The organism is Gemmatimonadota bacterium (genome assembly GCA_021295815.1).
GTDB lineage: Bacteria > Gemmatimonadota > Gemmatimonadetes > Longimicrobiales > Gaopeijiaceae > JAGWBQ01.
The window spans coordinates 230687-288246 of sequence record JAGWBQ010000007.1 but is presented as its reverse complement, the minus strand read 5'-3'; the positions used below and the strand labels follow the sequence as shown (position 1 = coordinate 288246).

Below are 57560 nucleotides of genomic sequence, written 5' to 3'. Positions count from 1 at the left end.
CGTATACGTCAAGGCGTCCCCGTCCGGATCGCTGAAGCTGCCCGAAACCACGAGCGTGTCCGCATCGCCGACCTCGATCCTCCGCGCCGGGAGCGTCCCCTCCGCGACAGGCGCCTGGTTCGGCACGGTCACCAGGAAGGTCTGAGTGGCCGTGGTGTCGGTATCGGCCGCCGTCACCGTGATCGTGGCCGTGCCCTTCGCGTGCGCAGCGACCGTCAGCGTCGAATCCGTCACGCCGGCCGTCGCCACGCTCGAATCCGACGACGACGCCGTATACGTCAGCGCGTCACCGTCCGGATCGCTGAAGCTGCCCGAAACGTAGAACACCACCGCATCGCCGACCTCGATCGTCCGCGCCGAGATCGTCCCCTCCGCGACAGGCGCCTGGTTCGGCACGGTCACCAGGAAGGTCTGAGCGGCCGTGGTGTCGGCATCGGCAGCCGTCACCGTGATCGTGGCCGTGCCCTTCGCGAGCCCGTCGATCGTCAGCGTCGAATCCGTCACGCCGGCCCGTATACGTCAAGGCGTCCCCGTCCGGATCGCTGAAGCTGCCCGAAACCACGAGCGTGTCCGCATCGCCGACCTCGATCGTCCGCGCCGAGATCGTCCCCTCCGCGACGGGCGCCTGGTTCGGCACGGTCACGTCGAAGCTCTGAGTGGCCGTGAACCCGTCGGCATCAGCGGCCGTCACCGTGATCGTGGCCGTGCCCTTCGCGAGCCCGTCGACCGTCAGCGTCGAATCCGTCACGCCGGCCGTCGCCACGCTCGAATCCGACGACGACGCCGTATACGTCAAGGCGTCCCCGTCCGGATCGCTGAAACTGGCCGAAAGATCGAGCGTGTCCGCATCGCCGACCTGAACCGTCCGCGCCGGGAGCTGCCCCACCACGACAGGCGCCTGGTTCGGCACGGTCACGTCGAAGCTCTGAGTGGCCGTGAGCCCGTCGGCATCGGCGGCCGTAACCGTGATCGTGGCCGTGCCCTTCGCGTGCGCGCCGACCGTCAGAGTCGAATCCGTCACCGCGGGCGTCGCCACGCTCGAATCCGACGACGACGCCGTATACGTCAAGGTATCCCCGTCCGGATCGCTGAAACTGGCCGAAAGATCGAGCGTGGCCGCATCGCCGACCTGAACCGTCCGCGCCGGGATCGTCCCGACCGCGGCAGGCGCCCGGTTCGGGATCGGCACGGTCACGTCGAAGCTCTGCTCGGCCGTGAGCCCCCCGGCATCGGCGGCCGTGACCGTGATCGTGGCCGTGCCCTTCGCAAGCGCGCCGACCGTCAGAGTCGAATCCGTCACCGCGGGCGTGACGCCGTATACGTCAGCGCGTCCCCGTCCGGATCGCTGAAGTTGGCCGAAACCACGAGCGTGTCCGCATCGCCGACCTGAACCGTCCGCGCCGAGATCGTCCCGACCGCGGCAGGCGCCCGGTTCGGCACGGTCACGTCGAAGCTCTGAGTGGCCGTGAGCCCGTCGGTATCGGCGGCCGTTACCGTGATCGTGGCCGTGCCCTTCGCGAGCGCGCCGACCGTAAGCGTCGAATCCGTCACTGCGGGCGTCGCCACGCTCGAGTCCGACGACGACGCCGTATAAGTCAACGCGTCCCCGTCCGGATCGCTGAAGCTGGCCGAAAGATCGAGCGTGTCCGCATCGCCGACCTGAACCGTCCGCGCCGAGATCGTCCCGACCGCGGCAGGCGCCCGGTTCGGGTTCGGCACGGTCACGTCGAAGCTCTGCTCGGCCGTGAGCCCCCCGGCATCGGTGGCCGTGACCGTGATCGTGGCCGTGCCCCTCGCAAGCCCGTCGACCGTCAGCGTCGAGCCCGACACGCCGGCCGTCGCCACGCTCGAGTCCGACGACGACGCCGTATACGTCAGCGCGTCACCGTCCGGATCGCTGAAGCTGGCCGAAACGTCGAACGCCGCCGACTCACCGACCTGAACCGTCCGCGCCGAGATCGTGCCGACCGCAGCCGGCGCCCGATTCGGCACGGTCACGTCGAAGCTCTGCTCGGCCGTGAACCCGCCGGCGTCGGTGGCCGTGACCGTGATCGTGGCCGTGCCCCTCGAGAGCCCGTCGACCGTCAGCGTCGAATCCGTCACGCCGGCCGTCGCCACGCTCGAGTCCGACGACGACGCCGTATACGTCAGGGCGTCCCCGTCCGGATCGCTGAAGCTGGCCGAAACGTCGAACGCCGCCGACTCGCCGACCTGAACCGTCCGCGCCGAGATCGTCCCGACCGCAACCGGCGCCTGGTTCGGCACGGTCACCTCGAAGCTCTGCGTGGCCGTGAGCCCTCCGGCATCGGCGGCCGTGAGCGCACCGACCGTCAGCGTCGAGCCCGACACGCCGGCCGTCGCGACGCTCACGTCCGACGACGACGCCGTATACGTCAGGGCGTCCCCGTCCGGATCGCTGAAGCTGCCCGAAACATCGAGCGTGGCCGCATCGCCGACCTGAACCGTCCGCGCCGGGATCGTCCCGACCGCAGCAGGCGCCTGGTTCGGCACGGTCACGTCGAAGCTCTGAGTGGCCGTGAGCCCCCCTGCATCGGAAGCCGTGAGCGCACCGACCGTCAGCGTCGAGCCCGACACGCCGGCCGTCGCGACGCTCACGTCCGACGACGACGCCGTATACGTCAAGGCATCCCCGTCCGGATCGCTGAAGCTGCCCGAAACGTCGAACGCCGCCGACTCACCGACTTCGATCGTCCGTGCCGAGATCGTCCCGACCGCAACCGGTGCCCGGTTCGGGGGTGGCGTCGTCGGGCCGTCCTCTCCGCACGCCGATAGCGACACCACCGCGAAGGCAGCCGTGAACCAACCCGCCAGGCGATGGCGGCGGCGACAACGAAACGGCACGTTTGTCGGGTCCTGCCGAGCTGGTGCCGACCGTCTCGAAACGGAAAGCTCAAAGGTGGAGGATGTATTGATCATGTTGTCGGTTTGGAGTTGTTGAGATCGGATAGAATCGAACGGTTCGATTTCTGGCCCGGAAGTTCGAAAAACTCAAGCGGGCCGGAGTTTACTACTTCTTCTCAGGAATGGCAAGGCCCATCCTTTCCAGCGGCAGGTGAGCCTGAACGGGATCCGGTCTCCAGCGGGAGATGAGCCTGACATCCGGGACGGTACTCGCGGCCGCCGATCCGCAAAACGTTCCGGGCAAAAACGGAAGAATCCATCCAAGATCGGCACCAAACGCCGGACTCCCGATCAGCCTCAATCCTCACCCGCCCCCACTCTCCGGATCCGCGCCCCCATCGCGGTCAGGCGTTCGTCGATGTTCGCGTAGCCTCGCTCGATCTGCCCGATGTTATGGATCACGCTCGTCCCCTTCGCGCCCAGTGCGGCGATGAGCAGCGCCATACCGGCCCTGATGTCCGGACTCTCCAGCCGGGCGGCGCGAAGTGGAGTGGGACCGGAGACCACCACCCGATGCGGGTCGCAGAGAATGATCGAGGCGCCCATGGCCACGAGCTTGTCGGTGAAGAACATTCTCGATTCGAACATTTTCTCGTAGACGAGGATCACGCCCCGGCACTGCGTCGCCGCGACCACGCCGATGGAGGTCAGGTCCGCCGGAAACGCCGGCCAAGGTCCGTCGTCGAGCTTGGGCACGTGACCGAAGGCGTCCTGCTTGACCACGGCCTCGCCCGATCCCAGCACGCGCAGGTCGTTCCCTCGAGTTTCGCAGTTGATCCCCAGCCGGTCGAATCCGAGCAGGGTGGAATCGAGGTGTTCGATCGGAGCGTCGGTGATCGTGATGTCGCTTCCGGTGACCGCCGCCAGACCGACGAAGGAACCGGTCTCGATATGGTCGGCGGAGATGGCGAAATCCGCGCCTCCGAGCCGGTCCACGCCCTCGATGGTGAGCTGGTTGGTGCCGATGCCGTCGATCTTGGCTCCCATCGCGTTGAGCAGATGGCAGAGATCCTGGACGTGAGGTTCGGCCGCAGCGTTCCGCAGGAGGGTCGTTCCCGACGCCCGCACCGCCGCCATGATGGCGTTCTCGGTTCCGGTGACCGAGGGCTCGTCGAGGAATATCCTGCTGCCGGTCAGGGATCTGGCGGCGACCTTGTAGCCGCCGTTGAGCTCGACCGTGGCGCCGAGCGCCCTAAAGGCGAGGAAGTGCGTGTCGAGCCGTCTGCGCCCGATCACGTCGCCTCCCGGCGGAGGCAGCTTGAGCATTCCGAAGCGTCCGAGCAGCGGTCCGGCCAGGAGCACCGAGGCCCGGATGCGCGCCGCCTGATCGCGGTCCACCTCTCCCGAGGCAAGGCCGGCGGTGTCGATCTCCACGCATTCTTCCTCGACCCACTCCACCCGCGCACCCATGGACTCGAGGATGCTGAGCAGGGTGATGACGTCGCGAATGCGGGGCACGTTCCGTAGAGTCACCGGTTCTTCGGCAAGCGCCGACGCGGCGACGCAGGGAAGCGCGGCGTTCTTGTTGCCGTTCGGTCGGATGGCGCCGGAGAGGCTGTGGCCTCCCTCAACTGCGAAGGTTTCCATGAGGTGCTATCTTGAGGGCGAATCAATCCGCTAAACTAACCCTTCACCCGAGCCGACCGCGCACCCGACCCGAGGACCGACTATGCCAGAACAAGCCGTAGGCGCAGCTCCGCCGGGCGGAGGATGGGCGGTCGCAGCGGATGTCGCGACCGTCGTGCTGGCGGTGGCGGCGATTCTGCTCGCAGGGGTCTGCGTCCTTCTGGCTCTGCGCTTCGGCAGGCTTCTTCGGGTGACGAGGGTCGAGATGAAGACGGCGTATCGGGACGAGGTAAGACCATTGCTCGACTCGCTCACCGCCACTTCTCGACATGCGCAGGCGATATCGGGCTCCCTGCGCTCGGGAGTCGAGAGCCTGGAAGCCTCCGCAGCACACGTGAGCGACGGCGCGCGCAAGGCTTGGAGCGACCTCGAGGAACGCGTCAACGACCTCACCGCCTTGCTCGCCGTGATCCAGAAGGAGTGCGAGGATCTCTACCTAGACACCGCGTCGGCTCTGCGAACCTTCAGGTCGGTCACCCAGTTGCTCGGGGCGCCGAAAGCCGAAGATCCGCCGGAGGACGTTCCCGTTCGGAGCGACGCGGACGACTGAACCTCTTGCGGTCAGCCCGCCTTCGGGACTGCGGCGGATCGCTCCGGATGTTCGGCCGGACTGGGATCTTCGGCTAAATCGAAGAGCGAGGTGGGCTCGTGTTGAGAGGCGACTTCCAGCCTTCCCTGCCAACCTTCTTTTTTCAACGCCTCACCGACTGCGGCACGGGCGAGCTCGGGGCGATTGCACTCCTCCGAGAGATGCGCGAGCACGACGACGGCGAGGCCGGGGTGCAGAAGCTCGACGACGAGCCGAGCCGCGGCGTCGTTCGAGAGATGTCCGTGGCTGGAGGCGATCCTTCCCCGCACGCTCGGGGGGTAGCGACTCTGGTGGAGAAGCACCGGATCGTGATTCGCTTCGAGGACGAGCATGGTGGACCCTGCGAGGGCAAGCCGGGCTGAGGCGGTCATCCTACCCAGATCGGTGGCGATCCCAAGTCTCGCGCCCGTGCATTCGTCGGTCAGGGCGACTCCCGCAGGGTCGCTCGCGTCGTGGACGGTCACGAACGGATCCACGTGGACGTCCCCCACTTGGAACGCGCGTTCGGGCTCGAAGTGCGACACGCTCTCGCCGCCGCGCAGATAGCGGTCGCACGCCTCGTGCGTCCGCTCGGTCAGGTGGAGCCGGGCTCCGTGCCTGCGGGCGAAAACCCCCATCCCGCGGACGTGGTCGGCGTGGTCGTGGGTGATGACGATGTCGCTGATCCCGTCCGCTTCCGCACCGACCAGATGGAGCCTGCGCGCAACCTCCTTCCCGCTCAGACCGGAATCGACGAGTATCCGGGTGTTGCCGCACCACACGAAAATCGAGTTGCCCGCGCTGCCGCTCGCGAGCACCGAAACTCTCACCTGCGCACCTCTCCGGTCATCTTCGTGGTTCGCGCGTCACGGTACCGACGCTTCCCAGACTCGTCTGACCCGCGATTCCAACGCGGGCGTCATCTCCTGGCCGCGCCGGGCCATCATGCGCCCCAGGCTCTCGACGAAGTCGTCGACCCGGTAGCGCGAGCGAGTTCCGTCGGTCCATGAAAACGGAGGAATGAAGCCCGACGCCATTCCGCCGCCGAAGATGTTGCTGCCCGCGCCGATGATCGACCCGGTGCCGATCAGCGTGCCGATCCCGGTGCGGGCGTAGTCGCCGATGAGCGCACCCAGCTTGACGAGATCGGTCTTCCGGCTGCCGGATGCGCCGCGGACGCGAATCGGTGCGTAATTGTTCTTGAGATTCGAGATGATGGTACCCGCCCCGAGATTGACCCAGTCGCCGATTATCGAGTGGGCCACATGACCCTCGTGCGCCTTGTTCGCGAAGTCGCCGACGATCGAGTAGGCGACCTCTCCGCGAACCCGAGAGTGACGCCCCACCCTGGAGGCTGCGATCTCTCCGCCCAGCACCCTGCTCCCCGCACCTACGAATACCGGGCCGACCAGGCGCGTGAAGGCGCTCACCGAGACCCCGGGGCCGAGCGCGACCGGTCCTTCCAACCGAGCCGGCGTCTCGATCTTCGCTCCGTAGCCTACCGTCACCGCTCCCGAACGGGCGTCGATGACCACTCCCGGCTCAACGTTCGCTCCGGGCGCGATCCGAACCGGATGGTCGCCGATCACGTGAGGGACCGTGGCCTCGGAATCGGGCGTCTCGCGCCCGCGGGGCTCCAGATCGGCCCAGAGCCTCGCCGAGTTGGATGCGACGAGATCCCAGAGGTTGACGAGAAGGGTTCCCGCGAGCTCCAGCGTCGGGGCGGCGCCCCGCGAGTCCGACACGCCCTTCCCCGCCGGTGCGAACCATCCGCACTCGACCCCGTTGAGCGTCAAGGTACCTGGCTCGTCGCCGGCCAGCATGCCTTCGAGCGCGTCCGACCCCCCTGCCACGGCATCGAGCGCCACCCGGGCCGAAAGCACGAGGGTCGGCCTCTCAGGGTCGGGCGGGAGGTGCGTCGTGACTGGAGGCGAGCCGGAGACGGAGGTCCGGGCGAGGTGTTCCCGCCCCGCCCCCTCCTTCAACAGGTAGCCTTCGCAGGAGAGTCCCAGACGCCGCTCGGCCCTGCGGCGCAGGGAAAGGGTCCCGAACACGAGCTCCCCGACCGGCCGGGTGAGCGCGAACGGTTCCCAGGACTGGATCGAGGTGTCATCGCGGAGTATGAAACGAATCGGGTTCACGACGATTCTCCGATCGATTCCAGAACTGACCGGAGCTCGTCCGAGCGGTCGCGACCGAGGACCAGGGTCACCTTGTCGGTTCTGACGATGATGGCGTCGTCGATTCCGTGGACCACGACCCGTCCTCCTTCAGCGAAGACGATGTTGTCCCGGCCTGCGAGCACCCGCACCGGGCCGTGGAGGCTGTTGCCGCAGTCGTCCGCAGAACCCTGGCGGGCGAGCGCTTCCCAGCTTCCTACGTCGTCCCAGTCGAAGGAGGCGCGTACGGCGCTTACTCGGTCGGAGCGTTCGAGAATCGCTCGATCCACGACCGCGGAGGGCGATTCCTTGAAGAAGGACGGGGGCCCGTCGCGCTCCAGCCCATCGAGCAGGCGCCCGATCTCCGGTGCCCGCATCCTCGTCTCTTCGAGAAATGTCGACGCCCGCCAGACGAAGATGCCGGTGTTCCACAGGAAGCCCGCATCGCAGTACCGTCGGGCGGTTTCGCGGTCCGGCTTCTCGTGGAAGGACGCGACCTTGAAGGCGGCGGGCTTCCGTTCTTCCCGAGCGTCCGAAGAGCGATCCGCCCCGCTCCCGACCGCGACGCCGGGCGGGTTCGGGACCGCGACCCGATCAGGCACGGTCGGGAGGCCGGTATCGGTCGGTAGCTCGGCACCCGGCTCGACATAGCCGTACCCCGTCTCCGCGCGGGAAGGCGGGGCGGCCACGCACACCAGGGTCGGCTCCCGCGCCGCGAGTCCGAGGGCGACGGCGATGGTCCGCTCGAACTCGCGCATCGGACCGATCGCGTGATCCGCGTGCAGCGAGGTCATCAAGGCGCCCGGTTCCAAGGCCTCGATCTCCCATGCGGCTCGCGCGAGTGCGGGGGCGGTACCTTTCAGCTCGGTCTCGATCCAGATGACGTCTTCGTCCGCCTCCGGCAGCGCCCGCAGCAGCCCTTCGACCAGGCCCTCCGGCGCGAGAATGCGAACACGACCGGGGCCGCTCACGGCCATCGCCCGCTCCCAAGCGCCGCATATCAGGGGACGCCCGGAATCGAAGGGCAACAACTGCTTGGGGCGATCGGGCGTGGAGGCAGGCCAGAACCGGGAGCCTATTCCTCCGGCGAGTATCACGGCCCACGATTCGGCCGGCGGAGGTCTCTCGCTCATCCGGGAAACCTACGCGTGCGACGGGGTAGTTTCAAGACCTATGGTCACCTCAAAGAGCGTTCGCGCTCCCCTCGGCTTTCGCAGGCCCCTCGCAGCCTCGGGAGTTCTCGCATTCGCCCTTGTCGCGCCCGGGGCCTGCGACGACGATCCCTTCGCCATTCCGTGGGAGGAGGCGCCGGACACGGTAACTCTCTACTCCCTCGCCCGCCCGGAGCTCAACCTCCACTCCGCCTTCAATTTCACCTCGCGCCGGCGCGTGACCGTGGAGGCTCCTCTGGCAACCGGAGTCTGGGACATGGCGGTCGATACCCGAGGCGGCGCGATCGTCCTCCTGCCCCCGGGAGCTCTCGGCGTCTACGCGGCGCGAGCCCGGATCGCCACGTTGAACGGAGTGAGCTTCGACGAAGTGACCGAGGCCCCGATCGACACCGCCGCCTACGTCTCGCGGGAGCCGGTGCCGGTGGCCATGGGGAACATCTACGTCGTGCGCACCAACCAGCAGACCGGGGTTTTCGGCGCTCAGTGCGTCTACTACGCCAAACTGGAGCCGCTGGTGATCGATCCGGGCGGAGGCACGCTCACCTTCGTCTTCGACTCCAACCCCGTCTGCAACGATCCCAGGTTGGTTCCTCCGGACTGATGCTCGACATAAGGCGCCTCCGTTCCGACCCGGATGGAGTGAAGGAGGCACTCGGCAGGCGCGACCCGGCGTTCGGCGACTTGGTCGACCGGACACTCGATCTCGACCGCGAATGGCGCAGCCTCCTCGCCGAGGTCAACTCGCTGAAGGCCGAGCGCAACCGGGCATCCAAGCTCATCGGCGAGCTCAGGCGGAGGGGAGAGGACGCGTCCGAGCTGATCGTGAAGATGCGCACCACCGGCGATCTGATCTCCCGTCTCGACGTCCGCATCCGCGACCTCGAGGGCGAGATCCGCGCGATCATGCTCACCATTCCCAACACGCCGCTCGACGCCGTTCCGCCCGGGGGTGAAGGCGAGGGAGTCGTGCTCAGGGAGTGGGGTGAACCCAGGGTCGGCGAGCTCAGACCGCATTGGCAGGTCGGAGAACCCCTGGGGCTCGACCTGGCTCGGGGATCGCGGGTGAGCGGATCGGGATTCCCGGTACTCGGAGGCGGCCTCGCCCGTCTCCAGCGCGCCCTTATCTCCTACTTCATCGACGTGCACGTTCGTGAACATGGGTACACCGAGCTGCGCATCCCCTATCTGGTGACGACCGAGACGATGACCGGCACCGGGCAGCTCCCCAAGTTCAACGACGAATCCTACGCCACCGAGCGCGACGATCTCTGGCTCATCCCGACCGCCGAGGTGCCCGTCACCAACCTCCACCGAGGCGAGCTCCTCGCGGCGACGGAGCTTCCGGTCCGCTACGTGGCCTACTCGCCGTGTTTTCGCAGGGAGGCGGGCGCCGCCGGCAAGGACACGAGAGGGCTGCTCCGCGTTCACCAGTTCGACAAGGTCGAGCTTGTGCGCTACGAGACTCCGGAGGCGAGTCCGGACGCCCTCGATCTCATCGTGCGTCAGGCCGAAATCCTCCTTGAGAGGCTCGGCGTCCGCTACCGCCGCGTCCTTCTGCCCGGCGGGGATCTGGGGGCCAGCGGCGCGATGACCTACGACCTGGAGGCCTGGGCGCCCGGCGTGGAACGCTGGCTGGAGGTATCGAGCTGCACGACCTTCACCGACTATCAGGCGCGCCGGGCGAATCTGCGTTACCGCGAACGGCAGGGTGAACCGCCGCACTACCTGCACACCCTCAACGGTTCGGCGCTCGCACTGCCCCGGGTCATGGCGGTGCTGCTGGAACAGGGGCAGCGAGCGGACGGCACGGTCGAGCTCCCGGCGGTCATTCACCCGTACTTCGGAGCGGACGTCCTGGGGCCGTCCCACCGACTCCCTTGAATCTCGGTCGAACGAGCTGGTGGTCGGTGGCAACGGCCGGCGTGCTCGTCACACTCCTCTTCTGGTATCTCATCTACACCCGCGGAGTCGCGCGCCAGGCCCAGGAGGGCGCCGAACGCCTCTCGCAGATCTTCGTCGAGGTGCAGGCCGGTCTCACTACCGACGCAGAGGTTCAGGCGCTCCTCAACCTCCAGACCATCGTGCGCGAGTCGGGGCTGCCGCTCGTGCTCATGGGGCCGGGCGACTCCATTCAGGCAGTGGTCAACCTCCCCTTCGAAGCCGACCGCTCGACCCCGGAAGGAAGGGCCCGCATCCACGAATACGTCGCCGGGATGGACCAGCGCAATCCGCCGGTCGGCGATCCGGATTTCCAACACATCCACTACGGCGAGACCCGGGAGGTGCGCGATCTCAGATGGATTCCGGTGTTTCAGGTCGTGGGTCTCGTGCTGATCGGAGTGGTGGGCTTCAATCTGGTGAGCCTCCAGCGCAGAGCCGAGAGCGAGAGGGCGTGGACCGCAATGGCGCGGGAACTGGCACATCAGCTCGGCACTCCTCTTTCGTCGCTCGCAGGCTGGCTCGAGGCGATCGCGATTCCCGTTCCCGAACGTCCCGGCGACCTCACCGATCATGAGATAACCGCCGCCATCGGGGAGGATGTCCAGCGGCTCGAGCGCGTGAGCCACCGCTTCGAGCTGATAGGTTCCACGCCTGAACTTAGGCCCATCTCGGTTTCGGAGCTGGTCTGCGAGCTCGAAAGCTATCTGGCCGTCCGCATTCCACATCTCGGGCGCGGAAGAGTCGACCTGGAGGTGGACGTACCGCCCAGGCTGCCCGTGATCAACGGCAACAAGGTGCTCCTGGTCTGGGCGCTCGAGAACGTGCTCAAGAACGCGCTCGACGCACTTGCCGGAAAAGGGGGCGGAATAACCGTCACAGCCCGCGAGCTCGGCGACCGCTGGATCTCGATTCGCATCCAGGACACCGGCGGCGGCGTCCGGGAGGACGTGCGCAAGCGGATTTTCGACCCTGGAGTCAGCACCAAGCAGGGGGGGTGGGGCGTGGGACTCGCTCTCTCCCGTCGCATAATCCGAGGGGTCCACAAGGGGCGCATCGAGCTCCTGGAAGGATTCCAGAGCACCACGTTCCAGATCACCCTTCCGGTCGGCAGAAAGGACCGTTGACCGGATCGGGCGCGCGACCTGCATTGAGCGGAGTTGCCGAACCGCGCGGGGGCGACGGCAGCTTCCCGGCCCGCCTGGCATCCCTGAACGAACAGCAGACGGAGGCGGTGCGGCACTTCGAGGGACCTCTGCTCGTGGTGGCTGGCGCAGGCTCGGGCAAGACCAGGGTGCTGACCACGCGCATAGCCTACCTGATCAGGGAGCGAGGCGTTCACCCGGCGCGGATAATGGCGGTCACCTTCACGAACAAGGCCGCCGGGGAGATGCGTTCCCGCGTCGTGGACCTGCTGGGCGAGGAGCCGAGAGGGATGTGGATCGGCACGTTCCACGCGATAGGCGCCCGGCTTCTGCGCAGACACGCGGCTCTGCTGGGCTGGACCTCGGATTTCACGATCTACGACGCCGACGAGCAGCTCCGCCTGGTGAAAGAGATCCTCAAGCGGGTTCCCAAGGGCGGCTTGGTGAAGGCGTCGGCGGTCAGAGGGCGCGTCGGCGAGCTCAAGCAGGAACTGCTGAGCGTCAAGGAACATCTGCGGGCCGAGTCCGACCTGACCCCGGGACCGTCGCCTCTCGACACGGTGTCCCACACGGTGCTTCCGCTCTACGAAGGTGCGCTGAAAGAGCGAAACGCCTTCGATTTCGACGACCTTCTTCTCTGGCCGCTCAGGCTGTTCGACGCCGAGTCCGAGGTCCTTGCGGAATACAGGGAACGCTTCGCCTTCGTCCTGGTCGACGAGTACCAGGACACCAGCCACCCGCAGTTCCGCTTCATCGACTTCATCGGTCGCGGCCACAACAACGTCATGGTGGTGGGCGATCCGGATCAGGCCATATACGGTTGGCGCGGGGCGGACGTGCGCAACATCCTCGATTTCGAGAGATCCTGGCCTGGAGCGCGCAAGGTTGTTCTGGAAAGGAACTACCGCTCGCGCGAACGCATCCTCCAGGCGGCCAACGCCGTGATCCGGGAGAATATCGACCGACCCGAGAAGAACCTTCGTGCCGCTCGCGGCGGCGGCATCAGGGTCAAGCTCCTGCAGGCGTACGACGACGTAGCCGAGGCGAAGTGGATCGCGCGTCGCATACGTGATCAGGCGCTCGACGATCGTCTGCGCACATGGCGCGACTTCGCCGTCCTCTACCGGACGAACGCACAGGCCCGGGCGCTCGAATCGGAGCTCATCCTGCGCAAGGTCCCGTACCAGGTCGTGGGCGGAATTCGCTTTTACGAACGCCGCGAGATACAGGACGTGATCGCCTACTTGCGGCTCATCGCGAACCCTTCCGACGTTTCCGCCTTTTCGCGTGCGGTCGGCTACCCCAGGCGCGGCGTGGGTGTCAAGAGCCGCGCGCGTGTGGTCGAGTGGGCTGCGGAGCGGGGCGTCTCCGTGCTCGAGGCGGCTGCTCGGGCGCAGGAGATACCATTTCTCGGGGCTCGGCCCCGGCTCTCTCTCGTTCGCTTCGCCGAGCTCGTCCGGGAGCACCGCCGGCTCGCCGCGGGCGAAGACTTGTCGCGCCTCATCCAGTCGGTAGTCGACAGGGTGGACATGAGGGGAGAGCTGCGCGCCGAAGGTCCCGACGGAGAGGACCGGGCCCGCAACGTGGAAGAGCTGATCGCCGGAGCGGCCTCTTTCAGGGTGGACGATCGCGATTTCGAGGACGGCGATCCGAAGCTCTCGGTGCTCGCGCACTTCCTGCAGCAGGTCTCGCTGCTCGCCGACGTGGACCGGCACGACTCGGGCGACAACAGCGTGAGCCTGATGACCCTCCACAACGCGAAGGGACTCGAGTTCCCTGTCGTCTTCATCACCGGAGCCGAAGAGGGACTCCTGCCGCTGATGCGGGCCGACGACGATTTCGACCAGGTCGAGGAGGAACGTCGGTTGTTCTACGTGGGGATCACGCGGGCCGAGGACGAACTTACCGTCTCGTGGGTTCGGAGACGCAGGCGAGCCGGCCAGTACCTGGACAGCACGATGTCGAGCTTCTTGCTTGCGATCCCTTCCGAAGACCTTCGGCGGGAGAAGGCGGACTCTTTCGGCCCCGCGTCGGGCTACGGCGGCAGGTCCCGCTACGGCGCACCCGGTCCGGGCCTGTTCGACCGGGGACCTGACGGATCCGGTCTCCGGCGGGGCGGGGTCGGGCGGGCCGGCCGCAGCGGAAGAACCGGCCGCCGGCCCGGCCCGTTCGGAAGCAGCGGAACTTCCTCGTCGCGCCGGTCACCGGAACCCGAGGACGAGAGTCAGGACGCCCCCAGGCTCGTCAAGGGAGCGCGAGTCCGGCATCCCACCTTCGGGTCCGGCGTGGTGAAGGCTCTGACCGGCTTCGGCATGAACGTCACGGTCGAGGTCGAGTTCGACGAGGTCGGCCGGAAGCTGCTCGATCCGCGTCAGGCCAAGCTCGAAACCGACTGGCCCTGATCCGAACGGCCGTGCAGGAACATTACCGGGGCCTCATATCCCCAGCAGCCTGAGGACGTCGTTCGAAAGAGCCCAGGCCATCAGTCCAAGCACGACGAAGAAGCCGACGTTGCTCCAGCGCAGACGCTGGCGCGCGGTCAGAGGCCGGCCGCCACGAACCGCCTCGATGGCGAGAAAGACCAGGTGGCCGCCGTCGAGAATCGGGATGGGCAGGAGATTCAGGATGGCGAGATTGACGCTGAAGATCGCCATGAAGATGATGAGCGAGTCCGCTCCGAGAGCGGCCGCTTGACCGCTGGCCTCTCCGATAGTGAAGATGCTCCCCACGTCGCGAGGTGAGACATCCCCCGTGAAGAGGTCGCGGAGGAAGCTCAGGATCACTCCGGTCACGGCGACCGTCTGCCTGAATCCGAGGACGACCGCATCGACGGCGCCCACCCGCAGATAGTCCAGGCGCCGCTGTACGCCGAGTCTACCAACCTCGGTGCGACTCCCGTCTTCGAGCACGGCTTCCCGAGCGTCCAGTTCGGCGATGCGAACTATCTCCCTGCCCTCGCGTCGGATCTCGAACTCCACCCTCTCGCCCGGCCTGGCCTCCACTTCGGTGACGAACTCCGACCACGTCGCCACCGGGACGCCGCCCACCTCCTGGAACACGTCGCCGGACTCGATGCCGGCCGCGGCCGCAGGTCCGCCCGCCGTCACGGCTTCGACCCTCGGGTCGGCGTCGGAAGGCTCGACCTGCACCCCCCAGACCATCGCCACCCCGGCGTGAGCGAAGAAGGCGAAGAGCATGTTCATGACGACACCCGCCGAGATCACGACGGTCCGCGCCCAAATGGGCTTGTTGTCGAAGGCGCGTTCCGGGGGCGTCGTCGATCCGCGATGCTCGGCGCCCTCGATCATCTCCATCACCTCGTCGCCCATGCCTCCCATCTTCACATAGCCGCCGAGCGGTATGGCCGCGATCACGTATTCGGTCTCGCCGCGTCTGACGCCGAAGATCTTCGGTCCCAGACCGATCGAGAAGCGTTGCACTTCCACGCCCATCGCCTTCGCGGCCCAGAAGTGCCCGAGTTCGTGGACGAATATCAGTACGCCGAGTACAATCAGCGTCGCCAGGATGGTCATCGTCTAGCTCCTTGTTGCCTTAATGGTTCGTAGTCGGCTCTCGGCAATGCGTCGGGCTTCGGCATCCGCCGCCAGCACGTCCTCCAGACTCTTCGTGGGACGGTACCCGATGGCGTCGAGCGTGAACGCCACCACCTCGACGATCTCTCCGAACCGGGCCTTGCCACCGAGGAAGGCGCGCACCGCGACCTCGTTGGCCGCGTTGAAGGCTGCCGGCGCGCTACCTCCCGCCTCTCCCGCGCTCCGCCCGAGGCCGAAGAGCGGGTACCTGACCGGATCGATCTCCTCGAAGGTGAGCGGTGAACTCGCCACCGGATCGAAGGTCCTGAGCTCGCGGTCGGGAACTCGATTCGGGAAATGGAGCGCGTAGAGTATGGGCGACTCCATGTTCGGCAAACCCAATTGGGCGAGAACCGAGCCGTCGACGAACTCCACGAAGGAGTGCACGATGGACTGCGGGTGGATCACCGCCCGGATGGAGCCGTACGGCACCCGGTAGAGAACGTGGGCCTCGATGACCTCGAGCGCCTTGTTCGCCAGGGTGGCGGAGTCGATGGTGATCTTCGCGCCCATGCTCCAGGTCGGGTGATCGAGCGCCTCTTCCACGGTCGCCCCGGCCGTCGAAGTTGCCGACCGGTCCCGGAGAGACCCGCCCGAGGCTGTGAGGGTCAGGGCCGCGACGCTCGCCGGGCTCTTGCCCTCGATGCACTGCAGGATGGCCGAATGCTCGGAATCCACCGGTATGATCGCGCCCCCCCCCCGCTTGGCGGCGTCGAGAACGAGATCGCCCCCGGCTACAAGCGACTCCTTGTTGGCGAGCGCCACGGTATGCCCGGCTTCGAGCGCCGCCAGAGTGGGTTCCAGCCCTGCGGCGCCGACTATGGCGTTGAGGACGATGTCCGCTCCCGGCGCGGCCGCCATCTCGATCAGAGCTTCCCTGCCGACGCTCCAACCTTGCCCTTCGGCGGCGGAGGCCGTTTCCCCTGCGGGGAGTTCGGCGCCCGTGTCCGCAAGGACCACCGGAGGCCTCCCCAGGGAAGCCCTTTGTTCGGCCAAGGCGTCCGCGTCCCTGTGGGCGGAGATGCCTACCACCCGAAAGTGCTCGGGATGGCGAGAGATCACCGCGAGAGCGCTCAGTCCGATCGAACCGGTCGAACCGAGAATCCGGATTCTCTTCACAGCCATTCGAAAGCCACGAAACAGAGGTAGCCGGTGGGAAGCGAGAAGAGAAGCGAGTCGACTCGATCCAGGACGCCGCCGTGAGCCCTGAAGAAGGTGCCCGAGTCCTTGACGCCCGCCTCCCGCTTGAATACCGACTCGGTGAGGTCGCCCAACTGGATCATCACGCCCGTGACGGCGCCGGCCAGCGCGACGGCCCAGATCTCGATCTCCAGACCCGGGAGCAGCGGCGCGCACAGCCAACCCCAGCCCAACGCCGCGGCCAAGGCGCCCGCCATTCCCGAAAACGATCCCTCCCAGGTCTTGTCGGGCGAGAGCCGGGGAGCCAGTTTCCGGCGACCGAACCGCCGTCCACCGAAAAAAGCGGCGGTGTCGCTGATCCACGTGGCACCGAGTGGGAAAAGCAGGACCACCAGCCCGCTCCAGGCTTCAGCGGAGCCGAAGAGCCATGTCGACCGGGCGCTCCCGCCGTCTCCCGCTCCATCGACGACGGCCCTCCCTGCGGCGTTCCAACCCGCATCGACCGGCAGGCCGTGCAGGAGCAAGCCCAGGGCGAACGGCGCCCCGACCCAGAGTACGCCCAGAACGGTGAGGGACGCACCGCCAAGTCCCGGTGCCGCCGGCAGACCGCCTGCGACGGCGCGAACGAGGGAGATCAGAGTGAGTGCGGCTATCAGGGAGAACGCGACCGGAGCGAACTCGGCGAAACCGTCGGCACGGACCGCGGCCAACGGCAGCAGAGCCGCCGTAACGGCACCCGCAAGTCGCGGCACTCCGGTCACGCCCAGCGCGAGCGCCCCGATCCGGTAGACCTCCAAAGTGCCGAGCGCGGCCAGCGCACCGACCGCGAGGCCCAGCCACCAGCCGCCCAGACGCAGGACCGTGAGCGCCACGAGAACGGCGATGACGGCGACCAGCGTCCGCTCCCAGAGCCTGGCTTCGTCGCCGGCCGGCTTGCCGATTTGCGAGGACTCCATCAGCCGGCCACCCTGCCGAAACGCCGTTCGCGTCTCTGATAGTCCAGGAACGCGGCGAAGAGATCGGCTCTGGTGAAGTCCGGCCAAAGCACGGGCGAGACGAAGAGTTCGGTATAGGCCAACTGCCAGAGCAGGAAATTGCTCAGTCGGTACTCGCCCGAAGTGCGAATGAGCAGGTCGGGGTCGGGGAGTCCTGTGGTGAAGAGCCCTGCGGAGAGCTCGGCCTCGTCCACCTCGTCGGGCGAGATCTCGCCCCGAGCCGCCCTGCGGGCGATCCTGCGCGCGGCTCGCACCAGCTCCTCGCGGCCGCTGTAAGACACCATAAGGTTGAGTCCGAGCCTGTCGCAGTCCCTGGTGGCCTCCTGGAGCTCGACCACGGCCCGCCGGGTGCGCTCTTCGAGCCGGTCGATCTCTCCAAGCACGCGCGTGCGAACGCCGTTCTCGCGGAGCATGCCGATTTCTCGTGTCGCGTAGTGGCGCAGGAGACGCATCAGGGCCCCGACCTCGCGCTCGGGACGCTCCCAATTCTGGGTCGAAAAGGCGAAGAGAGTCAGCACCTCGATACCGGCCTGCACGCTGCCCTCGACGACCTCTCTAACAGCGCGCACGCCCCGGCGGTGCCCCTCGAAGCGAACCAGACCGCGATCGTTCGCCCAGCGACCGTTGCCGTCCATGATAATGGCCACGTGTCGTGGCACGGGGCCTCCGGAACGGAGGCGAGCAAGGGCATCGGGGTTCTCCATCCCCGGGACGGCAGGGCTTTTCATCACGACCTGCCTATATGGCCATCACCTCCGCTTCCTTCAACTTGAGCATCTCGTCGACCTTGCCCGCATACTCCCTCGTCAGATCGTCAAGCGTCTGCTGGGCGCGGCGGCCTTCGTCCTCGCCGATCTCGTGCTCCTTGAGCAGGGCGCCGACAAAATCGCGGCCCGCCTTTCGGGCCTGGCGCAGGGAAATCCTTCCGTCCTCGGCCATGCGATGCAGCACGCGGGCGTACTCGCGGCGGCGTTCCTCGGTGAGCGGCGGGATGGGGACCCGAATGACGACACCGTCGTTGGCGGGGTTCAGACCGAGGTCGGACATCTGGATGGCCTTCGCGATCTCATCGATCACGGACTTGTCGAAGGGTTGGACGACGAGCAAGGTCGCGTCGGGAGCCGTGACCGTGCCGAGCTGCGACAGGGGCATCAGCGAGCCGTAGGCCTCGACCCGCACCTGATCCAGAAGAGACGGAGCGGCCTTGCCGGTGCGGACGGAGGTGAACTCCCGCTTGAGCGCGATGAGCGCGGACTCCATGCGTTCGCGGGTCTCTTCGACAATCTCTTCGGTCATCGCAGCTTCTCCGTGGTCGCGCCGTCTCCTCGCCCAGCCATGCGCTCGTTTCCTCTTACTCCACAAGGGACCCGAAGGCTCCTGCGGAAGAGCGGGGGCAGCCGAGGCTTCGTCACGACATCAGACTTCCGACCCGTTCGCCTCGCACGGCGGCGGCCATCGCCCCCGGCACCTCCATGCTGAGCACGATCACGGGCAGGTCGTTCTCCTGGGAAAGGGCGATCGCGGCGGCGTCCATGACTCCCAGTCCGCGGGTGAACACCTCCCGAAAGCTGATCGCCGGGATGAACTCGGCATCCGGGTTCTTGACCGGGTCGTCACTGAAGATGCCGGGCACCTTGGTGGCCTTGATGATGACGTCGGACTCCATCTCTATCGCCCGGAGCGCCGCTGCGGTGTCGGTGGAGAAGTAGGGATTGCCCGTACCGGCGGCGAAGATCACCACCCTTCCCTTCTCCATGTGGCGCAGGGCTCGGCGCCGGATGTACGGCTCGGCGACCTCCTCCATGCGGATCGCGGTCATGACGCGGGTTTCCACGCCCTCGCGCTCCAGAAGATCCTGCAGAGCCAGCGCGTTGATCACGGTGGCGAGCATGCCCATGTAGTCGGCCTGCACCCGGTCCATCCCCTTCTGGGACGCGACCGCGCCGCGAACGATGTTGCCTCCGCCGATGACCACCGAGAGAGAAGCCCCGAGCGAGTGGATCTCCCTGATCTCGCGGACGAGGTTCGACACCGTTTCCGGATCGATACCGAAGCCGCCTTCGCCCGCCAACGCCTCGCCCGACAGCTTGACGAGGATCCGACCGTATCGAGGTGCGGGCGTTTCGGCGGACCGGCGATTCACCCCGGCTTCAGCTCCTCTCGCCTACCTTGATGCGCGCGAAACGCGCAACGGTGATCTTCTCGCCGATCTTCGCCGAGGTATCCCGGATTAGATCCCCGATGGTCCGGTCGGGGTCCTTGACGAAAGGCTGGGCCAGCAAGGTGTTCTCCTCGAAGAACTTCCGGAGCCTGCCCTCCACGATCCTCGGAGCGATCTTCTCCGGCTTGCCTTCCTTGCGGACACGTTCTTCGTTCACCGCCCGCTCCCGTTCGACCACCTCGGAGGGAATGTCGTCGGCGGAAATCGCGAGCGGCGCCATCGAGGCGATGTGCAGGGCGATATCCTTCGCAAGGCTCCTGAAGTCGTCGGTGTTGGCCACGAAATCGGTCTCGCAGTTGACCTCGACGATGACCGCCGTGCGATTGTCGAAGTGGACGTAGCTCCCGACGGTTCCCTCGTCAGCGGCCTTGTCCGCCCGCTTGGCGACCTTGGCCGCGCCCTTCGCCCGGAGCAGGTCCACGGCCCTCTCGAAGTCCCCCTCGGTCTCGGTCAGGGCGCGCTTGCAGTCCATCATGCCGGTTCCGGTGGCGTCCCGCAGACGCTTCACCTCTTTGGCAGAGATCATTTCAAGGCCTCCTCAGCCCTTGGTCGTCGAACCCTTTGGATCGGTCTTCTTCGCGTTCCGTCCCCGGCCGCCGGCCGCCGGGGCTTCCGCTCCACCCCTCCCGCCAGTCTTCGGTCCACCGCCGCGCTGTCCGAGCAGACCGGGCTTGGGCCGCCGACGCCGACGCCGCCTCGGTTGGGGACCGTCGCGCTCCTTGCGCTCTCCGGTCTCGGTGGAATAGGTGGTCGCCGCGTGGCGATCGGCCTTCCTCTTCTCGGCCGGGACCTCGCTCATGGCCTTCTCGACCTCGTCCGCGATCCGACCGGCCAGAAGGCCTACCGAACGGATGGCGTCGTCGTTGCCGGGAATGGGGTAGTCCACGAGCCCGGGATCGGCGTTGGTGTCGGTGATCGCGATGATCGGGATGCCCAGCTTGCGCGCCTCGGTGACGGCGATCATCTCGCGCTGCGCGTCCACCACGAAGAGCGCACCTGGCAGGCGACCCATCTCCTTCACGCCGGCCAGGTGCTTCTCCAGCTTGACGCGTTCGCGGTCGAGCATCAGCCGTTCCTTCTTCGTGTAGAACTCGTAGCGGTTCTCGGCCTGACCCCGTTCGAGCTCGGCGAGCCTGCGAATCTGAAGGCTGATGGTGCGGAAATTGGTGAGCATGCCGCCGAGCCAGCGCTCGGTGACGTAGAACGAGCCGGAGCGCTTCGCCTCGACCTCGATGTTCTGGCGCAATTGCCGCTTGGTGCAGACGAAGAGAATGCGCTCACCCTGAAGGACGACTTCGCGAACGGCCCGGCACGCCTCCTCCAGACGGGTGAGAGTCTTGCGCAGGTCGATGATGTGGATGCCGTTCCGTTCTCCGAAGATGAACGGCTTCATCTTGGGATTCCATCTTCTGCGCTGGTGCCCGAAATGCACTCCGGCCTCGAGCATCTCCTTTAGTCCTACCTGGGACATCTCTTCCCTCCGTGGGGCCGATATACGCCCCGGTCAAAATATGGGCGTCGCCGCGAGGACGAGCCCGGGGTTCGGCTTCCTATCTCTTCGAGAACTGGAAGCGCTTGCGCGCCTTCGGGCGGCCGGGCTTCTTGCGCTCGACCTTGCGCGGATCGCGGGTCAGCATTCCGTTCTGGCGCAGGCTCGGTCTGAGCTCCTCGTCGTGAGAGACCAGAGCGCGGGCGAGCCCCAGACGTACAGCGTCGGACTGACCCGTGACCCCGCCTCCAGAGACCCGGACCCGAACGTCGAAACGGCCCTCGGTCTCGGTCACCTGGAAGGGCTCCTCGATGCGGAGCCGGTGGGTTTCGCGCGGGAAGTATTCCGCGAGCGATCTGCCGTTCACGCTCCAGGCGCCGTTACCGGGCCGGAGCAGGACGCGGGCCACCGAGGTCTTTCTGCGCCCGACGGTCTGAATCCGGTCTTCGGTGGCGTCGTCACCGAGACTCGACAACACGCTCGTTACCACTACTTGATCTCCATGGGTTCCGGGCTCTGGCTCCGGTGGGGGTGTTCGGGCCCTGAGTATACCTTGAGCTTCTTTCGCATGGTGCGCCCGAGGGCGTTCTTGGGCAGCATCCCCTTGACCGCGAGCTGGATCACCCTCTCGGGGTGACGGGCGATCATGGTGCGGAAGGGAATGTGCCGCTCGCTCCCCATGTAGCCCGAGTGACGGAAGTAGGTCTTCTGCTCCGCCTTTCGTCCGGTAAGCGTCACCCTTTCGGCGTTCACCACCACGACGTGGTCGCCGACGTCTAGGTGCGGCGTGTAGCTGGGCTTGTGCTTGCCGCGGAGCACCGTCGCGATGCGGGTCGCCAGGCGGCCGAGGGGCTCGCCTTCCGCGTCCACCAGCCACCAGCGCCGGTCTATTTCGGAAGCTTTGGGGGTGTAGGTCTTCATTTATCGGCCTCGCCGCGCGGCCTCGTGAGGCTGCGGCATCGCATGTTCGGTAAATGGACAGCCTGCAAATCTATCGGAGAGCGCGGATGGGGTCAATAGCGGTGGCTGTGAGGTCCGGACCGTCGGGACATCCGGCTTCTCTTCTCCGTCGTACGAGCCTGTAATCTCGAGATCGCAAGGCCGTGTCGGGAGGCGGCCACTCACGCCCTCCCACTTCCCCGCGCCCGTCACCGCCCTTATTATACACTTCGACCCCAAGTTCCCTGAAACCCGCGCACTCCATGCCCAGCCGATCAACCTCCGCAGCGCTCGTCGCGCTCCTCGCCGCGACGGCTTCCGCACCCTTTGCCCTGCCCGCTCAGAGTCTCAGCGACGAAGAGCTCGCCCCCCTCGTGGAAAGGGTGGAGGCAGGCGTGCTCGAGCGCGCCAAGCTCGCCCAGGTCATGGTCGACAAGATCTTCTCCTTTTCCGAGCTCGGTCAGCAGGAGATCGAGACCTCGGCCTACATCACCGGCATCCTCGAGGAAAACGGTTTCACCATCGACCGCGGAGCCGCTAACATCCCGACGGCCTGGTTCGCGCGCTGGGGGAGCGGCAGCCCGGTGATCTCGTTCGGTTCCGACATCGACGGCATCCCGAAAGCCAACCAGAAGCCGGGCGTGGCCTATCACGACCCGCTGGTTCCGGGCGCTCCGGGGCACGGCGAAGGCCATAACTCCGGCCAGGCGGTGAACGTCGTTGCCGCGCTCGCGCTCAAGGACGTGATGGAGGCCGAAGGAATCCAGGGCACCCTCGTTCTCTGGCCCGGGGTCGCCGAGGAGCAGCTCGGCTCGAAGGCCTGGTACGTGCGCGACGGCTACCTGGAAGACATCGACGTCACCCTCTTCACCCACGTGAGCAGCAACCTCTCGGTGAGCTGGGGCCAGGGCGGCGGCACCGGGCTCGTCTCGGTGGAATTCTCCTTCGAGGGTGAAGCGGCCCACGGCGCGGGGGCCCCCTGGCGGGGTCGGAGCGCGCTGGACGCCGTCGAGCTCATGAACGTGGCCTGGAACTTCCGCCGCGAGCACCTCCGGCCCGATCAGCGCTCGCACTACGTGATCAACGACGGCGGCGACCAGCCCAACGTGGTGCCGTCGCGCGCCTCGGTCTGGTACTTCATCCGCGAGATGGACTACGAGGACATAAAGCGCAACTTCGAGACCGCGATCCGCATCGCCGAGGGCGCGGCCCTGATGACCGACACCGAGATGTCCTACCGCGTGCTGGGAGCGGCATGGCCCCGGCACTTCAACAAGGTGGTGGCCGAGACCATGCACAAGCACATCGAGGATGTCGGGCTGCCCGAGTGGACCGAGGACGACCACGCCTTCGCGAGCGCGGTCCAGCAGTCGGTGGGAAGCGTGCCGTCGGGGATGCCGAGCTCCCTCTCGCCGCTGGGCACGCCCGGACCGCGAAGGAGCGGCGGATCCGACGACATCGGCGACATCTCGTGGAACGTCCCGACCATCACCCTGCGCTTTCCGTCGAACGTGCCGGGGCTGCCCGGCCACCACTGGTCGAGCGCGATGGCGATGGCCACACCGATAGCGCACAAGGGAGCGGTGGCCGGCGCCCGGGTCATGGCCCGCACCGCCCTCCAGCTCTTCGCCCAGCCCGAGCTCGTCGACCAGGCCTGGACCTACTTCCGCGAGGAACAGTCGGTCGGGATGGAATACGTTCCCTTCATCGGACCCGACGATCCGCCGCCCACCCACCTCAACAAGGAGATCATGGACGCCTACCGTCCGCTCCTCAAGCAGTACTACTACGACGAGACCCGTTTCGCGACCTATCTCGAACAGTTGGGTATAACCTACCCGACGCTCGAGCGTCAGATCTCCGACCGCGACGGCAGTTGAACCTCCTGGAAAGAACCTCCAACCACGCCATCCTTAAGATGATCTATCGAAGCCAGCTTCACGGATCCGTCACCCTTCTCGCGACGGTCGCTATCCTCGGCGGCGGCAACCCTCCCGTCGCCGGCGTCGGCCTGGCGGTCGCCGATCCGGACGATGCGGCGGTCGCCGATACCGCCGAGGTCACCTGGCTCCTCCTGGCCGAGCTCAACTACCGCACGGGCGAGAAGAGCGAGGAGCTCGCGGCCCTCGACGGGAAGCTGGTCAAGGTGCCGGGTTTCACGGTGCCGCTCGAAGACTTCGCTTCGTCGGCCACCGAGTTCCTGCTCGTGCCCTACGTAGGCGCCTGCATCCACGTTCCGCCGCCCCCTCCCAACCAGCTCGTCTACATCGAGATGGACGAAGGCAAGCGCGCGAAAATGGACGGATGGAATCCGGTCTGGGTCGAGGGCGTGCTCTCGATCGAGATGACGGAGAGCGTCTACGGCGACGTGGGTTTCTCGATTTCGGGCCACCGCGTCTATCCTTACCTGAACTAGCGGTCCGGGCTCCCGGTTTCCGAACACCTCGAGCGGATGAAACACGCGATCGACCTCGCAGGCCTGCGTTTCCGCTACGGGCGCGGTCCGTGGGTGCTCGACATCCGCCGGCTCGCTCTCGCCAAGGGGAGCAGGGCGTTTCTCTACGGTCCGAGCGGCAGCGGCAAGACCACCTTGCTCGGCGTTCTGGCCGGCGTCCTGGTTCCCCAGGAGGGTCGTGTCGAGGTGCTTGGAAGGGATCTCGGTTCGTTTTCGAGTTCGAAGCGCGACGAGTTCAGGGCCGAGCACGTGGGATACGTTTTCCAACTGTTCAACCTGATACCCTATCTATCGGTGGTCGACAACATCGCGCTACCCGCGCGCATGAATCCCGCTCGCAGGATCCGTCTCGACGCAGGGGTCCGTGAGACCGCCACCCGACTCGCGGAACAGCTCCAGATCGGCGATCTTCTGAAGAAGCGGGTCACCGATCTTTCGGTCGGCCAGCAGCAGCGGGTGGCCGCCTGCAGGGCGTTGATCGGATCGCCGGAGCTCGTCATAGCCGACGAACCCACCTCCTCGCTCGACTTCGACCGCCGAGAGGCGTTCCTGAAGCTCCTCTTCGCCGAGTGCGAGCGCGCCGGGTCCACTCTCGTCTTCGTCAGCCACGACCGCACGCTGGAGAAGATGTTCGGCGAACGCATCTCCCTCTCCGAAATCAACGGCGCGGCGTCCTGATGCTCTCGCTCGATCTCGCCCTCAAGTCGCTCCGCAACCGGGCCTTCAGCACCTCGCTGACGGTGGGGTCGATAGCCCTGAGCGTGGCGCTCCTGATAGGGGTCGAGAACGTCCGCGTGGGAGTGCGCGAAAGCTTCTCCAACACGATCAGCCAGACCGATCTCATCGTGGGTCCCAAGGGCGGAACCACCCAGCTCCTGCTCTACTCGGTCTTCGGGATGGGTTCGCCCACGGCCAATCTTTCCTGGGACACCTACCGATACTGGTCGGAGCACCCCGCGATCGAGTGGACCATCCCCTACGGGCTCGGCGACAGCCACCGCGGCTTCCGGGTAATCGGCACCGACGAGAACTTCTACCGCCGCTACAGCTATCGCGGAGGGCAGAGCATCGTGGTGGTCCAGGGAAGAGCTGGCTCGGAGGTGTTCGACGTCACTCTCGGTTCGGACGTGGCCGCCGAACTCGGATACGGGCTCGGCGACCAGGTGGCGGTCACGCACGGCATCGGCGAGATAGGGTTCATCAACCACGATCAGATGCCGTTCACCGTCGTCGGCATCCTCGAAAAAACCTTCACCCCCGTGGACCGCGCCGTCTACGTGACCATGGAGGGGCTGGAGGCCATCCACTACGGATGGGAACAGGGTGCGCCGCCCATGCCGGGCGAGGCGAGGAGCCCGGAGGAGATCTTGGCCATGCCGGAGATCGAAGTCACTCAGGTGACCGCGTTCTTCGTGGGCGCCACCAATCGCAGGGACGTGCTCAGGCTCCAGCGCGACATCGGCGCCTACGAGGAGGAACCGATGATGGCGGTGATTCCCGGGGTCGTCCTGAACGAGATGTGGAGGGGGCTCGGCTATCTCCAGACCGGGCTGCGTCTGGTTTCGATTTTCGTGGTGCTGGTGGGGCTGCTGGGCATGCTGGTCTCGCTGTACACTTCGTTGAACGAGCGTCGCCGCGAGATGGCGATCCTGCGCGCGGTCGGGGCCGGACCGGGGCGGATCGTCACCCTGCTGGTGATAGAGTCGCTGCGGCCGGCCTCGGATTGGTGTACGCCGTACTCGCCGTCGGTCAACCGATCATCGAAGCTCGGACAGGCATGTTCATCCCGATCCGTCCGCCGGGGACCGTCGAGTGGATCTTTCTGGGCGCGGTGGTGGCGGCGGGTTTTCTGATGGGTTTCGTGCCTGCGCTCAAGGCCTACCGCACAGCGCTCCACGACGGACTCGCCGTCCGGGTGTAGCCGACCCGCGCCCGTGGAGCGCCCTCGAGCGCAGCGTCCGGCGCGGATGCGGCGGCGTGCCGCCGTCGGTGGCCTGGTCCAGGCAGCTAACCCTCGCGACTTAGACCGTGGCGCTCGATCTTCTTGTAGAGGTTCGATCGCTGCATGTCGAGCGCCCGTGCAGTCTCGGCAACGTTCCATCCATGCACCCGGAGCTTCCCCACCAGGAAAGCCCGTTCCGAGACCTCCTTGAATTCGGCAAGAGTCTCGGCCTCGAGGAAGAAGTCGGTCTCCGCTCCCCGGGCCCCTTCCGACGCCCACAGCCGCACGTCCGCCGCGGTCACCCGGTCTCCAGGAGCCAAGATGAGCAGGCGTTCCACGGTGTTCCGGAGCTGACGCACGTTACCGGGCCAGGGCATGCCCGTCAGGATTTCGACGGCCTTTTCCGTGAACCTGAGCCGCCTCCGTCCTTCGTCCGCCATGCTTTCGGCGAAGTGCGCGACCAGCATGGGAATGTCCTCGCGCCGTTCCCCGAGAGTGGGGACCTTGACCGGAACCACGTTGAGCCGGTAGTAGAGGTCTTCCCGGAAATGCCCTTCCCGGATGGCGGTTCCAAGATCGCGGTTGGTCGCCGTGAGCACGCGCACGTCCACTTTTCGCTTCCTGGTGCCCCCGACGGGAGTCACTTCGCCCTCCTGGAGCGCGCGCAGCACCTTCGCCTGGGCATCGAGCGACATGTCTCCGACCTCGTCGAGGAAGAGCGTGCCGCCGTCCGCCTGGACGAATTTGCCTGTCGCGCTGGCGATGGCGCCGGTGAACGATCCCTTGACGTGGCCGAAGAGGGTCGACTCGATCAGCTCCGACGGAATCGCCGCGCAATTCACCTCGATGAACGGACCGCGGGCGCGCTTGGAACGTCTATGCACTGCGCGCGCCACCAGCTCCTTGCCGGTGCCGTTTTCGCCCGTTATCAGAACGCGAGCGTTCGTGGGCGAAACGCGTTCGATCACATCGAGGATCGTCCTCAAGGCCGGTGAATTGCCAACGATGCGGTAGCGGCTCTCGAAGTCGCCCCGCATGCGCGCGACCTTTTCCTGGAGTCCCCTTACTTCGAGCGCGTTCCGAATCGTCAGCAGAAGACGATCAGTGTCGAGCGGTTTCTCGAGGAAATCCCGGGCCCCCGCTCGTATCGCCTCCATCGCGGTGTCGATGGTGCCGTGCCCCGAGATCATCACCACGGCGGCGTCGGGGTCCCAGACCCGCAAGTCGGCGAGCACCTCTAGGCCGTCGGCGCCCGGCATCTTGACGTCGAGAAAGATGAGGTCGGGCAGGAAATCCGTGGCGAGCTCCAGCCCTTCCTTGCCGTCTGCGGCGGTACGGACCTCGTGCCCTTCGTACTCGAGGACTTGGGCCAAAGCGGAACGTATGCCCTGCTCGTCGTCAACTATGAGTATGCGTGCCACCGCTCCTCCAGCGTCGTCCGGGCCGTATTCCCGGGTCGACTCGCGTCGTTTCGCCTCGTCAGGGGTCGCCGAGGATCAGGCGAGTTCGCGGACCTCCTTCACGAGCTCCGCCATCTGTTCCTTGGCGTCGCCGAAGAACATGAGGGTGTTCTCCATATAGAAGAGCTCGTTGTCGATTCCGGCAAATCCGGGTGAGAGCGACCGCTTCATCACAATGACGCGATTCGCTCGGTCCACATCCAGGATGGGCATGCCCGCAATAATCGAGCCGGGATCGTGCGCCGCCGGGTTGACGACGTCGTTCGCCCCGACCACGAGCACGGCGTCGGTGGAAGAGAAGTCGTCGTTGATCTCGTCCAGGTCGAAGAGCTGATCGTAGCTCACGTCAGCCTCCGCCAGCAGGACGTTCATATGACCCGGCATACGCCCCGCGACCGGGTGGATGGCGTAGCGAACGTCGACGCCGCGATCCGCGAGCATGTCGCCGATCTTCCGCAGTTCGTGCTGCGCCTGGGCCACGGCGAGTCCATATCCCGGCACCACCACCACCGAGTTCACGTAGCCGATTTCGGCCGCCACCGAGGCGGCATCCGTCGAACGCACCGGACGCTTGCCGATCTGTGACCGGTCAACGCCCGCGCTTCCCCCGAAGGCCCCGAAGGCGACGTTGGCGAGCGAGCGGTTCATCCCTTTGCACATGAGCTGGGTGAGGATGAGACCGGAGGCCCCGACCAGCGCTCCCGAAATGATGAGCACCATGTTGCCGATCACGAATCCGGCCGCGCTCGCCGCCAGACCGGAGTAGGAGTTCAGCAGCGAGATGACCACCGGCATGTCCGCGCCGCCGATCGGGATCACGAGAAGGATGCCGAGTGCGAGCGCGAGGCCGCAGAAGATCCAGAAGACGGCCAAGGGATCGAGAGCCGCGATGGAATAGAGGCCCAGAGCCCCCGCGGCGGCGGTGATCACCAGAACGAACAGGGCCGCGTTGACGACGTTCTGACCGGGGAAGGTGATCGGATTTCCGGTCATCAGCCCTTGCAGCTTGGAAAATGCGATGAACGATCCCGAGAAGGTGACGCCGCCGATCAGGGTTCCCAACAGCATCGTGACGCCTGCGGTTTCCGCGCCCACCGATCCCGTTTCCGACTGCCTGAGAAACTCCGCCACCGCCACTAGCGCGGAAGCCGCGCCTCCGAAGCCGTTGAAGGCACCGACGAGCTGCGGCATCGAGGTGAGCGCGACCGAGCGCGCGAAGAAGGCGCCGAGCGCGCCACCGGCCGCGATGCCCACCGCTATCCACGTCCACGACAGGACGTCCCGGCTGACCATGGTGACGACGATGGCGAGGAACATGGCCAGAGCGGCGAGTCCGTTGCCGCTTCTGGCCGTCGCCGGCGACTGGAGACGCCTGAGCCCGAAGAGGAAGAGGGTGGCCGAGAGCAGATAGAGGAGCTCGGCATAGAGCGGAAGGTCGTACATGGCCCTACCTCTTCCGGAACTTGGAGAGCATCCGGTCCGTGACCATGAAGCCGCCGACGACGTTGACGGTGGCCATGGCGATGGCGAGCGTGCCGACGACTATCTGCGTCGTGCCCTCCGCAAGCGAGGCGACCGTGAGCGCGCCTACCACGGCGATGCCCGAAATGGCGTTGGCCCCCGACATGAGGGGCGTGTGCAGGGTCGGCGGCACCTTGGTGATGACCTCCCGGCCGAGGAGCGCCGCGAGGATGAAGACGTAGAGGCCGATCATGAGCGGGGTCATCGGATCTCAGCCTGGCTGGAGGAGAGGGACCGCCCGGATCTTGGATCGTTCCGGGCGAAAACCGCCGCGCGCACCCGGTCGTCGGCTATCTCGCCGTCGCGGGTCAGGGTTGCAGGCCCCAGCACGTCGTTGTCGGGATCGATCGCCAGAACGCCGTGTTCTCCGATCATCTCGCCGACGAGCGCGACGATGTTCCGGGAGTACATCGAGCTGGCATGGACGGGGAGGGTCGCGGGAAGGTTGTCGGGTGCGATTACGGTGACCCCCGACTCGACGACGATCTCGCCGTTGCGCGCGGCTTCGCAATTGCCGCCATCCTCCCCTGCGAGATCGACCACGACCGATCCGTCCGCCATGGAGTCGAGCATGGCGCGAGTCACCAGCACCGGCGCCGGACGCCCGGGAATCTGCGCGGTGGTCACCACCACGTCGGACTTGTCGATGGCCGAGGCGATGAGGGCCAGCTCCTTGTCGTGCTGATCCTCGGTGAGCTCGGCCGCGTATCCGCCCTCGCCCTCGGCGGCAACCTCCTCTTCCGATTCCAGGAAGGAGGCGCCCAGGCTCTCGACCTGCTCCTTCACCCCCGGTCGCACGTCGAAAGCCTTTACGACCGCGCCGAGACGACGCAAAGTGGCGATGGCCTGGAGGCCGGCCACGCCGGCGCCGAGCACTAGAGCGCTTGCCGGGCGGATGGTGCCCGCCGCCGTCGTGAACATGGGCAGGAACTTCGGCAGGTGGTGGGCCGCCAGCAGCGCGGCGCGGTAGCCGGCCACGGTCGCCTGCGAGGAAAGCGCGTCCATGGATTGCGCCCTGGTGACGCGGGGCACGAGTTCCATGGCGACGGCCGTCACCCCCCGACCCGCCAGAGACGCGGCCAGAGCGGGGTTGCCGAGCGGGTCGAGGAACGAAACGAGAATCGTCCCCGCCGAGAGGGCGTCCACGACCTCCGCCGAGGGCGGGTTGACCCCGAGTACGAGGTCCGCGCCGACCAGCGCTTCCGCTTGGTCCGCGACGAGCGCTCCGGCAGCCCGGTACTCCGCATCGGCGATGCCCGCCCCCATCCCGGCTCCCTTCGACACTCGCACCTCCAGCTCCTGCCGGACCAGGGTCCGCGCACCTTCGGGCACGAGTGCGGTTCTGCGCTCTCCGGAGCGGGTCTCCTTGAGGACGACGACCTTCATGCGCTGCTCCTTTGCTTCCCTGGAGGTTGTTGGGTCGCGGCCATGCCGTTCCCCGGAAAGGGCGAGTCGGTGCGGCCGGTGTTCGGGGCCGGAGGGTCGGTCACGCTCCCAAACTATCGGATGGCGCCCGTTTGCGAAACCGGGCTGGCCGATCGCGACGGGCGGCCGACCTAAGGGCGCGGGGCGTCCGGTCTACGAGAACGCCGGGATGAGGTTCTCGACGATCACGTCCATCGTGAGTCGCTCGTAGAGATCGGCCCCGCCGTCACGGCTTGCGCCGCGCCAGTCGTTCGTAGCCACCACGACGAGCCGAAGGTCGGGCGCGATGACCACGAACTGCCCGCCGTAACCCCAGGCGAAACTCATTGGCGTGGCGCCGCCCGGGACCGTCCACCAGAGATAGCCGTACGAGATGCCGCCCAGGGATCCCAGGGAAATTCGCCAGTCGAAGCGTGTGGCGAGCGAGGCGTCGACCCAGGACTTAGGCAGCACCTGCCGTTCGCCGCTGCGCCCGCCCTGGAGATAGAGCTGGCCGAAACGGGCAAGATCGCGGGCGCGTAGGTCGATTCCCGCGCCTCCGTTGTGTCCGTTGCCGATCGGTTCCCAGATGGCGTGTGCGACGCCGATGGGATCGAAGAGGGTTTCGTCGCCGAACTCCGGAAGCTCCGTTCCGGTGGCCTGCTCCAGGACCACGCCGAGCACGTGAACGGCGCCGGAGTTGTAGTTGTACAGCGACCCGGGTGTTGCCACCAGGGGACGCTCCAGCACGAAGCGCAGGTGATCCTCCGCACCCAGCCACTCGATGTAGGAGCCGAATCCGCCGGTCTCGTCCCATTCCAGACCGCTCGTCATGCTGAGGAGGTGACGGACGGTTATGGCCTGTTTCTCGGCGGCGAGTTCGGGCACGAGGGGAAGAAGATGCGGCCCCGTCGCTTCGTCGAGGCTCCCGATTTCCGTCCGGGCCAAGGCGATCCCGGTTAGCGCGGAGACCACGCTCTTCGTGACCGACCGGACATCGTGGAAGGCCTCCGGCCCCGCACCTCCGAAGTACTCTTCGACGACGAGCCGTCCATCCTTGACCACGAGAAGGCTCCGCAACCGATGGTTTGAGCGCGCACGGTCGATTCCGAGTTCGACCAGATCCTCCGAGCCGCCCGCCTCCCGAACCGTCGCGGTCTGCCACGGGCGCGAGAGATCGAGAATCCTGAGCGGCGGTTCGGGTTCGACGCTCGGTGTGGCGCACGCCGCCAGGCCGAAAATCGCGAGGGCCGGGAGCTGCCGGAGCGATCGCGTCACCGAATGAGCGCCACCGCGGCTCGCATGCGGTTCCGATCTGCCGCTAACTCTTCCCTCCCGACACTTCGATCGCCCCAAAGACCTCGCGGAGCATCTCGGCGTTGTAGCCGACCACGAGCTTGTCGCCGACTCTCATGCTCGGCGCCCGCAGCTTTCCGGTCCGACCGACGACGAGCGCGGTCAGTTCATCATCGGCGGGGCGGTCCGCGGAAGCGAGGTCCACTCTCGCGAACCGGCGTCCCTTCCCCACCAGGAGCTCGCCGATGCCGGCGAAGAGCCGAGGCGCCTCGTCGGCGAGGACGGGATCCCTGGCGGCGCTCCTCATCTCGGCGGTCTCGATCTCGTTCTGCGCAAGAAACTCCTGCGTAAGCTTGCAGCTCAGTCAGCCTGGGCGGTGGTAACGCCACTCGACCGTCCGGGTCATCGCTCGCTCCTGGTCCGGGGCATGAAGGGAGTGGCACGGTTTACCGCGCAAGACAGGCGTCGGACGCGACCGGGACTCCCATTTTTCTAATATAGCAGGGGTCAGCCCTCGAAAAGCTGCTTCGAATATCGCACCGACATCCACTCGGGACCCCGTGGTTTGAACATCGCGAAAGCTGCACGGTATGGAGTTCGGTCCAAGCGTCGTATTCCCCACACCGGTTTATCAAATGCTCAGACGCGCGCTGGCCACCGCAGCGGTGGCGGTCCCGCTCTTCAGCCAGGCGGGCTCTCACCTCGCCCCTCTCCACGGGCAGACCTTCCCCACCGACGACCCGGTAATCGCGGCGATGTGGGAGGAGGGCATGGGGGAGCGGAGCCAGGTGTTCGAGCTCGCTCAGGCTCTTCTCGACTCCATCGGTCCGCGCCTGATGGGCACCCCCGCCTACGACCGCTCCGCCGACTGGCTCATCGCGAACTACGGACGATGGGGAATCGACGCCGAACGGCAGGAATACGGCACCTGGAACGGTTGGGAACGAGGCATAACGCACATCGACATGCTCTCGCCCCGCGTGCGCTCCCTGGAGGGGACGATCCTCGCGTGGAGCCCCGGTACCGACGGACCGGTGGAGGCGGAGGTCGTCGCTCTGCCGCAGTTGAACTCCGCCGCCGACGCGGAGGCGTTCCTGGCCGAAGTGGACGGCAGGTTCGTGGCGGCGTCCTTCCCGGAACCGACCTGCAGGGAGGATCAGTCCTGGCTCGACCACGCGCTGCCGGAAAGCTTCGAGAGCATGAACGCCCGGAGAGAGGAGGAGCGCACCGCCTTCCGAGCCGGTCGATTCGCACTGGGACCGCGCTGGGGCGAACGCCTGGAGGCGGCCGGCGCATTGGGAGTGTTGACCGGCAACTGGTCGCGAGGATGGGGAGTCGACAAGATCTTCTCCACTTTCACTAACCGGGTCCCATCCGTGCACCTCTCCTGCGAGGACTACACCCTGGTCTATCGCCTGGCCTCCCACGACCAGGGAGTCCGCGTCCGTCTCGAAGCCGAGGCCGAATCTCTAGGTGAGGTGCCCGCATTCAACGTTGTCGCCCGCCTGCCCGGGACCGAGCTCCCCGACGAGTACGTCGTGCTCAGCGCTCACCTGGACTCGTGGGACGGGGCATCGGGCGCCACCGACAACGGTACCGGAACGATCATGATGCACGAGGCCATGCGAATCCTCGCCGAGACCTACCCTGACCCGCGGCGCACCATCCTGGCCGGGCACTGGGGCGGCGAGGAACAGGGACTCATCGGCTCCAACGCGTTCGCCGCCGACAATTCCGAGGTCGTGGACGGACTCCAGGCCGCATTCAACCAGGACAACGGCACCTGGCGCGTCGACTACGTCCGCATGCAGGGATTCCTGGGAGCCGGCGAGCACTTCGCGCGCTGGTTCGAGATCATGCCCCCCGAGATCACCGGTCACATCGAACTGGACGTTCCCGGAGTCCCCGAACGGGGCGGTTCTGATCACATGTCGTTCATCTGCAAGCCGGCTCCGGGGTTCCGGCTCCAGTCCAACTACCCCGACTACAGGCAGTACACGTGGCACACGAATCGGGACACCTTCGACAAGATCGTCTTCGACGACCTGAAGAACAACGCGACCCTGGCCGCGATGCTGGCGTACGCCGCTTCAGAAGACCCCGATCGTTTGAACGCGACTCCGCGCGCGCTGCCCACGAACCCGCGCACCGGCGAACCTGGAAGCTGGCCCCAGTGTCGGCCGCCGAGGCGTTCGGCGGGCGGGTAGCGCGACCCGCAGCCCGCCGGGGTTACGCGGCCCCGTGAACCTGGGGCGCTTTCGTCTGACCCCGGTAGCGGATTGGGATCACCTGGATTGGCTGCTGGCCGGCACGGTGCATCCGCGCACCGGCGAGGACCTGACGGCCCGTTCGGGGTTCGGAACCTTCACGGAAACCGACCGCGCCGCCGTCGACCGTAACTGGCTGGCGCTGTCAGCACACCTGGCCCGTCCAGTCGTGCTCGGGCGGCAGGTCCACGGCGCCGAAGTGCTGGCGCACCGAGCGGGCGTGGTCGCTTCAGGCGCGACCGACGGGAGCGACGGCGATGGAGCCGCCTCCCACGACGCGGCCGACCGCTCGCCGGCCCCGGGGCCGGAGCACGACGGCCTGCCCGGTCTTCGGGTCGCTCCCGACGCCGACGGCCACGCGACCGACCGTCGCGGACTCGTCCTCTCGGTGACCGTCGCCGACTGCGTTCCCGTCTACGTCGTCGATCCGGTCCGCCGGTCTGTCGCCATCCTGCACGCGGGGTGGAGGGGGGTGGCGGGCGGGGTGGCGGGGCGCGGGATCGCCGCCTTGGCCGAGGTATACGGAAGCCGCCCGCCCGACCTGCTCGCCCACCTGGGACCGGCCATCTGCGGCTCCTGCTACGAGGTCGGCCCCGAGGTGTTCGACGCGCTGGCTGAAGAGGCGCCGGACGCCCCTGCTCCCATCGACCTGCGCGGGGCACTGAGCCGCCGGCTGGTCGGGGCCGGCGTCGCAGAGCGGAACATCTCTGTCAGCCGCGAATGCACGCACTGCGGACCCGAGCCTTACTTCTCGCATCGGGCCGGCCATAGCGGCCGGAATCTGGCGGTGATAGGAGTGCGGTAAGGCCGTCAGGGCGACGCCAGGCGAGCCTCCGTTCGTTTCGTTGTCGATCAGTAACGTCGCGGGCCAAGGCAAGGCCTACCCCCAAGAGGGGCTGCCCCGGCAAGGCCCGCAACGGGTGCGGATTTGGAGAAGCCCGTCCCCGTCCGGGGTCGGTGGCCCCTCTATGAGGCTCCCATCGCCTCGGACTTCGCGCCGATCCGCCCTTCTAGCAGCCCGCAGCGAAACTCCCACGAGCGCCGAGAGCGGCGAAGCGCCTCGCCGGCAAGGCGCAACCGCCGTCAAGACGCCGACGATACGAAGCGCCCCTAGGCGGTGGCCCTTCTACCAAATGACATCACTTGACACCTCCACTACCTGGACCCCTTCGATTTCGCCTCCCCATACCAGTAGTTGGTAGGGATTGGAAGGGTCGAACCTTCCGTACGAATAAACCGGAAGGCTCCACGCGCCGAGCCGTTCGCCATCGCGACCGTACACCTCGATCGACCGTCCGGAGACTTCACGATCCGCCGTAAGAGCTAGGGCACCCAGCGTCAGTATCCGCGAATCGGGCAGGACCAGGAAGTCGTGCATGGAGACTATGTTGACACGCGGCAGACCATCCGTGATCTTGAACGCTTCGACGTGGAGCTGGGTGAGAACCGGCGGTACGCATCTCTGGACCGTCTTGCGGTAGCCCGCAACTCCCGGTGCCCAAACCGAGGATTGGGAAACTATGCCGAGGTGGACCCGTCCGCGCGGACCTATCCGCAGAATTCCCATCGGCGGCTGCCCACGCATGTCGGGAGATACCGAGAGGCCGAGGTCGTCCCAAGTCGCCAGCGCGCGCACCGAGTCGAGCTGGGGGAGCACCTCGAATATCCCACCTTCCGGGGTGCCGCCGGTAACCGTCAGACGCTCGCCATCGAAAACGGCGTGCTCAGGGAACCGCATATCAACCCTTCGCTCGTTTCCCGTCCCGTCCGCGTCCATCCACATGAAGGACGGAGGTCGTGAGTCGAACACGCCAATTCGACGGTCATCGGGAGCCATGGAGAAAAACGCCACCGGGTCACGGTATTCCAAGGGACCGTCGGCGCTCCGGCCCAGCCTGCGCACCTCGTTCAGTTGGTCGTCCACCTGAACAAGTTGTTCCTGGTATCGGTCGTAAACGAGCCAACCGGTCTCGATGCGTTCAGCTTTTTTGGGGTAGAGCTCGGCATTGTGGGCCTCCACCGAATAATTCAGCTCGATCCTAGGCATCTGGCAGGCTGTGAGAAGCTCCCGCTGATCGGCGGTTGGCGGAGGAAGCCCCGGAAGCGGAAACCTCACCCGCTCTTGAAGTACCGACGCCAAGCCTGCGGCACCAACCGGAGCACCGATCGCGGCGACGACTACGAGCAACGGGACGGCACACCGCACCACGCCCGAGAGCGACCGGGTCAGCTCATTTGGGGATGAGGTGAGTGTAAAGCTCATTTGTTGCTCCCGGGCGATAGGGCCGAGTAAAGTGTGGTGAAGGCTCCGAAGGTCATCGTGACCATTCGAATTGTGGCGAGGAAGATAACGTGTTGGCGCCGGGGTGGGAAGGCCGTCTTGGCCAACGGCAAACGAGCCTGAACCTGAGGGTTCCAGCGAGAGATGAGCCTGAAGGCCACGGGTCTTCCACGGGCTCGTCGAGGCGGTCGGACTGATCCGCCCGTCCCTCGCGCACGCGCGCCCGGGCAGCTCCTCTGGAGACCGCCGGGCGGATGTCGTAGATTGATCGGATGACCGAGCGATCTGCACGAAGACGACCCGGAAGTTGAAGACCGCCGAAGGAGAGGCCAGGCGCGCCTTGGCGCGGCTGCGCAGATCGGTGCTTAAGTCGGAACGGGAGCTCGAAGCGCTTCGGGACGCCCTGGAACATGCCGAAGGCGAAGATTTCCCCGCTGACGAGTACGAGCGGGTGCAGGGTCGTTTCGAGTCCGTGCACGACTGGTTGAACGCGGAGGAGATGCGGCTTCGAGCCAAGTTGCTTCGGGCCGGGGGACTCGAACCGGGAAGGATCGGAAGATCCCCTTGACCGAAGGCGACCTTTGAAGAGACGCGACTTCGTCGGCGCTATGACGACCTTGGCCGGCGGCGTCATCGGCTACGGCCCCGGGCTCGGCGGCGATCGCGCCGGATCGCCCCGCCCCCCATTCCCCGCCGTCCATGCCGGACGTGGCGAAATCGATCTCGTCGTCAGAGGCGGAACCGTCTTCGACGGCACAGGTGGACCGCCCTTGCTGGCCGACATCGGCATCGTGGGAGAACGAATAACCGTCGTCGGCGGAATCGCCCGGACAGCCGCCGCCGAAATCGACGCGACCGGCATGGCGGTGGCGCCCGGCTTCATCGACATCCACTCGCACGCCGACCTCTCGCTGCTGGTCAACCGGAACGCCGAGAGTCGCATTCGACAGGGAGTGACCCTGGAGGTGGTGGGGCAGGACGGAAGTTCGATCGGCCCCTGGTCCGACTCGACCTTCGAGGCCACCCGCGACCGCTATCGCCGGAACTTCGGCGTCGAGATCGACTTCCGAGATCCGGGAGGCTTCCTCGACCGTATCGACCGTGAACGCCCCGCGGTCTCGGTCGCGACCATGGTCGGTCACGGAACCCTGCGCGGCTTCGCGGTCGGGTATGCCGACCGCCCTGCGAGCACGGCCGAGATCGACCACATGCGCGAGCTCGCCCGTTCGACGCTCGTCGACGGAGCGGTCGGCATCTCCTCCGGCCTCGAGTACACCCCCGGGAGCTTCGCTTCGCGAGACGAACTGACCGCGCTGGCGGAGGTTCTCGCCGGCACCCCCTACCCCTTCGCCTCCCACATGCGCAACGAGGACGATCGTCTGCTGGCAGCCCTAGAAGAGGTGATCCACGTGGGACGCGCGGCCGGGGTCGCCGTCCAGATCTCGCACCTTAAGGCGCAGGGCGAACGAAACCACTGGAAAGCCGATGTCGCACTGGCCGCGATCGAGTCGGCTCGCCGGGACGGAATCGACGTCCATTTCGACCGTTATCCATACGTCGCCTACGCGACCGGGCTCTCCAACCTTTTTCCCGCAGAGGCGCGTGCCGGCGGCCGCGCCCGTTTCTTGGAACGCCTCGACGACCCCGATGAGGGTCCCCGTTGGGAGAGGGCCTGCCGCGACAAGATCGCGCTGCTGGGCTCCTGGGACGCCGTCCAGATTTCCGGCATCGGAGGGACCAACTCCTACGCCGGCGGCCGGCGTCTGGGCGAGCTCGCCCGGGAACGAGGCGAGGATCCGTACATTCTCACGGTCAGGCTACTGCGAGAGAGCGGCGAAGTCGGCATGATCGGCTTCGGAATGTCGGAGGAGAACACTGAAAGGATGCTCGCTCACCCGCTCGGGATGGTCTGTTCCGACGGAGGCGCCTACGCGCCCTACGGCGCCCTCTCCACCGGTTCACCGCATCCGAGGGGATACGGAAGCTTCCCTCGGGTTCTGGGCCGGTATGTCCGCGACCGGGGGATCATGGACCTGGCCGTCGCCGTCCACAAGATGACGGGCCTCCCGGCCGGGAAGCTCGCTCTCGCCGACCGCGGCGTCCTCCGCGAGGGAGCCTTCGCGGACGTGGTCGTCTTCGATCCCGACCGAGTGGCCGACCGAGCGACCTTCGAGACCCCGCACCGGTACCCCGAAGGAATCGCCGACGTGGTGGTGAACGGGACGCACACCATCGCCGGCGGCGAACATACCGGGCTGACCGGAGGACGCGCGATCAGGGGATCGGCTATCCGCCCAGGACGCTGAACTGCCGGGTGAACTTGATAATAAGCGAACGGGCGAGTGTGCCGCTTTCCACGAACCTGCCGCCGTCGGGATTGAGGCCGTCGGGGAAGTCGAAGCCCTGAACGTCGTTGAGGACGATGAAGAGACCGGTTCCTGCGGTGTTGAGCCAACCGAAGCGCAGGTTGGCGGACCAACTGTCGATCTGATTGCTGTACTGGACCAACGACTGCAAATAGACCTTGGGCGTGAAGAAGTACCCCAGGTTCATGCCCAGCAGGACCGTCTCGAAGTCTCCCTGCGGAAGGTCGACGTCATAGTAGTTGACCCGCCCCGAAGCGCTGAAGGTCGCGTTCGGTCGGAAGGTTACCGACCCGTTGCCTCCGCAGCGATCGCCGGTCAGGAAGCTTCCGCAGGTGATGCGCGAGGCGACTGAGAATCGGGCCGCCGGATTCGAGTTCATCACCAAAGCCGATTCCCAACCCTGGTAGTTTCCGACGGGAATCTCCACGTCGGTGCCCAGAATGGTGAAGGGTTTGTAGATGCCTTCCGTCGTGAAGTTGGCGCCGGTGTGAATCTGGGCGCCCGACCCCCACTCCCAGTGCGAGTCGATGTGCAGACGGGCCGACTCGACGAATCCGTGCTCGACCCCGGCCTTGCGGCTCCGGTAGGTGTAGTAGGAGACGTGCGGACGGATCTCGTAGAGCCACGAGGGATGGATCCGGCGCATCATGTAGCCTTGGTAGTAACGGTAGCCGGAGCGCGGTAGGAAGCCGACCTCGGGGTTGAAGCCCTCGCCTATTTCGCGGGCCTGCGCGGTGACCTGCCAGAGCCGGGAGTTCCAGGCCCCGGACAGGTCCCACGCGTATTCGTCCGCCAGGGGCTCCGAGTCGTCGGTCCGGGAGACGAAGCTGCTGAAGGTCAGAGCCTCGCCCACGCCCCACGAGACGTCCGCCGCGTAGGTGCGGTTGAAGTCGCCGTCCACACCCCTCCGGTTGACGAACAGACCGCCGACCCGCGATCGGTTGGGCAGCTCCTTGGCCACGCGGCCGACCGAGTAGCCGTGAGCGTCCTGGAGCCCCTCGGCGCCTCCGGTCTCGATGTGCAGCACTCCGACATTCAGTCCTTGAGTGCGGCCCGAGAGCCGAGCGCCGCCGCGGATGGGGACGGGCTGTCCGCTCGCGATCCCGATCCTTCGGCTGAAGAAGAGATCGGCCCCGCCCCCGCCGACCGAGAAGAATCCGGCGTTCTCCAGGAAGAAGGGGCGCTTCTCGGGAAAGTTCAGCGAGAAGCGGGTGAGGTTGAGCTGCTGGTCGTCGACCTCGACCTGCGCGAAGTCGGTGTTGTAGGTGGCGTCAAGCGTGAGCCCCTGGGTGAGCTGGAACTTCACCTCGCCCCCCACCTCACCCGCCTGCGAAAACGAAGACGACAGCGCGTAGTCGCGGTCGGTGGATCCGAGGAGGTAGGGCGTCACCGTGGCCAGCCGACGGAAGGGCGGACGGAGTCCGTCGAGATCGCCGGCGTAGTTGAGGCGGAAGAGGTTGAACTCGCGCGGCACCGGATTCCAGAACGACTCCTCGTTGAGCCTGCGAATGCGCCTGGAGACGTTGAAGCCCCAGGTCTCGTTGCCGCTGTTGTAGCGGAGCGTGGAGAAAGGGATGTGGAACTCGGCGTACCAGCCCTCCTCGTCGGTGGTCGTCGCCACCGTCCAACTTCCATCCCAGTTCTTGTTGAAGCCGCCGCCCGAGCCCGACTGGAAGCGTTGCCGGGTGTTGAAGCCGCCGCCTTGGAAACGGCCGCCGCCGCGCCCTTCGTTGGCCACCTGGCCGTCGTACTCGATCCCCGTGGGGGTGGTGCCGAACACGAAGCCGTTCTGGTCGTCGTTGTAGGTGTCGAACACGAATACGATGGCGTCGCTCTGGTTGACTTCGTAGTCGCGAATGCGTTCGCCGTAGGTGATGGCATCGGCCCTGCTGTCGAAGGCCCACACGCCTATGTAGATGGCTTCGTCGTCGAAGAGCACTCTCACTTCGGTGCGTTCGCTGGCCGGTTGACCGTCCGCAGGCACGCGCTGGGTGAAGCCGGTCATCGCCTCGGCCTGGAGCCAGACCTCGTCGTCGAGCCTTCCGTCGATGGTCGGCGCCTCCTCGATTTCGACCGCGACGGCGTTCTCGGGCGGAGCGGCTCCCTCGTCCCCGGACGCGACCGGACCGGACTCCTGGCCGGTCAGCGGAAAGGCGAGCGCGGCGAGTGCGAAGGTAGCTAAAGCGAGACGGTTCGCCGGGAGAGCCAGACCTCGACGTCCGGTGAGGGGGCTGAAGTGTGCGAGCAGATTCATACCAGGCGATCCAGTGAGGAACGTGAACGGGAATATAGCGAGACGAGGGTCCTTACTCCCGGCAGGGACCCGGTCCGCGCCACCCGACCGTCAGCTCGCTCCCACCGAGCGTCTAAGCGCGGCCAGGTCGATCCGAGTCATGGTCAGGAGCGCCTTCATGACCTCTTCCGGGCTTTGCTTCATTAGCGCTCCCAGCTCGGCGGGCAGGACCTGCCAGGAGACGCCGAAACGATCATCGAGCCAGCCGCAGTATCCCTCCCGTCCTCCGTCGGAAAGCGCCTCCCAGTAGCGGTCGATCTCTTCCTGGGAGTCGCAGTTCACCACCAGCGAGATCGCCGGCGTGATCTTGAACATCGGCCCGCCGTCCAAGGCCGTGAACGGCCTGCCGCAGAGCTCGAATTCGACCACGTCGTTGCCTGCTCCGGGGCCTGCGGCGATCTTCCCCACGTTTACGATCCGGGAATCCGGGAATAGCGACGTCCAGAACTCCGCCGCCTCACGCGAGCCCTGCTCGAACCAGAGGCAGGTGGCGATCTTCCGACCGACATCCGAAGTCACGTTCGCCGCCGCCATCCGGCTATCTCACCTTGCGTGAAAAATTGCCGTGCACGCTCATGCGGTCGACCACGCCGTCCTCACGATAAAAGACGTAAGCCTCTCCAAGCTCGCCGTCTTCGCGAACGCGACGGAAGGTGTCGCCCTCCACGTGTCGCAGAGCGGTCATGGCGTCGAGCGGATCCCCGGAGGGAAGTCCCAAGGCGACGATGGAGTCGTCCCAGCGCAGGATCGCTGTCTCCCCCCAGGTGGATTCGTAGATGCCCTCGTAATCCCTGAAACGCGCTGGGCGGGAAGCGCCGTGCACCGACGAGTCGCGGACCCTCTCGAACGCGCCCCCGAGAACGTCCATGACCCGGTTCCAAACCTCGGTCGGGTTCGCCTGGGCGTTCATCAGCACGATGCCGGCCAGCTTCGTTGACGGAATCAACCGGAAGGTGCTGCGGAAGCCGGGGCAACTGCCCCCATGGCCCACCACTCGCGCGTCGTCCCGCTCCGAGACCGAGAAGCCCAGACCCCACATGGTGTCGAAGTCCGGATCGACCCAGTGGACCCGATGCATCTCCCGAAGCGTGTTGGCGTCGATGAGCTCGGTACCGCCGTCGGCGAGGAGCCGGAACTGCCAGGATGCCAAGCGTGCCAGATCCTCCACGGTGGAGGCGTATCCTGCTGCGGGCGCCATCCCCAGAGCCTGGAAGAACGGGGCTTCCTCGCGCTCGCCGTCACGACGAAGCCGCCCGTAGCCGGTAGCGTATCGGCCGCCCTTGTGCTCCTCGGGGATGTCGACATAGGTGTCGGCCATGCCGAGAGGGTCCAGGAGATGCGTCCGAACGTACTCGTCGTAGGCGAGCCCCGACACCTCCTCGACCACCTGACCCGCGAGCGCCATCCCGAGGTTCGAGTACTGGAAGTAGCGCCGACCCGGATAGAGCGTCTCCTGGTCGGAGAGCCCCTCGACTATCTCGTCGCGGGTCGGAAAGGGATGATCGGGTCCGGTCCAGTAGGGGTGGTCGGACTCGCGCGGCAGCCCCGACGAGTGGGTCAGGACGCCCTCGACCGTGACTGCGGGACTCTCCGGGTAGGCTTGATCGAGGTCGTACCAGGGCAGTATCTCCGATACCGGATCGTCCAGACGGAGCTTGCCGGCGTCTCGCTCACGCATGACCGAGATCGAGGTGAAGAGCTTCGAGATCGAACACACCGAGTACATTGTGGAAGGCGTGGCCGGCGCTTCGCTCGCGGGATGCGCGAATCCGTAACCCTTCGCCCACACCAGCTCCTGATCGTGCACGAGTCCCACCGAGACGCCGGGTATGTTCTCGTAGTCCATCTTGGCGTCCAGCCAGAGGTCGAAGAGCTCGGTCGCCTGCTCGAAGCGCGGATCGGTGGTTACCTCTCCCGTCTGGGCGCAGCCCGATGCCGGCGTAAGCGCCAGCGCCGCGACCAGGACCGCCGCCCGTCGCGCGGTCAGCGGCGGTTTCGACCGATGAACGAATGTGGAGCCGCGTCGGGCCATGTTCCGGGGTCTCCAGTTGAAAGCGGAACCTTGGTATCGAACGGAAACCTAAGGGCAAGAACGGGCGGATACCATGCCGGTCGCCCGGCAGCGAAATCGGCCGACCCACGTCGCGGTCATCTCCGCAGGAGTTGCGCGGCGACGATGTACCTGCCGATCCTTGGGCACGGTCCAAGGTTCATCCGGTCGGGATCGGCCGGGCATGCGTGGGGGATCAGCGAACCTCGGTCGGGAGCCTCCGCACCACCACACCCAGATGCGACCATCCCATGTGGTTGACAGGTCGCGCAGCACGGGGGATCGCCCAGGATCGACGATCTCGGAATGGGAAACCCTGGGTCGGAGGGCGTCCATCAGCTCCCGTACATCTTCTCCATCACCTCCCGGATTCGCGGCGCGTCGTCCAGGTACGACTTCGCCTTCCCGATCATCTCTTCGGGCATTCCGTGCAGCCCCTCCGCCACCGCTCCGGCAATGGCGGCGAGCGTGTCGGCGTCTCCCCCGAGCGACACGGCGTTTCGGATCGCGTCCTCCAGCGAGCTCGACTCCAAGGCGCAGGTGATCGCCTCGGGCACGGTCCGCCGGCAGGTCTCGTCGTACTCGTAGCCGGGACGAATCTCGTCGACGCTCCGTGAGAGGTCGTAGTCGTAGGTCTCCGCGACGGCCTTGCGGATTTCAGTCGGTTCCTCGCCGGCGAACGCCATCCAGATCGCGTGTGTCGTCGCGCGCGCACCCTTCATCCCCTCCGGATGATCGTGGGTCACCTCCGTCACTTTGTCGGAGGCGGCCAGCGCGGCCTCAAGGCTGTTCCGATTCAGGAACGCAGCGGGCGAAACCCGCATCCCCGCCCCGTTCCCGAAGCTGCCGTAGGGCCCGGGCGAGTCCTGAAAGATCCAGAACGAGAACATGGTCCCGTAGGAGTAGCGCACTCCGAAGTGATCCCGGCACCAGGCCTGGAGAGTCTCGGCGACGGGCCTGTCGTTTATAAGTACGTCCGCGACCGCCGCCGTCAGCACCGAGTCGTCGGTGACGTGGCAGTCATCGCGCCAAAACTCGAAATCCTTCGTCTTCGCCGGATGGGCGAACTCGTGTCGCGACCCCACGATGTCTCCGATGACCGCTCCCCACATGGTGCTTGCCTCCGTAGATTTTGGGACCCGGCGAGCTACGATCCCCCGAAATAACGCCCGTCCGAGCCTTCCGCCCACATCCGCGACTGCCATGAACACGACCCTCGACCCCGCCGGCTTCGAGCTCCTGACCTTCGACTGCTACGGTACCCTCGTCGACTGGGAACGGGGCATCGTCGACGCCGCCCGTCCAGTCTTCCAAGCCCGCGGGCGGAGCCCGTCCGACGGTGAGCTGCTGGCAGGCTTCGCCGAACACGAGCACGTCGTCCAGGCCGAGCGCTACCGGAAGTATCGGGAGGTCCTCGCGCTCACGATCGAGCGGATGGCCGATGACGCGGGCTTTTCTCCGACCGCGCACGAGTGCGAAGCCTTCGCGGGATCGGTCGGAAGCTGGCCGCCCTTCCCGGACACCGTCGAAGCTTTGCGGAAGCTCGGCTCGCGCTACCGGCTCGGGGTCGTGTCGAACGTGGACCGCGACCTCTTCGCAGCCACGCAAGTCGCCCTGGAGATCGATTTCGACTGGGTGGTGACCGCCGAGGACGCCGGCGGCTACAAGCCCGCACCGGATCACTTCGACACCATGAGGTCCGCCTCGGGCATCCCCGCGAAGCGCACCCTGCACATCGCCCAGAGCCTGTTCCACGATATCGCACCGGCCTCCGCCCTAGGCTATGCGACCGTCCACGTCGACCGCAGATCGCGAGGATCGGGCGGAGGAGCCACGCCCCCCGCCCGGGTCCGACCGACCGCCACGGTCCAGGACATGGCGGGCGTCGTCGAGCTCATGGGGTTGGGGGACACGAGATCGGTCGGAGTCCGGCCGTGCCACTCGGCGTGGAGGAGCGGCGGGTAGACGTGCGCCCAGCTCCCGGGTGTTGACGTGTATCATACCGGCGACCGCGAGACCGCTCAGGGCGTCGAGCGATTCGATCCGTCCTTCCAGCTTCACGGCGTCCCCAGCTTGTCGTGCCTCACGTTCCCCGAACCCGGTTCCGGTGTCGCGTTAAATGCCTCGCCCCCAAGGCCGGACCGACCCGCGACCACCGCCTCAGCCCTGTCCAGATCCGCTTGCGTGTTGACGTTCAGGAACTCATCGTCGCCGGCTTCCGTGAGCTGCACCGGCCTGCCCCCGACCGCGCTGAAGAACGAGTGCATGGAGGGGACCACGCCCGAGAGGGCGGTGTCGAGCGCCCCCAGCAGGGTGCAGGAATAGACGGCGCAGAGCGGCTGGATCGACGGAAGACGTCCGCGCTCTTCGCCCTCGAGATGACGGAGGTTCAGCTTGGCCGCGACGGCCGGGGCTTCCTCTTGCTTCCAGATCTTCACAAGCTCCTCCACGGTGGCCGGAGTCACGAGGGGAAGATCGCACGCCAGCACGAAGGCTCCCGACCGACCGCGCTTCTCCGCCTCGAGGAGGGCCGCTTCGATTCCCGCCATCGGTCCTCTCCCGCTCCGGCGGTCGTGCACGATTGCACTCCGGGCCGTCGGAAGGCCGCGCACATCCGCTGCCGCCGCGTCCCTGGCCAGCGCCACCACTACCTCTTCGAACGACTTCGCCAGAGTGTTCCGCGCCCGAGCGACCAAGGGTGCTCCGCCGAGACCTGCTCTGGTCTTGTCCTTCCCGAACCTCGAACTCCCGCCACCGGCGAGCACCGCTCCGAGGAGGCAGGAGGAGAAGTCACCCATCCGGGAGCGCCCGCGTCCGGGTGAAGAGACTGACCCCCACGAAGAGCGCGGCGGAGGTCAGAAATCCCGCCACCACGGGCTCCACGTCCGAGCGGCCCGTGATCTTCCACGCGAAGGTGGCCGCCACGCCGCCGACCATCGCGGCCGCCGCACCGGGAGCCGTCGCTCCCCGCCAGAGGGCGCCGCCAACCACGGGCAGGGCGAACGCCGCCCCCATCAGCGCCGTGAAGAGAAGGACGATGTACTGGACCAATTCGCCTTCCCCCACGCCGAAGAGAAGCAACGCGACCGGAACCGTCCCCACCGTCAGTATCCCCAGCCGCGCCACGGCAAGTCCGCGAGCCTCCGAGACTTCCCGCCGTCGCAGGAGGTTCCGGTAGATGTCGACGGAGAGCGCGGAGCCTGCGACGATGAGGAGCGAGTCCACCGTCGACATCATCGCTGCGGTTATCGCCGCAAGCAGGATCGATCCCAGCGCCATGGGGAGAACGTTCATCGCCAGCACGGGCATCGCCAGATCGCCGCTCGGCAGAGCCGGGAAGAGGGCTATGGCCCCGAGCGCCAGGACGAATACGACGAGATTTAGGGTGAGGATCATGGTGACGGCGAAGAGGATGCCCCGCCTGATAGTGCGCATGTCGCGCATGGCGTAGAGGCGGACGAGCTTCTCGGGCGTGGCGATGCCACCCAGGAAAAACGAGAGCCCCATGCTGAAGAGGGCTACTGCGGGCATGCTCTCCCACGAGAAGACGAGCGGATGCGCCGACTCCGCGAGAGCGAGCAGGCCGGAGACGCCGTCGGTGTGCTGGAGGACGAGCGGGACGGCGACGAGCGCGCCCAGTACCATGACGACCAGCTGGAAGCTGTCGGTGTAGACGACGGCGAGCATGCCGCCGACTATCGTGTACGCGAGGAGGATCGCCGTGAACGCGAGCATCCCCGTCATCGGCGGGACTCCGAAGACGACGTTGGCGATGACGCCTCCGGCGACGATCTGCGCCTGGACGTAGACCACCGTCGCGATGAGGATGATCGTCGCGGCGAGTCCGCGCAGCTTTCTGCTCCCGTAACGACGTTCGATGAAGGCGGGAACCGTCAGCTCCCGTCGGCTCGTGAAGCGTGGGGCGAGGACCGCGACCATGAACCAGTACGAGAGCGGGATGGCGAGCAGGACCCAGCCGAACGACCAGCCCACGGTGTACATAATGCCAATCGTGCCGACGAAGGTGCCGGCCGAGGTATGTGTGGCGGCCATGGTCGCCCCGCCGGTGAACCAGCCCAAGTTGCCGCCGGCGATCCAGTAGTCGGAGTCGCTCCGGGTTCTTTTCAGCGCGACCCACCCGATCACGAAGACGATGAGCGAGTAGCCGACGAATATCCAGGCCCGCTCGCTCACCGCCGCTCCTTCCGGATCATCCAGATCAAATAGAGGACGAGGACGACCCCGCAGGCCAGGAACAGGCCCCAGAAGATGAAGCCGGGAGAGGACTTCATCGGCTCGGCTCCCGGTGCGCAGACGCTCTCCCGCGCACCGTCGCGGTCACTGGCGATCCGCCCCTCACCGCTCGAGTCCGCGCCAGGCCGCGGCCCCCACCGCGACCAGCAGGAATCCTGCGCCGAGCATGAGGTAGAAGGCGAGATCGGGTCGCCACGTCCCGTCGGTCCGGGCGCGAAAGTCGATTACCGCGGGAGGTGCCCGCGAGCTGACTGCGAGAACCCCCGGTTCCCGGGGCGCGAGTCCGGACGGGAATTCCGAGAAGACGCGCCACTCCGCTGGCAGCTCGACCTCGGCGCCGAAGGTCTCGGGGCCGACGGCCGGAGCGAGCTCCGGAACCAGAACCGGGATACGCGCTCGGAGATCCGGCTTTTCTCCATCCACCGCGCCTCTCACCTCGTACGCCACCTCGAGCTCGAACGCGGTCACGCCCCCGGCATCATCGCCGCCGCCCCTCCCGTCGCGCTCCCAGAGCTCACCCGGAATCTTCGCCCTCCGCATGGTTCCGCCCGATGGCGACAGCGGGAATGCCCTGCCGGCGACCCGCACCGAATCCGCGAGCGCGCCGCCGAAGCCGAGAAGTTCGAAGGCAGGTGTAGGGGGCTCGAGCACTTCACCCGCGACGGTCACCCGGTACTCGATCCTCACAACCGTCCCGCGCGCGCCGTCGGCAAGAGACGCCCGGAGCCGGAGCGAGGAGAGCGCCGGAGCAGGCGTTTCGCTCGGGGTTTCCTGCGCTGCCCGAGGAGCCGCGCCCGCGAGTCCCAGGAGGAGGGCCGCTAGCAGTCCGTGGCGAAACTCGCGCGAACGCCGAGAGCAGCGAAGCTCCGCGACCGCCGGACCGACCGGCGGAACGGCCGCGCCGCAGCCCAGCGGAGCCGCTCCCCGGCTCACTCCCAGGCGAGCCGCATGACCCGGAGAGCGTTTCCGCCCATGACCTTGGCTATATCGTCGTCCGAATAGCCCTCGCGCACGAGCCAGCGCAGGATGTTGTGACCGCCCTCCGTCGGATTCTCGATCCCGTCGACGAACTCCACCTCGTCGTACTCCTGACCGGACCGCCCCGCTCCCTTCGACTCCTTGAGCGAGAGCGCCGCCGCGTAGACGCGGTGGAGCCCGACGTGGTCTCCGTACGTCGTGTCCGGCCCGAAGCCCACGTGGTCGATCCCCACGAGCGCCTTCACATGCTCGAAGTGCTCCATCAGAGCTTCGAGATTGTGCGTCCGGTTGTTGCGGGTTAGGGTGGTGTGCGGAGCGGCCTCGATCCCGATCACGCCGCCCTTGGCCGCGACCGCCTCGATCACCTCGTCCGGCGCCAACCGCTTCGAGTCCCAGAGCGCGCGAGCGCCGATGTGCGAGAGAACCACGGGTTTTTCACTCCATTGGACGGTATCCAGCGTGGTCCGGTCGCCGCAGTGCGAGCAGTCGATGAGCAGTCCCAACTTGTTCATGCGCTCCACCGCCCGCCGGCCGAAGTTGGTCAACCCGCCGTCGCGATGCTCTTTCAGGCCGTTCCCGAGTGCGTTCGACTCCGAGTAGGTGATTCCCAGCGAGCGCAGTCCGAAACCGTGGAGGATGTCGATGCGGTCGAGGTCGTGCTCGATCATGGCGGCGCCTTCCATGGTCGCCACCCACGCCACGCGGCCTGCCGCTCGCGCCCGCTCCACGTCCTCCGCCCGCAGACACGGCGTCACGAAGTCCTGATGCGCCAGATCGGAGAGGCGCATGCCGAGATCGTGGAGCACGTCCTCCCACTGCCAGCCCGAGTGCGAACGGATGCGGCAGAGGCCGTCCATCAAGTTGTCGAAGACGCAGTCCCAAAGCGACTCGGCGATGCCGCGGAACGCGGTGTGCATCCGGCCGGCCCGGCAGTACTCCGGCGTCTCGTCGATCCTCTCCGGGAAGACTCCCAGATGCTCGTGCATCGAGATCATGGGAGAGGCCGAGGCGAGAGCCCTCGCCCGTTCCTCCCCCGCCCCGTCGAGCTCCACTCGCATGGAGTCCACGCGCCCGGTTTCGGCACAGAGTTCGAACTCGCGGTAGTCCGCCCCGGGCTCGAGGTAGGAGTATGACCGGTAGCCGGAGTAGCGTCGGTTCTTCATGGTGCCCGTGACAGGAAGGGCTCCGTCGGACGTCCGAGCGAAGATCCGCCGGTCCGCTTCTAGCGCGTCTTCGGGAAGTGCCCCTGAAGCTCGAGTATGTCGACATCCCAACGTTCGTCCCCGAGTAGATGCTTCACGAAGTACTCCGCCCGCAGCCAGAACCAGTAGTTGCTCATGTCGCCGAAGCCGTGCCTCTGGCCTGGGAAGATGAAGAAGTCGAAACGCTTGTTCGCCCGGATCAGAGCTTCCGCCATACGGAAGGTGCCGGCGTGGTGGACGTTGTTGTCGTTGTCGCCGGTCGTGAGCAGAAGGTGGCCTTTCAGGTTGGCGGCGAGGTCCGAGTTGCGTTCGATTTCGTATTCCCAGGTCACTTCGCCTTCGTCGTCCACCACCTCTTTGACGCCGTGATGCGTCTCCGACCACCAGCGGTTGTAGACATCGTTGTTGTGGTTGCCCGCCGAAGACACCGCCACCTTGAAGAAGTCGGGGTAGACCAGCATCGCCGCGGTCGACATGAATCCACCGCCCGAGTGACCGTAGATGCCGACCCGGTCGCGGTCGATGTAGTTGTGGCGGTCGGCCAGCTGCTCGATCACGGCCTTCTTGTCGGCGAGTCCGTAGTCGCGCAGGTCGCCGTAGCCGTAGTTGTGGTACCACTTGGAACGGTCGGGGTGACCGCCGCGGTTCCCCATGGTGACGACTATCATGCCGAACTGGGCCAGACCCTGCTCGGTCGAGTTCGTCGACCAGGATTTCGACACCGACTCGGTCTGGGGTCCCGGGTAGACGTAGGCGACGATCGGGTAGTCGCGGTCCGAATCGAAGTCGTAGGGCTTGTACATGACGCCGTAGATGTCGGTCACGCCGTCGGCGGATTCCACCTTGTAGGGCTCGGGCATCTGGTAGCCCGCGGCTTCGAGCGCCGAGAAGTCCGCCGTCTCCAAGTCCATGATCTTGCGGCCCGTGGAGGCGAAGAGCGCGGAGGCCGGAACGGTGTTCACCCGCGAGTGGTTGTCGACGAAGAAGCGCCGCGACTCTCCCATCGACGCCTGGTGATCGAAGTCGCCGGGGTTGAGCAGGGTGAGCCCGGACCCGTCGAGTCCGACCCGATAGAGGTGGAAGTAGTACGGATCTTCGCCCTCCTCCCTCGAGTTGCCGACCAGAAAGACGTGGCCGGCGGCCTCGTCCACGCCCGCGATGCCGTCCACGTGCCACGGACCCTCGGTAAGCCGGTCGATCATCTCACCCGAGGAGTCGTAACGGTAGACGTGGGCCCAGCCGTCGCGCTCCGACCACCACAGCATGTCGCCGTTGTCGAGCATCTCGATGGGGCGGGTCTCGATGTACGTGTTGAGCGAGTCCACGAAGAGCATGGAAGCTTCGCCGGTGGCGGCGTCGGCCGTCATCACCGCGGCGCGGTGCCGGTCGCGGCTGAGGCGCATGAAGTGGAGCACGCCCGGCTCGTCCGAGATCCAGAGCGCCCGCCGGGGTTCGTCGGAATCGGGGTAGAAGAACTGTCGGTCAGTGACGACCTGGAGATCCTCGTCGGACCACGGGTCGTGCGCGACGGTGACCTGCGACCTGGTCTCGAGGTCGTATACGATGAGCTCCTCCTGGGTGACCTTTTCCTCGCCGGCCATCTCGTAGGAGTAGGTCTCGAGCTCGGGGCGCTCGTTGCCGTCGCCTACCACGTGCACTACCCAGAGCTCGCCCACCTCGCGGTTGTCGCGGCGCACGAAGGAGAAGTAGCGCGAATCCTTCGACCACTGGATCGAGGTCGGTTTGCGATCGTCCTTCTCCTCTTCCATCGAGACGTTGGTCTCGCCGCGCCCCGTGTAGTTGCCCTCGTATGTGTAGTACTTCTCGCCGTCGGTGGTCAGTTGAGTCTCCTCCACCTCCACCTCGTCTCCGGCCTCGTCGGCCTCGTCTCCGGTCTTGCCCCGCCTGGCGTCGACGATGCGCCGGTAGTCCTCGCCGTTCATCATCCACAGGTTGTGATGGCGAGCGAAGATCACGGTTTCGCCGTCGGGCGAGACGCTGGCCCAGTTGGGATGGTTGTCCGGGTGCTCGTAATCCTCCATTTCACGCAAGGTCTGCGTCGAGATCGTGTACTCGAAATAGTGGGTGCGCTTGCGGGTGCGGGTTCGCGACCGTTCCCCCTCCTCCTCCTCCTCCATGTCCTCTTCGACCTCGTCGTCTTCCTCTTCCTCGACCTCCTCGTCCTGCGAGGACTGGACCTGGAAGTGAAGCGTGTTGTCGTCGATGAAGCGGATGCTGCGAATGGGAAGGTGCTGCCCGTCGTGTGGATCGCGGGTGATGCGAGTGAGCTCGGCGGCGATGCGGTCGTTGTCGAAGATGCTCGTCTTCGTAGCGCGCTCGGGATCGACGATGTAGTAATAGGTGCCGTCCGAGTCCTCCCATTCGTACCAGAACTTTTCGGATCCCTCGATCCACCTCGGGGCGACGCGTGTGCTGTGCACCATTTCGCTCATCTTGTACGGAGCGAAGCGAGCGGCGAGCTCGAAGTTGGCCCGCTGGTTCCGTGCGCGGCGGTCCTGGGCGGCGGCGGGTTCGGGGTCGGAGAGAAGCGAGACGCTCAGGAGGGCCAGCGAAACAAGGGTGACGAATCGATAAGCTGTCATGGCGAAGGTGGGTGAGATGTGATGGTGAGGAGGCGTGGGAAGGAGGTGCGGGGACGCAGGGGGCGACGGCCGGCCGACGGAAACGTCGCCGTCCCAGTCGGGCCCGCACTGTCCGTCGCAGGTTACGGGCGTCAACCTACCCGAAGGAGGAGGAGGTCCGCAAGGAGAAAGCTTCCAAGAGGAACGTTTCTCACGGACCGGACGTGACGAAACGGTCAATGGCGGGGGAAAACCGGTGTGCCGCCACATAGACGTCTAAGATCGGTTACGATTTCCGGTCCGCCCGCCAACCCAATGGAAGGGTCAACTCGGCCACGGTGTCCCCTCGAGACGCTAACGGTACGCAGGCCGCGACCGCCCCGCCTCGGCCCGCCGCGAAAAAGAGCGCTCACGGAGCCTCGAATCCCGCCTCGCGGTGACTTCCGTCACAGAACGGCTTGGTGGAAGATTCGCCGCACCGACAGAGCGAACCCTTCACGCCCTGGGACATGGTTCCGTCGGCGGCCACCACGGTCAAGGGGCCGCGCACCGCGAGGGGGCCGTTGCCGACGCAGACGATGCGCACGGGGTCGTCCGCGCCTGCGTTCCCGTCGGCCGCCGGAACGAGCCTACCGCCCCGGATCAGGCCGGGGTCGTCGAATTCGGCCGTTCGGTGGGACCCGTCGCAAAACGGTTTGTTGTTGGAATGACCGCATCGGCACAGGGCGACCGAGTCCGACTCGGCGACGATCTCGCCCGCCACCTCGACCCGGACGTCTCCCGTAAGGCACAGCGGACCGTTCGGCGGCACTGCGGCGATGTTGTTCATCCGGCTCTCCTCCCGTTGGTGATCTCGGCCAGTGGGGTGACGACCACCTTGAAGCTCAAGTTATCCCGCAAACGCCTGAGTGCAAGTTCGAGCCGCCGCCACCGAGTCCGGCGTCGGCGCGGATGCAACGTCGCGCTGCCGCCGGTGGCTTCGTCCCCGGTTTGCTCGAGGTCCCGCCCTCATCCGCTTCGTCTTCCCCTCGCCGTCGACGCTGCGACCAGACCTTCGAGCACGAGGAGGATCAATCCCGCTCCGAGCAGGAGGCGCCAGAGCTCGGGTCCTCTCCGGCTGCGAAAGACGAGGTCGGCCCATTCCTGGGCGTCGCCCGCGATTTCCACTCCGGCCAGATCCCGGACATCGTCTTCGGAAAGCGGTGTAAGGTCGGATTCCCTGGGGTCCGGGACCACCGCCGCCCAAGAGTGGAGAAGCTCGGCGCCAGGATCGCCACCAACGCTCACGGCGCTCGAAGCCGAGGTGACGGAGTTGGTGCCGCCCGGGTTCGTGCCGCCGCCGCCCGAAACCTCAGGGGCGGTGGAGTCCGAGACCGGCACCTCAGCCCCGCCGATCAGGAACGCGTAGAGTCCCGCCTCGCCGGTCTCACGCAGGGTTCTCGCGCCGTCCACGGGTCGGATCCGCCCGGACGGCAGGCGCACCGCCGTCACACCTGGCGGAGTGGGCAGCGGTTCGCCCGCCAAGCGCTCGGCGAAGCGGCCCCCGTCGGCGCCCCTCCGCGTCCACTGGCCGACGATCCAGTTGAAGAACGGAACCATGCCGGCCGAGACCGGCAACGAAGTGGAGCGTTCGTCGAGAGGCGACGCCAGCAGGAGGAAGCGCCCCCCTCGGTTGTCGCGACCCTCCACCGCCCAGGCTTCCCCGGCCAGCTCCGCGAGCACGCGCCCCGGGTCGTCAGCGCCTTCGACGGGGACCAGCCCGTAGGCTCGGTCCACTCGCGTACCATCGAGCGGCTCCGGCAGCTTCATCCCTTCGAGCGCGGCTCCGCCCGTCAACGCCCTCCTCTCCAGCCGCCAGCCGATGCCCATCCCTACCAGTCGTCGGTTCAGGGCCGGGAGGCGCGCGGCGTCGGCCGGCGGCAGGACCAGCGTCGCACCATTTCCGTTCACGCGTCCCGGAACGCCGTCCGCGCTTACCAGGAGGTCGGCTCCGTCGGGCGGTGAGCGGGAGATCCGCCCCGCCTCGCCCAGCACTGCGAGAGCCTCGGCGACGAACATGCCCACCGGGCCAGCGGTGGCGACCGTGGTGGGTGGGGCGGCCTCGAAGACGAAGTAGCGGCGATCGTCGGCGCGAAGCCGGTCGGGCTCGATCTCGGCATAGCCCGATGTCCAGCCTGCTGCGGTCCGGGGCAGCTCGATCCGCCCGGCGGCCCCGGGTGTCAGGTCGAGCACGCCGCGCACCAGGTCGGCGGTCGCCACCCTGACCTGCGTCTCCTTTCCGCCGACGCCCGGTCCTGCAGTGACCGCCACCTCGGCTCGGGTGCCGACCACCGGAGCTGCTCCGCCGCCCACGACGACCGAGACCACGCCCCGGTTGTCGCCTGCGGCCTCCGGCGGCGCCGGCGCTATAAGGGGGATGCGTGCCTCCGGTCCGGAGCCCGCCTCCTCGGATTCCGGCGGGGCGTCCGCGTCGAAGGCGGTGGCCTGCATGTCGGACAGGAAGTGGATCTCGTGGTGCGCGAACTCTGTCTCTTCGAGCAGAGCCCGAGCCTTCGCCAGCGCGGCGCGGGCGTCACCTCGAGCGTCCGAGGGACGGATATTCGCAAGCTCGGCCACCGCCTCTCGGGCCCGGAGCGGGGTCGCGGGCATCCAAGGTTCTCCCGCCCTGATCATCCAGAAGCGGTCGTCCTCACCGGCGAGATCGAGCGTGACCCGAGCCAGATCGACCAAGCCGTCGAGCACCCGGTCCTCACCGCGCACCAGTCCGCTGCTGAGCGAGTTGTCGATCACCAGCGCAACCGCCGTGGGAGGATGACCCCCCGTGCCGGACCTCAGGTAGAGACGAGCGGCCGCGAGCGCCAGCACAAGCACCACCGCCGTGCGCAGAGCTAGCAGAATTAGCTGCCGCAGCCGTATGCGACGGGAGCGATCGCGCTCGGTGCGTACCAGGTAGCGGAGCGCGGGGAAGACGAAGGTGTCCGCATCGCGTCGGTGGAGGAGGTGGAGGAGCACCGGCACCGCCACCAGGGCGGCCGCGAAGAGCAGCGTGGGATTCAGTGCGCCCAATAGCCGCTATCCCAAACGTTCGCGCTTGACCAACGCCGCCCGGAGGGCCGTCGCGAGCGGTTCGTCCGTACCGACCAGATGATAGTCGATCCCGAAGGGGCCGAAGGCTCGCCTCCATTCGGCCACGGCATCCTCGACCGCGGTCCGGTATTCGGCGCGCAGGTCCGCGACGTTGACTACGCTCTCCTTGCCGGTCTCCGGATCCACGAACTTCGCCTCCGAACTCGCCGGCAGGTCTCGCTCTCCCGGGTCCATGACGTGGAACACGATGACCTCGTGGCCTCGGTGGCGAAGGAAGCGGCAGGCGTCGATGGTCTCCTCGGCGTCGACAAGCAGGTCCGAGATAAGCACCACCATGCCGCTCTTGTGCAGACGTCGGGCGACGTCCCGCAGCGCCCCTTCTGCTCCGGAGCCGCCTCCGCCGCGAAGCCCGGACAACGCCAAGGTGATCTCGCGCCACTGCCTGCGTCCGCCGCGCGCCCGGATTCTCGACGTGACCCGGTCGCTGAACGCGATCGAGCCGACCGCGTCCCCCTGGCGAAGCAGTATGAGCGAGATGCAGGCCCCCAGATGGCTCGCGTACCATAGCTTCGCGGGCAGACGAGACGGATCGGAGGACCACTCCATGGAGGCGCTGGCGTCGACGACGAGCTCGGCGCGCAGGTTGGTCTCCTCCTGAAACTGCTTGACGAAGTAGCGGTCGGTCCTGCCGAACATCCGCCAGTCGAGGTATCGGGTGTCGTCGCCGGGCCGGTACTGGCGCGATTCGGCGAACTCAGCCGAGAAGCCGCGTTTGGGCGAACGGTGCAGCCCCATTAGGAAGCCGCTCACCACGGCCTCGGCGACCAGTTCAATGCCGCCGATCTCCGCCAAGGTCGCGGGATCGGCAAGATCGGGGCGTGCGGTATCGGGTAGCGCGGCAGGTGTCGACACGGGGGGAAGATAGGCCCGGCGCCCCGATGCGGGTAGCCGACGAGGCGACGTCGAACTTCGGACCGGACGGGAGCGGGTGGTGTAGCACTACATATGACGTCTTCGTCCAGAGGTCGGGGACCGACCGCAGCGCCAGAGGCGAGACCGTTGGCACGGCTCCCTGCCGCAAGACCGCTCGCGTGGCGTTCCCCGTCGGTCGCGATCCCGGCTTTCGCAGCCGCTGCGCTTTTCGTCGGGTCATCATGCAGCGCGGATCCGACTGCCCCCGAGGGCGAGTTGCCGGCCGCTCAGATCGCAGCCCTGAACGACGCCTTTTCCGAGATGGGCGTGTGGGCGGCCCCCGGCGGCGTAAGGGAGGAAGCCTCCATATACCTCGACTGCTCGATCGAGGGCGACGTGTCGATCACCGGCACCTCCGCCACATCGGCCGACTCGACCGCCTACACCTTTGAAATCTCGGCGAACCAATGCCTGATCTCGGGAGGCGGTGTCGCCTTCGCTATTGACGGATCGGTGTCGGGCGAAGGATATTATACGGCGGCGGACGACGCCCTCGCGGGCTCCTACTGGGCGCGCGGCACCCTCGACTGGTGGATAGGCGACCGCACGGGCGCCTGTATCGTCTCGGTGGACGTCGAAACCGTTCAATCTCTCACGGACCAAGCGTCCTCCTCGGGCAGCGTTCAAGGCACCCTTTGCGGGTACCCCGTCGGGAATCCGTAGACCGCCCCATTTCGCCGGCGTCGTTACCCCACTCACACTCACGAATCAGGAAGAACCGAAAATGCTCAAGAACACTCGCAAGCTCGCGGCCTCCCTCGCCCTCTGCGGCCTCGTCCTCGCTCCCGTCGCCTGCGGCGACTCCACCCTCGTGCCCCCCGAAGAGGAGACCCTCACCGCCCAGGAGGCCACCACCCTGGCCACCGGGCTGCAGACGATAATCCCTTCGGACGTCTCCCTTATCGAGGCGCTTACGGTCCTGCAGCAGGTTCCCTGCCCGGCAGGCGGAGCCGCAACCGTAGAAGGTTCGTTGACACCGGGTGGCGACGGACTCTCCGGCAGTTGGAGCTTTACCATGGTGCCGGTGGCGTGCGTCGTGAGCCAGGACGGACTCGTCTTCACCGTGAACGGCAACCCCAGTCTCACCTTCGCAGGCAACTTCTCCGTGGGGGAGACCGGCATCACGATCACCAACCTGCTTAGCGGCGACTTTTCGTGGGAAGTCGGCACGCGCACCGGCGACTGCTCGGCCTCGCTCAACATCACAGTGACGGTCGATACCGACCTGGTCGTAAGCGGCTCG

Annotated in this window: 51 protein-coding genes and 1 pseudogene (1 of these 52 cut by a window edge); 16 read left to right on the top strand and 36 right to left on the bottom strand. The window is 66.7% G+C overall.

The genetic code is table 11. From position 1 onward, the window contains the following. The 4 genes from J4G12_04755 to murA form a co-directional block, all read right to left on the bottom strand. Positions 1–402 (bottom strand): Ig-like domain-containing protein (locus J4G12_04755; protein MCE2455116.1); only part of this gene is annotated, 402 nt, incomplete at its 3' end. Continuing rightward, positions 287–1300 (bottom strand): Ig-like domain-containing protein, encoded by a 1014-nt coding sequence (locus tag J4G12_04750; GenBank protein ID MCE2455115.1) that lies wholly within the window; start codon positions 1298–1300, stop codon positions 287–289. The genes J4G12_04755 and J4G12_04750, both read right to left, overlap by 116 nt. Then, the gene (locus tag J4G12_04745) at positions 1297–2862 is read right to left on the bottom strand and encodes an Ig-like domain-containing protein (GenBank protein ID MCE2455114.1); all 1566 of its coding nucleotides are present in this window, start codon (positions 2860–2862) and stop codon (positions 1297–1299) included. Before J4G12_04745 ends, J4G12_04750 begins: the two co-directional genes overlap by 4 nt. 357 nt (positions 2863–3219) lie before the next feature. Beyond that, complete coding sequence (murA, locus tag J4G12_04740) at positions 3220–4509, bottom strand: UDP-N-acetylglucosamine 1-carboxyvinyltransferase (protein MCE2455113.1); 1290 nt, start codon at positions 4507–4509, stop codon at positions 3220–3222. An 82-nt stretch (positions 4510–4591) separates the two neighbouring features. Between murA and J4G12_04735 the strand changes: the two genes are divergently transcribed. Next, positions 4592–5098, top strand: coding sequence for a hypothetical protein (locus tag J4G12_04735; GenBank protein MCE2455112.1), 507 nt, complete (start codon positions 4592–4594; stop codon positions 5096–5098). A gap of 11 nt (positions 5099–5109) precedes the next feature. Here the strand turns inward: J4G12_04735 and J4G12_04730 are convergent, their stop codons facing one another. From J4G12_04730 to J4G12_04720, 3 genes are read right to left on the bottom strand one after another with little or no spacing between them, the layout of a single operon-like run. Further along, positions 5110–5946: an MBL fold metallo-hydrolase gene (locus J4G12_04730; protein MCE2455111.1), complete on the bottom strand. Its 837-nt coding sequence runs from the start codon at positions 5944–5946 to the stop codon at positions 5110–5112. Between the two features lie 36 nt (positions 5947–5982). Continuing rightward, positions 5983–7257, bottom strand: a complete 1275-nt coding sequence (locus J4G12_04725) for a hypothetical protein (GenBank protein ID MCE2455110.1) — start codon at positions 7255–7257, stop codon at positions 5983–5985. Next, positions 7254–8408 carry a mannose-1-phosphate guanylyltransferase gene (locus tag J4G12_04720; protein MCE2455109.1) on the bottom strand — a complete coding sequence of 385 codons (1155 nt, stop codon included), beginning with the start codon at positions 8406–8408 and terminating at the stop codon, positions 7254–7256. The genes J4G12_04725 and J4G12_04720 overlap by 4 nt, the downstream gene beginning before the upstream one ends. 40 nt (positions 8409–8448) lie before the next feature. Here J4G12_04720 and J4G12_04715 point away from each other — a divergent pair, with 40 nt between their 5' ends. From J4G12_04715 to J4G12_04700, 4 genes are read left to right on the top strand one after another with little or no spacing between them, the layout of a single operon-like run. Next, complete coding sequence (locus tag J4G12_04715; GenBank protein ID MCE2455108.1) at positions 8449–9048, top strand: hypothetical protein; 600 nt, start codon at positions 8449–8451, stop codon at positions 9046–9048. Then, entirely contained in the window at positions 9048–10328 is a 1281-nt protein-coding gene (gene serS, locus J4G12_04710; GenBank protein MCE2455107.1) for a serine--tRNA ligase, read from the top strand. The genes J4G12_04715 and serS overlap by 1 nt, the downstream gene beginning before the upstream one ends. A 26-nt stretch (positions 10329–10354) precedes the next feature. Further along, positions 10355–11512, top strand: coding sequence for a HAMP domain-containing histidine kinase (locus J4G12_04705; protein MCE2455106.1), 1158 nt, complete (start codon positions 10355–10357; stop codon positions 11510–11512). Between the two features lie 23 nt (positions 11513–11535). Continuing rightward, a complete protein-coding gene (locus J4G12_04700) occupies positions 11536–13932 on the top strand; it encodes a UvrD-helicase domain-containing protein (protein MCE2455105.1) in 2397 nt (798 codons plus the stop codon). Positions 13933–13965: 33 nt separating this feature from the next. On the opposite strand, the gene J4G12_04695 is transcribed toward J4G12_04700, so the two are convergent. The 10 genes from J4G12_04695 to rplM form a co-directional block, all read right to left on the bottom strand. Further along, positions 13966–15063 carry a site-2 protease family protein gene (locus tag J4G12_04695; GenBank protein MCE2455104.1) on the bottom strand — a complete coding sequence of 366 codons (1098 nt, stop codon included), beginning with the start codon at positions 15061–15063 and terminating at the stop codon, positions 13966–13968. A 3-nt stretch (positions 15064–15066) separates the two neighbouring features. Continuing rightward, positions 15067–16248, bottom strand: coding sequence for a 1-deoxy-D-xylulose-5-phosphate reductoisomerase (gene dxr, locus J4G12_04690; protein ID MCE2455103.1), 1182 nt, complete (start codon positions 16246–16248; stop codon positions 15067–15069). Continuing rightward, positions 16239–17219 (bottom strand): phosphatidate cytidylyltransferase, encoded by a 981-nt coding sequence (locus tag J4G12_04685; protein ID MCE2455102.1) that lies wholly within the window; start codon positions 17217–17219, stop codon positions 16239–16241. The genes dxr and J4G12_04685 overlap by 10 nt, the downstream gene beginning before the upstream one ends. Continuing rightward, positions 17219–17962, bottom strand: a complete 744-nt coding sequence (gene uppS, locus J4G12_04680; GenBank protein MCE2455101.1) for a di-trans,poly-cis-decaprenylcistransferase — start codon at positions 17960–17962, stop codon at positions 17219–17221. The genes J4G12_04685 and uppS overlap by 1 nt, the downstream gene beginning before the upstream one ends. Before the next feature lie 34 nt (positions 17963–17996). Continuing rightward, positions 17997–18554, bottom strand: a complete 558-nt coding sequence (frr, locus tag J4G12_04675; GenBank protein MCE2455100.1) for a ribosome recycling factor — start codon at positions 18552–18554, stop codon at positions 17997–17999. Positions 18555–18666: 112 nt separating this feature from the next. Next, the gene (locus tag J4G12_04670) at positions 18667–19401 is read right to left on the bottom strand and encodes a UMP kinase (GenBank protein MCE2455099.1); all 735 of its coding nucleotides are present in this window, start codon (positions 19399–19401) and stop codon (positions 18667–18669) included. Positions 19402–19408: 7 nt separating this feature from the next. Beyond that, positions 19409–20005 (bottom strand): translation elongation factor Ts, encoded by a 597-nt coding sequence (tsf, locus tag J4G12_04665; GenBank protein MCE2455098.1) that lies wholly within the window; start codon positions 20003–20005, stop codon positions 19409–19411. Positions 20006–20017: 12 nt separating this feature from the next. Beyond that, positions 20018–20950: a 30S ribosomal protein S2 gene (gene rpsB / locus J4G12_04660; GenBank protein MCE2455097.1), complete on the bottom strand. Its 933-nt coding sequence runs from the start codon at positions 20948–20950 to the stop codon at positions 20018–20020. Positions 20951–21029: 79 nt separating this feature from the next. After that, positions 21030–21407, bottom strand: coding sequence for a 30S ribosomal protein S9 (gene rpsI / locus J4G12_04655; protein ID MCE2455096.1), 378 nt, complete (start codon positions 21405–21407; stop codon positions 21030–21032). 50 nt (positions 21408–21457) lie between these two features. After that, positions 21458–21889: a 50S ribosomal protein L13 gene (rplM, locus tag J4G12_04650; GenBank protein ID MCE2455095.1), complete on the bottom strand. Its 432-nt coding sequence runs from the start codon at positions 21887–21889 to the stop codon at positions 21458–21460. A gap of 281 nt (positions 21890–22170) precedes the next feature. On the opposite strand from rplM, the gene J4G12_04645 reads away from it, so the two are divergent. The 4 genes and pseudogenes from J4G12_04645 (at position 22171) to J4G12_04630 (ending at position 26283) form a co-directional block, all read left to right on the top strand. Beyond that, complete coding sequence (locus tag J4G12_04645) at positions 22171–23787, top strand: amidohydrolase (protein MCE2455094.1); 1617 nt, start codon at positions 22171–22173, stop codon at positions 23785–23787. Then, positions 23784–24323 (top strand): DUF3299 domain-containing protein, encoded by a 540-nt coding sequence (locus J4G12_04640; protein ID MCE2455093.1) that lies wholly within the window; start codon positions 23784–23786, stop codon positions 24321–24323. Before J4G12_04645 ends, J4G12_04640 begins: the two co-directional genes overlap by 4 nt. Before the next feature lie 36 nt (positions 24324–24359). Continuing rightward, on the top strand, positions 24360–25040 hold the full coding sequence (locus J4G12_04635) for an ABC transporter ATP-binding protein (GenBank protein MCE2455092.1): 681 nt from the start codon (positions 24360–24362) through the stop codon (positions 25038–25040). Beyond that, positions 25040–26283, top strand: a pseudogene (locus J4G12_04630) (ABC transporter permease). Before J4G12_04635 ends, J4G12_04630 begins: the two are co-directional and overlap by 1 nt. A gap of 86 nt (positions 26284–26369) precedes the next feature. Here the strand turns inward: J4G12_04630 and J4G12_04625 are convergent. The 6 genes from J4G12_04625 to J4G12_04600 all read right to left on the bottom strand — a co-directional run bounded on the left by J4G12_04625 (position 26370) and on the right by J4G12_04600 (position 32292). Then, a complete protein-coding gene (locus tag J4G12_04625) occupies positions 26370–27725 on the bottom strand; it encodes a sigma-54-dependent Fis family transcriptional regulator (protein MCE2455091.1) in 1356 nt (451 codons plus the stop codon). 75 nt (positions 27726–27800) lie between these two features. After that, entirely contained in the window at positions 27801–29207 is a 1407-nt protein-coding gene (locus J4G12_04620) for an NAD(P)(+) transhydrogenase (Re/Si-specific) subunit beta (GenBank protein MCE2455090.1), read from the bottom strand. A gap of 4 nt (positions 29208–29211) precedes the next feature. After that, positions 29212–29490: an NAD(P) transhydrogenase subunit alpha gene (locus tag J4G12_04615; GenBank protein MCE2455089.1), complete on the bottom strand. Its 279-nt coding sequence runs from the start codon at positions 29488–29490 to the stop codon at positions 29212–29214. Then, positions 29487–30671, bottom strand: a complete 1185-nt coding sequence (locus tag J4G12_04610; protein MCE2455088.1) for an NAD(P) transhydrogenase subunit alpha — start codon at positions 30669–30671, stop codon at positions 29487–29489. The genes J4G12_04615 and J4G12_04610 overlap by 4 nt, the downstream gene beginning before the upstream one ends. A gap of 192 nt (positions 30672–30863) precedes the next feature. Then, positions 30864–31967: a serine hydrolase gene (locus J4G12_04605; GenBank protein ID MCE2455087.1), complete on the bottom strand. Its 1104-nt coding sequence runs from the start codon at positions 31965–31967 to the stop codon at positions 30864–30866. 43 nt (positions 31968–32010) lie between these two features. Beyond that, complete coding sequence (locus J4G12_04600) at positions 32011–32292, bottom strand: hypothetical protein (GenBank protein ID MCE2455086.1); 282 nt, start codon at positions 32290–32292, stop codon at positions 32011–32013. A gap of 328 nt (positions 32293–32620) precedes the next feature. Between J4G12_04600 and J4G12_04595 the strand changes: the two genes are divergently transcribed. Together J4G12_04595 and J4G12_04590 are read left to right on the top strand one after the other, a co-directional pair. Further along, positions 32621–34192 carry a M28 family peptidase gene (locus tag J4G12_04595; protein ID MCE2455085.1) on the top strand — a complete coding sequence of 524 codons (1572 nt, stop codon included), beginning with the start codon at positions 32621–32623 and terminating at the stop codon, positions 34190–34192. Positions 34193–34226: 34 nt separating this feature from the next. Continuing rightward, positions 34227–35057: a laccase domain-containing protein gene (locus J4G12_04590; GenBank protein ID MCE2455084.1), complete on the top strand. Its 831-nt coding sequence runs from the start codon at positions 34227–34229 to the stop codon at positions 35055–35057. A gap of 321 nt (positions 35058–35378) precedes the next feature. On the opposite strand, the gene J4G12_04585 is transcribed toward J4G12_04590, so the two are convergent. After that, a complete protein-coding gene (locus J4G12_04585) occupies positions 35379–36299 on the bottom strand; it encodes a hypothetical protein (protein MCE2455083.1) in 921 nt (306 codons plus the stop codon). Positions 36300–36840: 541 nt separating this feature from the next. Here J4G12_04585 and J4G12_04580 point away from each other — a divergent pair. Both J4G12_04580 and J4G12_04575 read left to right on the top strand, forming a co-directional pair. Continuing rightward, positions 36841–37101 carry a hypothetical protein gene (locus tag J4G12_04580; GenBank protein ID MCE2455082.1) on the top strand — a complete coding sequence of 87 codons (261 nt, stop codon included), beginning with the start codon at positions 36841–36843 and terminating at the stop codon, positions 37099–37101. A gap of 13 nt (positions 37102–37114) precedes the next feature. After that, the gene (locus tag J4G12_04575) at positions 37115–38839 is read left to right on the top strand and encodes a D-aminoacylase (GenBank protein ID MCE2455081.1); all 1725 of its coding nucleotides are present in this window, start codon (positions 37115–37117) and stop codon (positions 38837–38839) included. On the opposite strand, the gene J4G12_04570 is transcribed toward J4G12_04575, so the two are convergent. The 4 genes from J4G12_04570 to J4G12_04555 all read right to left on the bottom strand — a co-directional run bounded on the left by J4G12_04570 (position 38820) and on the right by J4G12_04555 (position 44354). Continuing rightward, positions 38820–41153 (bottom strand): carbohydrate binding family 9 domain-containing protein, encoded by a 2334-nt coding sequence (locus tag J4G12_04570; GenBank protein MCE2455080.1) that lies wholly within the window; start codon positions 41151–41153, stop codon positions 38820–38822. The two genes, J4G12_04575 and J4G12_04570, sit on opposite strands and share 20 nt — an antisense overlap. A 90-nt stretch (positions 41154–41243) precedes the next feature. Next, positions 41244–41726, bottom strand: coding sequence for a VOC family protein (locus J4G12_04565; protein ID MCE2455079.1), 483 nt, complete (start codon positions 41724–41726; stop codon positions 41244–41246). A gap of 4 nt (positions 41727–41730) precedes the next feature. After that, positions 41731–43224 (bottom strand): serine hydrolase, encoded by a 1494-nt coding sequence (locus tag J4G12_04560; GenBank protein ID MCE2455078.1) that lies wholly within the window; start codon positions 43222–43224, stop codon positions 41731–41733. 353 nt (positions 43225–43577) lie between these two features. Continuing rightward, the gene (locus tag J4G12_04555; GenBank protein MCE2455077.1) at positions 43578–44354 is read right to left on the bottom strand and encodes an ADP-ribosylglycohydrolase family protein; all 777 of its coding nucleotides are present in this window, start codon (positions 44352–44354) and stop codon (positions 43578–43580) included. Positions 44355–44445: 91 nt separating this feature from the next. On the opposite strand from J4G12_04555, the gene J4G12_04550 reads away from it, so the two are divergent. Beyond that, positions 44446–45207, top strand: coding sequence for an HAD-IA family hydrolase (locus J4G12_04550; GenBank protein MCE2455076.1), 762 nt, complete (start codon positions 44446–44448; stop codon positions 45205–45207). 92 nt (positions 45208–45299) lie between these two features. Here J4G12_04550 and J4G12_04545 read toward each other — a convergent pair whose 3' ends face one another. From J4G12_04545 to J4G12_04510, 8 genes are all read right to left on the bottom strand, one after another. Continuing rightward, on the bottom strand, positions 45300–46040 hold the full coding sequence (locus J4G12_04545) for a molybdenum cofactor guanylyltransferase (GenBank protein ID MCE2455075.1): 741 nt from the start codon (positions 46038–46040) through the stop codon (positions 45300–45302). Beyond that, a complete protein-coding gene (locus J4G12_04540) occupies positions 46033–47436 on the bottom strand; it encodes a hypothetical protein (GenBank protein ID MCE2455074.1) in 1404 nt (467 codons plus the stop codon). The genes J4G12_04545 and J4G12_04540 overlap by 8 nt, the downstream gene beginning before the upstream one ends. 162 nt (positions 47437–47598) lie before the next feature. Beyond that, positions 47599–48429, bottom strand: coding sequence for a hypothetical protein (locus tag J4G12_04535; protein ID MCE2455073.1), 831 nt, complete (start codon positions 48427–48429; stop codon positions 47599–47601). Further along, positions 48426–49637 (bottom strand): membrane dipeptidase, encoded by a 1212-nt coding sequence (locus J4G12_04530; protein ID MCE2455072.1) that lies wholly within the window; start codon positions 49635–49637, stop codon positions 48426–48428. The genes J4G12_04535 and J4G12_04530 overlap by 4 nt, the downstream gene beginning before the upstream one ends. A gap of 59 nt (positions 49638–49696) precedes the next feature. Further along, complete coding sequence (locus J4G12_04525) at positions 49697–52279, bottom strand: S9 family peptidase (protein ID MCE2455071.1); 2583 nt, start codon at positions 52277–52279, stop codon at positions 49697–49699. Between the two features lie 388 nt (positions 52280–52667). After that, positions 52668–53087, bottom strand: coding sequence for a CDGSH iron-sulfur domain-containing protein (locus tag J4G12_04520; GenBank protein ID MCE2455070.1), 420 nt, complete (start codon positions 53085–53087; stop codon positions 52668–52670). A 179-nt stretch (positions 53088–53266) separates the two neighbouring features. Further along, entirely contained in the window at positions 53267–55324 is a 2058-nt protein-coding gene (locus J4G12_04515; GenBank protein ID MCE2455069.1) for a BatA domain-containing protein, read from the bottom strand. Between the two features lie 6 nt (positions 55325–55330). Continuing rightward, positions 55331–56257 (bottom strand): DUF58 domain-containing protein, encoded by a 927-nt coding sequence (locus J4G12_04510; protein MCE2455068.1) that lies wholly within the window; start codon positions 56255–56257, stop codon positions 55331–55333. A 276-nt stretch (positions 56258–56533) separates the two neighbouring features. On the opposite strand from J4G12_04510, the gene J4G12_04505 reads away from it, so the two are divergent. Together J4G12_04505 and J4G12_04500 are read left to right on the top strand one after the other, a co-directional pair. Further along, positions 56534–56980 carry a hypothetical protein gene (locus J4G12_04505; protein ID MCE2455067.1) on the top strand — a complete coding sequence of 149 codons (447 nt, stop codon included), beginning with the start codon at positions 56534–56536 and terminating at the stop codon, positions 56978–56980. A gap of 61 nt (positions 56981–57041) precedes the next feature. Continuing rightward, positions 57042–57560, top strand: the 5' portion of a protein-coding gene (locus J4G12_04500) for a hypothetical protein (GenBank protein ID MCE2455066.1). It continues 51 nt past the right edge of the window; only the first 519 of its 570 coding nucleotides appear in the window; its start codon is at positions 57042–57044; the stop codon falls past the right edge of the window.

Bases quoted from the DNA above. Each gene is read 5' to 3' on its own strand.
- J4G12_04715 (MCE2455108.1), top strand. From the start codon at position 8,449: ATGGTCACCTCAAAGAGCGTTCGCGCTCCCCTCGGCTTTCGCAGGCCC.
- J4G12_04615 (MCE2455089.1), bottom strand. From the start codon at position 29,490: ATGACCCCGCTCATGATCGGCCTCTACGTCTTCATCCTCGCGGCGCTC.
- J4G12_04695 (MCE2455104.1), bottom strand. From the start codon at position 15,063: ATGACCATCCTGGCGACGCTGATTGTACTCGGCGTACTGATATTCGTC.
- murA (MCE2455113.1), bottom strand. From the start codon at position 4,509: ATGGAAACCTTCGCAGTTGAGGGAGGCCACAGCCTCTCCGGCGCCATC.
- J4G12_04685 (MCE2455102.1), bottom strand. From the start codon at position 17,219: ATGGAGTCCTCGCAAATCGGCAAGCCGGCCGGCGACGAAGCCAGGCTC.
- J4G12_04530 (MCE2455072.1), bottom strand. From the start codon at position 49,637: ATGAAGAACCGACGCTACTCCGGCTACCGGTCATACTCCTACCTCGAG.
- J4G12_04545 (MCE2455075.1), bottom strand. From the start codon at position 46,040: ATGGGTGACTTCTCCTCCTGCCTCCTCGGAGCGGTGCTCGCCGGTGGC.
- J4G12_04550 (MCE2455076.1), top strand. From the start codon at position 44,446: ATGAACACGACCCTCGACCCCGCCGGCTTCGAGCTCCTGACCTTCGAC.
- J4G12_04600 (MCE2455086.1), bottom strand. From the start codon at position 32,292: ATGAGGAGCGCCGCCAGGGATCCCGTCCTCGCCGACGAGGCGCCTCGG.
- J4G12_04560 (MCE2455078.1), bottom strand. From the start codon at position 43,224: ATGGCCCGACGCGGCTCCACATTCGTTCATCGGTCGAAACCGCCGCTG.
- rpsB (MCE2455097.1), bottom strand. From the start codon at position 20,950: ATGTCCCAGGTAGGACTAAAGGAGATGCTCGAGGCCGGAGTGCATTTC.
- J4G12_04645 (MCE2455094.1), top strand. From the start codon at position 22,171: ATGCCCAGCCGATCAACCTCCGCAGCGCTCGTCGCGCTCCTCGCCGCG.
- J4G12_04735 (MCE2455112.1), top strand. From the start codon at position 4,592: ATGCCAGAACAAGCCGTAGGCGCAGCTCCGCCGGGCGGAGGATGGGCG.
- J4G12_04585 (MCE2455083.1), bottom strand. From the start codon at position 36,299: ATGCCTAGGATCGAGCTGAATTATTCGGTGGAGGCCCACAATGCCGAG.
- J4G12_04565 (MCE2455079.1), bottom strand. From the start codon at position 41,726: ATGGCGGCGGCGAACGTGACTTCGGATGTCGGTCGGAAGATCGCCACC.
- J4G12_04610 (MCE2455088.1), bottom strand. From the start codon at position 30,671: ATGAAGGTCGTCGTCCTCAAGGAGACCCGCTCCGGAGAGCGCAGAACC.
- rplM (MCE2455095.1), bottom strand. From the start codon at position 21,889: ATGAAGACCTACACCCCCAAAGCTTCCGAAATAGACCGGCGCTGGTGG.
- J4G12_04555 (MCE2455077.1), bottom strand. From the start codon at position 44,354: ATGTGGGGAGCGGTCATCGGAGACATCGTGGGGTCGCGACACGAGTTC.
- J4G12_04720 (MCE2455109.1), bottom strand. From the start codon at position 8,408: ATGAGCGAGAGACCTCCGCCGGCCGAATCGTGGGCCGTGATACTCGCC.
- J4G12_04570 (MCE2455080.1), bottom strand. From the start codon at position 41,153: ATGAATCTGCTCGCACACTTCAGCCCCCTCACCGGACGTCGAGGTCTG.
- tsf (MCE2455098.1), bottom strand. From the start codon at position 20,005: ATGATCTCTGCCAAAGAGGTGAAGCGTCTGCGGGACGCCACCGGAACC.
- dxr (MCE2455103.1), bottom strand. From the start codon at position 16,248: ATGGCTGTGAAGAGAATCCGGATTCTCGGTTCGACCGGTTCGATCGGA.
- frr (MCE2455100.1), bottom strand. From the start codon at position 18,554: ATGACCGAAGAGATTGTCGAAGAGACCCGCGAACGCATGGAGTCCGCG.
- serS (MCE2455107.1), top strand. From the start codon at position 9,048: ATGCTCGACATAAGGCGCCTCCGTTCCGACCCGGATGGAGTGAAGGAG.
- J4G12_04635 (MCE2455092.1), top strand. From the start codon at position 24,360: ATGAAACACGCGATCGACCTCGCAGGCCTGCGTTTCCGCTACGGGCGC.
- J4G12_04525 (MCE2455071.1), bottom strand. From the start codon at position 52,279: ATGACAGCTTATCGATTCGTCACCCTTGTTTCGCTGGCCCTCCTGAGC.
- J4G12_04520 (MCE2455070.1), bottom strand. From the start codon at position 53,087: ATGAACAACATCGCCGCAGTGCCGCCGAACGGTCCGCTGTGCCTTACG.
- J4G12_04620 (MCE2455090.1), bottom strand. From the start codon at position 29,207: ATGTACGACCTTCCGCTCTATGCCGAGCTCCTCTATCTGCTCTCGGCC.
- J4G12_04595 (MCE2455085.1), top strand. From the start codon at position 32,621: ATGCTCAGACGCGCGCTGGCCACCGCAGCGGTGGCGGTCCCGCTCTTC.
- uppS (MCE2455101.1), bottom strand. From the start codon at position 17,962: ATGGAGAACCCCGATGCCCTTGCTCGCCTCCGTTCCGGAGGCCCCGTG.